Source organism: Pseudarthrobacter enclensis, from assembly GCF_001457025.1.
In the GTDB taxonomy this organism is placed as follows: domain Bacteria; phylum Actinomycetota; class Actinomycetes; order Actinomycetales; family Micrococcaceae; genus Arthrobacter; species Arthrobacter enclensis.
In genome coordinates, this window is record NZ_KQ758600.1 from 1 (window position 1) to 57671 (window position 57671).

Here is a 57671-nt window from a genome sequence, read left to right on the forward strand (position 1 = left end):
GCCCAGCCATCGAGGCCCCCCACAGATGCCCTATCAGATAACGCACCTAACACCCCCAGTTAGGAACACCAACTGATAGCGCAACCCCACCCACGTTCCGCTCCTGGCCGGGCACGCGTTGTTGGGGGAGCCCGACACGGGAGGGTTCGGGTTGGTGTGAAGATCCACACGATGCTGCCGCAGACGCCGACTCTGGCCCTGCACGGAATCAGCCTCCCCTAGAATTGATGGAGATGTACGGACTTCGAAGCGCTTGATTCGGGTTGCGTAGGTACGAAACACGGATAAGAGCGGCTGCAGTTTCGCCAGTGGTCGGCTCACAACAGGAGGAATCCATTATGGCCGAACACGGCGGAGGAAACCGCGGGAACGACCGCGGAGCGTTCCGGGGCAACAACAACTCCGGTGGCGACCCGCGGGGCTTCCGTGGCCGCGGGAACCGGGAGAACAACGAACGTTCCTTTGGTGGCGGCGATCGTAAGCCGTTTGGTGATCGTCCGCGCCGTGATGGTGATCAGGACCGTCGCAGCTTTGGCGATCGGGATCGTAAGCCGTTTGGTGATCGTCCGCGCCGTGATGGTGATCAGGACCGTCGCAGTTTCGGTGATCGGGATCGTAAGCCGTTTGGTGACCGTCCGCGCCGTGATGGTGATCAGGACCGTCGCAGCTTTGGTGATCGCGATCGTAAGCCGTTTGGTGACCGTCCGCGTCGCGACGGTGACCAGGACCGCCGCAGCTTCGGCGACCGGGATCGCAAACCGTTCGGTGATCGCGATCGCAAACCGTTCGGTGACCGCGATCGCAAACCGTTCGGTGACCGCCCCCGTCGTGATGGTGACCAGGACCGCCGTAGCTTCGGTGATCGCGATCGTAAGCCTTTCGGTGATCGGGAGCGTAAGCCGTTTGGTGGCCGTCCGCGCCGTGATGGTGACCAGGACCGCCGTAGCTTCGGTGACGGCGGGAACCGCCGGCCGTTCGGCGACCGGCAGGACCGGGACAGCCGCAGCTTTGACCGTGGCCCGGCCCGCGGAGGTGCCGAGCGCGGCCAGGGCCGCGGCGGCTTTGACCGCGACCCCCAGGATGAGCGTCACAAGCGTACGCACAACGCGTCGGATATCCGCAGCGCCAACCGTCCTGACCGCGAACGTTCACCGGAGATTGACGAGGACGTCACTGGCAAGGAACTGGACCGCGCCACACAGCACCAGATCAAGACCCTCGAGTCCAGGAGCGCAGAGTGGGTGGCACGCCACCTGGTGATGGCCGGACGCTTGATCGACGAAGAACCGGAGCTGGCCTTCCAGCATGCCCTCGCTGCCAGCCGCCGCGGCGGCCGCCTTGGCGCCGTGCGCGAGGCGGTCGGCCTGACAGCCTACGCTGCCGGCCACTACGGTGAAGCGCTCCGCGAATTCCGCACCTACCGGCGCATCAGCGGCTCGAACGTCCACCTGCCCGTCATGGCTGACTGTGAGCGCGGCCTGGGCCGGCCTGACCGTGCCCTCGACGTGGCCAGGTCCGAGGAAGCCCAGGACCTCGACGCCCCCGGCAAGGTGGAATTGGCCATCGTGGCAGCCGGTGCCCGCACCGACCTGGGACAGCTGGACGCTGCGGTCGCCGAACTCGAGATCCCACAGCTGGACATGAACCGGGCTTTCTCCTACAGCCCGCGGCTGTTCCGCGCCTATGCCAACGCACTGTCGGCAGTAGGACGCAACGACGAGGCGGACAAGTGGAACAGGCAAGCCGTCGTGGCGGAAAACGCACTGGGCCAGGGAGTCGATGAAGAGCCCGACATCATTGACCTGGGGTGGGACGAAGAAGAGGAAGCCCGCGAAGAGGCTGAACGCCGCCGCCTGCGCGAGCACGCCCAGAGGGCATCCGCAGATGCCGAATCCGCTGACCCCTCGGCGTCCCGCACCGCAGCGTCCTCAGACGCAGGCAGTGGAGACGGCGTCGACGAAAACGTCGACGACCAGGACTCCGACTACTTCACGTCCGACGACGCCGAATCCGACGAAGACTCCGTCGAAGAGGATGAACCCGGCAGCGTGGAGGACGGCGATGACCAGGACGACGCTGACGCCGCCGAAACCGGCCGGACCCGCCGGGAAGACTGAGCCGGATGAGTGACGTGTCCCTGATTTCGCGGTTCGACGCCCTCCTGTCAGACCTGGACGGCGTGGTGTACGCAGGCCCCCATGCCATTCCCGGTGCCGTGGAGTCGCTGAAGCGGCTGTCCGGCCTGGGCGTGGGACTGGGCTACGTCACCAACAACGCATCCCGGTCCCCGGCCGAGGTGGCGGCCCACCTCCGCGAACTGGGAGCGCCGGCGGAGGACGACCAGGTGGTCAGCTCCTCGCAGGCGGCTGCTGAGCTGCTGGCCTCGCGCCTGGCCCCCGGGTCCAGGATCCTCATCACCGGCAGCGCCGCGCTGGCCCGGGAAATCGAGCTGGTGGGCCTCACCCCGGTCCACAGCCAGGACGAGGAACCCGTTGCCGTGGTGCAGGGCTTCAATCCGGGCATCGGCTGGAAGGACCTGGCGGAAGCGGCGTACGTGGTGTCCGCCGGAGCGTTCTGGGTGGCAACCAATACAGACATGTCCATCCCCCAGGCCAGGGGCATCGCGCCCGGCAACGGCACCCTGGTGGCGGCAGTTACGGCGGCCACCGGCAAGACGCCCCTCGTCGCAGGCAAGCCCGAGGCGCCGCTGTTCCACTCCGCCGCGAAGCGCTTGGGCGCCGAACGTCCGCTCGTGGTCGGCGACCGGCTGGACACAGACATCCTGGGCGGGAACAACGCCGGCTTCGCCACGGTGGCCGTCCTGACAGGCGTCGACACGCGTGAGACCATCCTGGCTGCGCGGGCCGCGGAACGGCCGGACTACCTCATCGGCTCCCTGGAGGACCTGTACCGCCCCTATCCCGAGGTGGCGCACGACGACGGCACGTACGTGTGCGGGGAAGCCACCGCCCGCGTCGCAAACGGCGCCGTGGGCGTCATTGGCAGCCGCGACAACCTCGACTCCTGGCGGGCCGCGTGTGGCGCCTGGTGGGCCGCCACTCCCGATGCCGCATCGGCGAAGGCGCCCAACCTGGCCTGGCTGGATCACTAGACTGAAGGGATGACTGAGCTGACCGGACCGGAAGAACCAGCAGCCCAGCCGTCCCCGGACTGGCCAGTGCTGGACGCTGCAGCAATCAGTGACTCCGCCGTTTCGCAGGCCCTGGCCGCCTTGGACGGTCTCCCGGGAACGCCCGTGGAGCACCATGAGGAAACCTACGCGCTGCTGCATGACGGGCTGCTCGCTGCCCTCGACAGCCCCGGCACGGAAGGCGGGACTGCCTGATGGCCGCACGCCTCGACCAGGCCCTGGTGGCGCGCGGCCTTGCCAGGTCCCGGACCCACGCTGCTGCCCTGATCGCCGAAGGGAAAGTCAGCTCCGGAGGCACCGTCCTCACCAAGGCGTCCCTGCAGGTGGACGACGGCCGCGACCTCTCCATCCAGCAGGATGACCGGGACACCTACGCCAGCCGTGCCGGCCACAAGCTGGCCGGGGCCCTCGACGCTTTCCCGGAGGTCTCCGCCCAAGGCAAACGGTGCCTGGACGCGGGAGCATCCACCGGGGGCTTCACCGATGTCCTGCTCAGGCGGGGTGCCGCGCAGGTGGTGGCTGTCGACGTCGGCCATGGCCAGCTGGTGCCGCAGCTCCGCAACGACCCGCGCGTGGACGTCCATGAGGGCATGAACGTGCGGTACATGGGACCGGCGGACATCGGCGGTCCTGCCGCACTGACGGTGGCGGACCTGTCCTTCATCTCCCTCACCCTCGTGGTCCGGCCCCTCGCGGAATGCACCGTGCCTGGCGGGGACCTGGTGCTGATGGTCAAGCCCCAGTTCGAGATCGGTAAGGACCGGCTGGGACGCACCGGCGTGGTCACGTCCGAACGTGAGCGCCGGATGGCGGTGGAGAAGGTGGCGACGGCGGCCCTCGATGCCGGGCTGGACCTGTGCGGCCTTGCGGTCAGCCCGTTGCCCGGCCAGGACGGAAACGTCGAATACTTCCTGTGGATAAAACGCAGGATCACCCAAGACTTGCCTAAGATCGAAGAGCGGGAGGCGGCGGCAGCTGCCTTGCTCGGACAAATCTGGCCGAACCACTAGAGAGCGGAACCTGATGAGCAGGCGTGTACTGGTCCTCGCCCACACCGGCCGCGAGGAATCGCTGAAAGCCGCCTGGGAGGCCTGTGCCCTGCTGCATGCTTCGGGAATGGTCCCGGTCATGCAGGAATCCGAACTGGATGACATGGAACGGTTCTTCGGCCACCTCGCCCAGCCTGTCGAGGTCCTCCACGACCATGTCCGGTTGCCGGATGTGGAACTGGTGATGGTCCTCGGCGGCGACGGAACCATCCTGCGCGCGGCCGAGCTGGTCCGGGAGGTGGACGTTCCGCTGCTGGGCGTCAACCTCGGCCATGTCGGGTTCCTCGCCGAGAGCGAACGCGCCGACCTCGCCCAGACCGTGGAGTGGATTGCCAGCCGTGAGTACACGGTGGAGGAGCGGATGACCATCGACGTCCAGGTCTGGGTGCGTGGACAGAAGATCTGGCACACCTGGGCTTTGAACGAGGCCGCCATCGAGAAGGCCAACCGGGAGCGGATGCTGGAGGTGGTCACGGAGGTGGACGAACGCCCGCTGACGTCCTTCGGCTCCGACGGCATCGTGCTGGCCACCCCCACGGGCTCCACCGCCTACGCGTTCTCCGCCGGTGGTCCCGTCGTGTGGCCGGAAGTGGAGGCCCTGGTCATTGTCCCCATCAGCGCCCATGCCCTGTTCGCCAAGCCCCTGGTGGTCTCACCCCGGTCCAGGCTGGCCGTCGAGGTCCTGAGCCGCACCGACGCCCAGGGCGTGCTGTGGTGTGACGGCAGGCGCTCCGTGGACCTGCCGCCAGGCGCCCGGGTGGAGGTCACCAAGTCCGCCACTCCCGTGCGGCTGGCCCGGACCCACCAGACCCCGTTCTCCGCCAGGCTGGTCCGCAAATTCGAGCTTCCCATCCACGGCTGGCGCGGCCCGGTGCCCAAGGCTGACGCCGTCCACACCGGCCCCATCCCCGTGGTCCGCACGCCGCGTCCCATGCCGCCGCTCCAGGTGCCGCAAACCCCGGAACCGCAGGCCGCAGGACCCCACGCGGACCGGCCGGACGCTGACCCTGATCCGTCGACAGCAAAGTGAACACATGCTTGAAGAACTGAGAATCCGCGACCTGGGCGTCATCACCGACGCGACCCTGCCGCTGGGCCCGGGACTGAGCGTGGTGACCGGTGAAACCGGTGCCGGCAAGACCATGGTGGTCACCGCCGTCGGCCTGCTGCTGGGTGCGCGCTCGGACGCGGGCGCCGTACGGAGCGGCGCCAAGAGCGCCACCGCGGAGGCGGTGCTCAAGCTCGACGCCGGCCACCCCGCCCTGGCCCGCGCCGTCGAGGCCGGAGCGGAGGCGGAGGAGTTCGACGGCGGCGCGGAACTGATCCTGGCCCGCCGGCTGGGTGCGGACGGACGAAGCCGGGCGTTCCTGGGCGGCCGGGCGGCGCCCGTGGGCGTCCTCGCCGAGATCGGCGAATCCCTCGTGGTGGTCCATGGCCAGACGGACCAGATCCGGCTCAAGGGGGCCACCGCCCAGCGCGGGGCCCTGGACAAGTTCGCCGGGGAATCCCTGGCGAAGACGCTCGCCGCGTACCAGGACCTCTATAACCACTGGAAAGCCAGCCAAACAGAGCTGAACACCCTGCGCAACGATGCCCGCGACAGGCTGCGGGAGGCGGAATCCCTGGAGGCCGCCCTTGCGGAAATCGACGAGGCCGCCCCCCAGCCGGGGGAGGACGAGCTGCTGAAGGCGGAAGCGGTCAAGTTGGCCAACGTGGAAGAACTCCGCATCGCCGCGTCTACGGCCCACCAGGCGCTCATCGCCGAGGACTTCGGCGAGGCAGGCGACGCCACCACCCTGGTGGATTCCGCGAAGCGCACGCTGGAGCACGTGGCCGAACACGACGCCGACCTCGGCGCCGCCGCGGCCCGGCTCGCCGAAGTGGGTTTCCTGCTCAACGACATTGCCACCGAACTGGCCAGCTACCAGGCCGGACTGGACTCGGAAGGGCCCGAGCGGCTGGCCGAGATCGAGGACCGGCGGGCGTCGCTGGCCAAACTGGTGCGCAAATACGCCCCCACCATCGACGAAGTCCTTGAGTGGGCGGAAAGGGCCAGGGCCCGCTTCGACGAACTGCAGGACGACTCCACCCGGATTGAAACGCTGGAAGCGGAGGTGGCCCGCGCAGAGGCGGACCTCACCCGCCAGGCGGCGGCCATCAGCAAGATCCGTACCAAGGCGGCCAAGGATCTCTCGGCCCGCGTCAGCGCCGAACTCAAGGCCCTGGCTATGGCGGACGCAACCCTGGTCATCAACCTCGAGCCCACCGGCCAGCTGGGACCGCACGGCGCCGACGACATCAGCTTCCTGCTGCAGCCGCATTCCGGGGCTCCAGCCAGGCCGCTGGGCAAAGGCGCTTCCGGCGGCGAACTCTCCCGCGTGATGTTGGCCATCGAGGTGGTGCTGGCCGCCGTGGATCCGGTGCCCACGTTCGTGTTCGATGAGGTGGACGCGGGCGTCGGCGGGCGTGCCGCCGTCGAGATCGGCCGGCGCCTTGCCATGCTGGCCCGGCACGTCCAGGTGCTCGTGGTCACGCACCTGCCGCAGGTGGCCGCCTTCGCCGACCAGCACATCACGGTGACCAAAACCTCGGTCCGGGGCGCCGACGGCGGCACGGCCACCGGGTTCACCTCCAGTGATGTGCGCCTCCTCGACGGCGCGGAGCGGGTCCGCGAACTGGCCCGCATGCTGGCCGGCCAGGAGGATTCCGAATCGGCCCAGGCTCATGCCCAGGAACTGCTCGACGACGCGAAACTCCTGCCACAGAGGGCTTGAACCGGGGAAGGGGCGGGCCGCCCGGCGGGCGCACTGCCCTTGCCCGGGAGGTCCGCCGGGCTGCACACTGGAGCATTTGGGGAACAGTTCCGGACGACCCGTGGAAGGCTCAATTGATGATAGGCTCGAATTCCGTGGTGCAGCGATCAAATTCCCGTGTAAATACCCGGTTCCCGGGCTCCTCCCAGACGACCAAGCACATTTTCGTGACCGGTGGCGTGGCGTCATCGCTCGGCAAGGGACTCACGGCTTCCAGCCTGGGTCACCTCCTCCGGGCCCGCGGCCTGTCCGTCACGATGCAGAAGCTCGATCCCTACCTGAACGTGGATCCGGGCACAATGAACCCGTTCCAGCACGGCGAGGTCTTCGTGACCGACGACGGCGCCGAGACTGACCTGGACATCGGGCACTACGAGCGCTTCCTCGATGAGAACCTCGAAGGCTCGGCCAACGTGACCACCGGCCAGGTGTACTCCACGGTGATCGCCAAGGAACGCCGCGGCGAGTACCTCGGCGACACCGTCCAGGTCATCCCGCACATCACCGATGAGATCAAGCGCCGCATGCGACTGCCCGCCGAAGGCAAGAGTGCCCCGGACGTCATCATCACCGAGATCGGCGGCACCGTGGGCGACATCGAGTCCCAGCCGTTCCTCGAATCGGCCCGCCAGGTACGCCAGGACATCGGGCGGAACAACGTCTTCTTCCTGCATGTTTCGCTGGTTCCGTACATCGGCCCGTCCCAGGAACTGAAGACCAAGCCCACGCAGCACTCCGTGGCCGCGCTGCGCTCCATCGGCATCCAGCCCGAAGCCATCGTCATCCGGTCGGACCGTGAGGTTCCCGAGGCCATGCGCGAAAAGATCGGCCGGATGTGCGACGTCGACATCGACGCCGTGGTCAACGCCGCCGACGCCCCCAGCATCTACGACATCCCCAAGACGCTGCACGGCCAGGGACTGGACTCCTACATCGTCCGCGCCCTGGACCTGCCGTTCAAGGACGTCGACTGGACCAGCTGGGACCGGCTCCTCGAAGCGGTGCACAACCCCAAGCACCACGTCGAAATCGCCCTCGTGGGCAAGTACATCGACCTGCCTGACGCCTACCTCTCGGTCACCGAAGCGCTGCGCGCCGGCGGGTTCGCGAACGAGGCCAAGGTCAAGATCCGCTGGGTCCCGTCCGATGAGTGCGAGACCCGCGACGGTGCCATCAGGGCGCTCGACGGCGTCGACGCCATCTGCGTCCCGGGCGGGTTCGGCATCCGCGGCCTCGAAGGGAAGCTCGGAGCGCTCAAGTTCGCCCGTGAAACCAAGCTCCCGGTCCTGGGCCTCTGCCTCGGCCTGCAGTGCATGGTCATCGAGTACGCGCGCAACGTGGTGGGCCTGGAAGGCGCCTCCTCCAGCGAGTTCGAGCCCGACTCCAAGTACCCGGTCATCGCCACCATGGAAGAACAGCTCGAGTTCGTGGAAGGCGGCGGGGACCTCGGCGGCACCATGCGCCTTGGCCTGTACGAAGCCAAGCTCGACGAGGGCTCGGTCATCGCCGGAACCTACGGCAAGACCACCGTCAGCGAACGCCACCGGCACCGCTACGAGGTCAACAACAAGTACCGCCAGCAGATCGCGGACAAGGGCCTGGTCTTCTCCGGTACCTCGCCGGACGGCAAGCTCGTGGAATTCGTTGAACTGCCCGCTGACGTCCACCCGTACTACGTGGCCACCCAGGCCCACCCCGAGCTCAGCTCCCGGCCCACCCGCCCGCACCCGCTGTTCGCCGGCCTGGTGAAGGCAGCCCTGGAGCACCAGGGCGCGGACACCCGGGACGGCGTGCAGCAGGCGGCCGGCAGCGCAACCGACACGGTTGCAGCCGAAGCCGGCGAGACCGCGGCATCGGGTACGGTTACCGCTAAGTAGACATCAGAACAAAGAAGGACGGCGCGATGCCTGGTACACCTGAAGCCACCCCTGTTCAACAGGTTTCGGATGCACCAAGCCCGCGCCGTCTTTTGTCTACCGAGAAGGTGTACCAGGGCCGCATCTGGGACGTGGTGAGCGATACGTTCCAGCTCTCCGAGTCCGGCGATGCCCTGACCCGGGACTACATCGACCACCCGGGAGCCGTGGCCATCCTTCCCATGAACACGGAAGGCCAGGTCCTGTTGCTCAAGCAGTACCGCCACCCCGTGGCCATGGACCTGTGGGAGGTTCCCGCCGGCCTGCTGGATGTCGAAGGGGAAGACTTCGTGGCCGGCGCGGCCCGGGAACTCGCTGAGGAAGCCGACCTGTCGGCAGGCACCTGGAATGTGCTGGCGGACGTCTTCAACTCGCCCGGCTCATCCAGCGAAGCCATCCGCATCTACCTGGCGCGCGACCTCACCGAGGTGCCCCACCATGAGCGGCATGAGCGCACCGACGAGGAAGCCGAAATCGAATTCCACTGGATCAGCCTCGATGATGCCGTCCAGTCGGTTTTGGCCGGCCGGCTGCACAACCCTTCGGCAGTGGTGGGAATCCTCGCCGCCGCGGCGGCCCGCAAGGACGATTATCACGGGCTGCGTCCCGCCGATGCACCCTGGCCCGCCCACCCCAGCCAGCGCTGATGGGCCCCGCGCCGACCACGGAAGCAACGCCCGCGGCCGCTGTGTCCCCCTCCGGCGCCAAGGCAGCGGGACCGGCGGCAGCAACCCAACCCGCAGACGACCAGCAGGGTGGCAAACCGCCCGCCCCGGCGCCGTCAGCGGTGGACCGGGGAATCACTGACTATCTCCAGCACATGGGCGTTGAGCGGGGCGTCGCAGCCAACACCCTCGCAGCCTACCGCAGGGACCTTGCCCGGTACGCGCGCTACCTTGCCGGGGCCGACTGCACCCGGCCGTCGGACATCACCCGGCACCACGTCACAGGGTTCGTCAGGGCGTTGTCGGACGGCTCCGACGGCGGCTCCGTCCTCGGTGTGCGGTCCGCGGCCAGGGCTGTGGTGGCCGTCCGGGGCCTGCACAAGTTCTGGGCACTGGAAGGACACACAGCCACCGACCCCGCCAGCGAGGTCCACCCGCCCATGGCCGGCAAACGGCTGCCCAAAGCCATCAGCGTCGATGAGGTCACCCGCATCCTCGAGGCCGCCGGCACGGACACCGCAACCGGCCTGCGGGACCGCGCCCTGCTGGAGTTCCTCTACTCCACCGGGGCACGGATCAGCGAAGCCGTGGGCCTCGACGTCGACGACCTGTCCCTGGCCGGCGATCCCGCCCAGGACGGGCCGGCCATCGTGAGGCTCTTCGGCAAGGGGTCCAAGGAACGGCTGGTGCCGCTGGGATCCTACGGGGCCCGGGCGCTGGATGCCTACCTGGTACGGGGCCGGCCCCTGCTGGCCGCCAAGGGAAAAGGCACGCCCGCCCTGTTCCTCAACGCCCGCGGCGGCAGGATCAGCAGGCAAAGCGCGTGGACCATCCTGAAGGCAGCCGCGGACAAGGCGAACATCACCCGGGACGTTTCCCCGCACACGCTCCGGCACTCATTCGCCACGCACCTGCTCGAAGGCGGCGCGGACGTCCGGGTGGTCCAGGAGCTCCTGGGCCACGCCTCCGTGACCACCACCCAGGTATACACGCTGGTGACCGCAGATACCCTGCGCGAAGTCTACGCCGCGGCCCACCCCCGGGCGCTGGGCTGACGCCGACCTGCTGGGCCGGTTCCGCAGGCCGGTCAGTCCAGGCCGGTCAGTCCAGATCGATGGTGAGCTCGGCGCCGCCCAGCAGCAACGCCAGCACCGATGTTCCCAGCCCGGCCACCAGGAGCAGGCCCGGGTGGGCCAGGCCGACGACGACGCGGCGCAGCTCCGGATCGTCCCGCAGGAACTTCTTCGGCAGCTTCGCATCACCCGGCACCTGCCGCCAGCCGCGCAGCCGGCGCAGGAACCAGGCGCAGCGCACAATCAGTGCCATCCACAGGACGGACACCACCAGCGGAACGGCGGCCACCAGGAGGCTGAGGCCCAGCGCCGTCACCGCCCGCTCCGAGTCGCCGACAAGGGCCTGGACGGTGGTGGAGACCGAGGCGCTGGCCACCACCGATATGCCCCACACGAGGAACGCGGCCGTCAGCGCCAGGAAACGGACGAAGAAGTGGGACAGGACCGATTCCTTCCGCGGCCTGAGGTATCGGCGGGGAGTGGCCTGCAGCAGCGCCACCGTGCAGCCCAGGGTGGGCAAGGCCGCCATCCCCACGAACAGGTACCAGGCCCAGCCGGCGAAATCCAGGAACTCGTCGGCCACGATCAGCAGCGCCCACGCGCCGGTCCACACCCAGCCGGCATACAGGGGGTTCCTGGCCAGCCACGCCGGCGGCCGCACCCCGTTGACCCTAGCGGCGCGGGCCTTCGGTGTCCGGCCCCGGCCCGCGGGGACAGGTTGTTCCTCTCCGGCCATGCTCATGGGCCTCACTGTAGCAACGCCGGGCCATCGGCCCGTGGACGACGGCGGCCGGTCCGGTCCGCCGTCGGTGCACCCGGCGCCGGCGGAGCACTAGGCTTGGGCCATGACTGCAGCCGATGTCACCCTGTGCTTCCTCCTCCGCGACGGTGCGGACGGCGGCCAGGTCCTGCTGGGGCTGAAGCAGAAAGGTTTCGGCAAAGGCAAGATCGTGGGGATCGGCGGGCACGTGGAAGCGGGAGAGACGGCAGTGCAGGCCGTCATCCGCGAAGTCCTGGAAGAGACGGGCGTGGTGCTGGTGCCGGGTGACCTCGCCGACGCCGGCGCCGTCCACTTCGTGTTTCCCGCCCGGCCGGAGTGGGACATGAAGACCCGCCTGTTCACGGCCCGCACCTGGTCAGGCGAGCCGGCGCCCAGCGACGAGATCATCCCGGAGTGGTTCCGCGTGGACACCCTTCCGGTGGAACGCATGTGGCAGGACGCCGACCATTGGCTGCCGGTGGTGCTCGAAGGCGGACGCGTAAACATCGTCGTCACTATGGATGCCGACAACGAATCCGTCGCGTCCTCCGAAAGCCTCCTCCCGTAACCCGTTCCCCTGGCCTGTTAAAGGCCGACGGCGGGCCGGGCACCGAAGTGCCGGACCGCCGTCGAACGCGTTGCCCGGGAAGCCGCCGCCCGCGCTATGACAGGTGCCGCTCCTCAGGTCCGACGTATTCGCTCAGCGGACGGATCAGGGAGTTCGCGTCCAGCTGCTCCATGATGTGCGCCGTCCAGCCGGTGATGCGGCTGGCCACGAACAGGGGAGTGAAGGTGGCTGTGTCGAACCCCATGAGGTGGTACGTCGGCCCGGCCGGGTAGTCCAGGTTGGGCTTGATGGCTTTGGCCTCGTCCATGGCCTTTTCCAGTCCCTGGTACAGGCCCAGCAGCTCGGGCCGGCCGTAATGGGCAATCATCTTGTCCAGCGCGGCCTTCATGGTGGGCACCCGGGAGTCGCCGTGCTTATAGACGCGGTGCCCGAAGCCCATGACCTTCTTCTTCCGGGCCAGGGCGTCCTCCATCCAGGCCTTCGCCCGTGCTGCCGCTTCCTCGAGTGACTCCTCCTGCCGGATCCCAATCTCGTCGAAGGTGTGCATCACTGCTTCGTTGGCCCCGCCATGGAGGGGGCCCTTCAGGGCGCCGATGGCGCCGGTGACGGCCGAGTGCAGGTCCGAGAGCGTCGAGGTGATCACCCTGGCGGTGAAAGTGGAGGCGTTGAAGGAGTGCTCGGCGTACAGGATCATCGAGACGTTGAACGCCTCGACGACCTCGGGAACCTGCTCTTCGCCGAACGTCATCCAGAGGAAGTTGGCCGAATAGCCCAGGTCCTCACGCGGCTCGACGGGCTGCTGGCCGTGGCGGCGGCGCTGGTCGTACGCCACGACGGCGGGCATGGCGGCCCACAGGTCCGTTGCCTTCTTCATGTTGGCTTCCCGGGAAGAGTCCTCGGCCAACGGGTGGCGCGCCCCCAGCACGGACGCGGCCGTGCGGCAGACATCCATGGGATGCGCTGTGTCCGGCAGCGTGTCGATGACGGTCTTCACAACCGGGTCCAGCGCCCGGCCGGCCTTCTCCCGGGCGGTAAATTCCGCCAGCTGCTCCGGCGTCGGCAGCTCGCCGTTCCAGAGCAGGTAGGCAACCTCCTCGAAGCTGCAGCGCGCGGCGAGCTCCTGGACCGGGTAGCCGCGGTACAGCAGCGAGTTGGTGTCCGGGTTGACCTTGGAGACGGAGGTGTAATCCACCACGACGCCGGCGAGACCCTTTTTGATGTCCTGTTCAGCCATGCCGAAACTCCTTCGTTACAGTCGCCTGTTGGGTGCCGGCCGCAGCCGGCAATGATCGGTCAGTACTTCCCGGGGACCTGGAAATTGAAGACCCCTGTGTCGAACCTGTTGTATCCCTCGTAGTCAACCAGCTCGTAGAGCCGGGCGCGGGTCAGCATGCCGCCCACCTGCGCTTCCTGCGTTCCGTCGGACTTGATCGAATCCAGAGTACGCTCGGCAGCGCCCATGGCACTACGGAGCAGCGTGACGGGATAGATCACCATGTTGATGCCCACGTCCTGGAGCTGGTCCACGGTGAACAGCGCGCTCTTGCCGAACTCGGTCATGTTGGCCAGGATCGGCACGTCCACGGCGTCGCGGATGGCCTGGAATTCAGCCAGGCTTGCCATCGCCTCGGGGAAGATGGCGTCCGCGCCGGCGTCCACCAGCGCTTTGGCCCGGTCCTGCGCGGCCTGGAGCCCGTCCACGGCGCGGATGTCGGTGCGGGCCATGATCAGGAAGTTGGGGTCGCGGCGGGCGTCGGCGGCTGCCCTGATCCGCTTGGTGGCGGTGTCCAGGTCCACCACGTTTTTCCCGTCCAGGTGGCCGCAGCGTTTCGGGTTGAACTGGTCTTCGATGTGCAGGCCTGCCAGGCCGGCGTTTTCGAGTTCCTGCACGGTGCGGGCGACGTTCATGGGCTCGCCGAAGCCGGTGTCCGCGTCCACGATCGCGGGCAGGTCCGTCATCCGGGCGATCTGCCCGGCCCGGGTGGCCACCTCGGTGAGGGTGGTCAGGCCGATGTCCGGCAGCCCCAGGTCGTTGGCCAGCACGGCGCCGGAGATGTACACGCCGGCAAAGCCCTTCTCCTGGATGAGCCGTGCGGAGAGCGGGTTGAATGCGCCGGGGAACTGGGCGATGGTGCCGGACGCGAGGACCTCCCGGAACCGGACCCGCTTCTGCTCGGGCGTGGTGGTGGAGTACAGCACTTAGAACAGCCCCTTCGGTGCCGCGCCGAGGTCGATGACGCCAGGTGCGGCGGTGATGTTGAGCTGGTCCAGTTCGCCGGCGCCCAGTTCGGGGAGGCGTTCGACGGCGGCGAGGAACCGTTCGATTTCCGCTTCCTCCACGAGCCCTGCGGCTAGCGTGCGGAACTTATGGATGTACTGTTCGCGGGCAAACGGCCGGGCGCCCAGGGGGTGCGCGTCCGCCACGGCGATCTCGTCGGTGATGACGGTCCCGTTGGTGAGGGTGATCTCCACCGACCCGCCGAAGGCCTTCTCGCTGATGTCCAGGGAGTGGTAGCGCCGGGTCCACTCCGGGTCTTCCTCCGTGGTGACCTTCTGCCACAGTTCCACGGTGTCCGGCCGGGTGGCCCGTTCCGGCGCGTAGGAGTCCACGTGGTGCCATGAGCCGTCCTGCAGGGCAACGGTGAAAATGTAGGGGATGGAGTGGTCCAGGGTTTCCCGGGACGCGGTGGGGCTGTACTTCTGCGGGTCGTTGGCGCCGGAGCCGATCACGTAGTGGGTGTGGTGGCTGGTCCGGATCAGCACCGATGCGACGTTGGCCGGATCCGTGGCCTCCGGGTGTTCCCGGTGGAGCTTGCGGGCCAGGTCAATCCAGGCCTGTGCCTGGTACTCGGCGGAGTGCTCCTTGGTGTAGGTGTCCAGGATGGCGCGCTTGGCTTCGCCGGGAGTGGGCAGCGGAACCTCGTAGGAGGCGTCCGGGCCGTCAAGCAGCCAGGCGATCACGCCGTCCTCACCCTCGTAGATCGGCACCGGCGAGGTCTGCCCGCGCATGGCCCGGTCAGCTGATTCGATGGCCATCTTCCCTGCGAAAGCGGGGGCGTGGGCCTTCCAGGTGGAGATCTCACCCTTGCGGGACTGCCGGGTCGCGGTGGTGGTGTGCAGTGCCTGGCCCACGGACTGGAAGATGGTCTCGACGTCGAGGCCCAGGAGGGTGCCGATGCCGGCAGCGGCGGAGGGGCCCAGGTGCGCAACGTGGTCGATCTTGTGTTTGTGCAGGCAGATGGCCTTGACCAGGTTGACCTGGATCTCGTATCCGGTGGCGACGGCCCGCACCAGGTCGTGGCCGTTGGAACCCGCGTGCTGGGCCACGGCCAGGATCGGCGGAATGTTGTCCCCGGGGTGGGAGTAGTCGGCAGCCAGGAACGTGTCATGGTAATCGAGTTCCCGGACGGCCACTCCGTTGGCCCAGGCGGCCCACTCGGGAGAGACGCGCTCGCCGATTCCGAAGACCTTGGCGCCCTTTCCGCCGGTGCTGGGGGCGTGGGCCAGGGCCTGTGCCCGGGCCGCCACGATCGGTGCCCGGTTCAGGGACGCGACGGCCACCGAGGCGTTGTCGATGATGCGGTTGATCACCATTTCCGTCACCTCCGGCGCCACGTCCACGGGGTCGGCAGCCACCTGGGCGATCTTGAAGGCCAGCTGGTCCTCGCGTGCCAGGTTCTCTTCGCTCTTGTGGACGCGGACGTGGTGTTCCTTAACCATGGTTCTCCCTGTGGTGGCGTGTTTGGGTGTTCTTGAGGTGGGTGAGGCTGCGGTGCAGATGCAGCGTGGTTGCTGCCTCGGCCAGCCGCGGGTCGCGGGCGGCGATGGCTTCGGCGATCGCCGCGTGTTCGGCTGCCGCGGCGGCCAGCCGCTCCGTGTCATCGGCGGCAAGGCGGCGGACCCGGACCAGATGGACCCGCAGCGCGCGCAGGGCCTGGACCAGGTAGGTGTTGCCGGCCGCCTCATCAATGGCAGTGTCCAGGCGCCCGGCGAGTTCGTAGTAGGCGCTCCTGTCCGGGTCGTTGCCGGTGATGAGGCCGGGAGCTTCCAGGAGTTCCTTCTGCAGCAGGGCGAAGGCGGCGGTGTCCCCCCGCTCCGCCGCCAAGGCCGCAGCCCGGCATTCCAGGGTTTCGCGGAGTTCGAAGAGTTCGTCGATGTCCTCGAGGGAGACGTCGGTGACGACGACGCCGCGACCGCCTGCCGTCGTCGTCAGTCCTTCGGCGGTGAGCCGGCCAAGCGCCTCCCGCAGGGGTGTGCGGGAAACGCCCAGGCGCGCGGACTGTTCCACTTCCGCCAGGACTGTGCCGGGCAGCAGGCGCCACTCCGTGATGTCGTCGCGGAGCGCCGCATAGGCCCGGTCACTGGCGCGCATCGGAACTCCTTCGGGTAGCTAAGACTCCTCCAGTGTATACAGAACAGTGAGAATAGCCATAGGTTTAGTAGCCTGAGCGGTAGTTGAGGCAATCCATGTATACAAAACCCTTGTTCGAGGCCTTGCCGCCCCGCTAGCATTGCCGCAACACAACGTCGTGGAGGGATGCATGTCATGATCGGTAACAGCTACGCGGACACTTACCAGGCAAGCCTCGCCAACGCCGAAGAGTTCTGGCTCGGCGCCGCGGCCGGCATCAGCTGGGCCACTTTCCCGCACCGTGCGCTCGACGCAGAGCGGGCTCCGCTCTACGGCTGGTTTCCGGACGGCACCCTGAACACCGCCTACAACGCTCTGGACCGCCATGTGGAGGCAGGCCGGGGAAGCCAGGATGCCCTCATCTACGACTCCGCCATGACAGGGGCCCGCCGCACTTACAGCTACGCGGACCTGACCGGGCTCGTTGCCGACTTCGCCGGTGTGCTCCGGGACAGGGGCGTCGGCAAGGGGGACCGGGTGGTGATCTACATGCCGATGATTCCCGAAGCCGTCATCGCCATGCTGGCCACGGCAAGGCTCGGCGCCGTCCACTCCGTGGTCTTCGGCGGGTTCGCGCCCAAGGAACTCGCAGCACGCATCCGCGACGCCGGACCGGTCCTGGTGGTTACTGCCTCGGGAGGAGTGGAACCGGCCCGCCGGGTCGAATACCTGCCCGCCGTCGCCGAGGCGCTCACCCTTGCCGGGGTTCCCGGCCTGCCGGTCATCGTCAAGGCGAGGGACGGTTTCGCGTCAACCGCCGCGGACCACGGCTGGCTGGACTGGGATGGCCAGATGGAGGGTGCCCGGCCGGCCGCGCCCGTGGAGGTGGCGGCAACTGACCCGCTGTACATCCTCTACACCTCCGGCACCACCGGCACGCCCAAGGGGGTGGTGCGGGACAACGGGGGCTATGCGGTCGCCTTGGAATGGACACTGAGGAACATTTACGGCGCCGGCCCCGGGGACGTCATGTGGACGGCCTCGGACGTCGGCTGGGTGGTGGGACACTCCTACATCGTCTACGGCCCGCTGCTCGCCGGCGCAACCACCGTCCTTTACGAAGGAAAGCCGGTGGGGACCCCGGATGCCGGGGCCTTCTGGCGGGTCATCCGGGACCATGGCGTCAACGTCCTCTTCACCGCCCCCACCGCGCTGCGGGCCATCCGGAAAGCCGATCCGGAACTTGCCCTGCTGCGGGGCTACGACATCTCAAGCCTGCGGACTCTCTTCACAGCGGGGGAGCGGCTGGACACGGACACCTTCCACTGGGCTGCAAGGTCGCTGGGCGTGCCGGTGGTTGACCATTGGTGGCAGACGGAAACAGGCTGGGCCATCTGCGCCAATCCCCGGGGGCTGGAGGAACTGCCCATCAAGGCAGGGTCGCCCGGCGTGCCCATGCCGGGGTTCCGGCTCGCCATCGTCGACGGGATGGGGGCAGACGTGGGGCCGGGAGTGGAAGGCAATATCGTGCTGGGGCTGCCGCTGCCGCCCGGCACCCTCACCACCCTCTGGGGCAACGATGAACGGTTCGTCTCCTCCTACCTGCAGGCCTTTGAGGGCCGCTACGCCACCGGGGACTCCGGCTACAAGGACAGTGACGGCTACGTGTATGTCATGGGCCGCACTGACGACATCATCAACGTCGCGGGGCACCGCTTGTCCACCGGCGCCATGGAACAGGTGATCGGCCGCCATCCTGCCGTGGCCGAGTGTGCCGTCATCGGCCTGGCCGATCCGCTGAAGGGGCAGCGGCCCAGCGGCTATGTGGTCCTCAAATCGGGTGTCGACCTGCCGGAGGACGTGCTGGCCGCGGAACTGGTCGCCATGGTGCGCCAGGATATTGGCGCGGTCGCCGACTTCAAGCACGTCATGGTGGTGGAGGCGCTCCCCAAGACCAGGTCCGGAAAGATCCTCCGCAAGACCATGCGGCAGATCGCCGACGGCGGCGAGTACTCGGTGCCGTCCACCATCGAGGACGCCGGGGTCATCGACCAGCTCCTGGGAACGCTGCGGCCCCGGAACGCTGAACCGGGGAAGGGCGGCTAGCCGGCCGTCAGCGGCCGCTCCAGCGGTACTCGTTCTCCGGCCGGCCCGGGGTTCCGTAGCGGGCAGTGCGCTGGACGGTGCCGGTGTCGGCGAGGTATTCCAGGTAGCGGCGGGCCGTCACCCGGGACATTCCCAGGGCGTCCATGACCTCCGTGGCGGAGACCGCGTTCCGCTGGTCCTTGAGGAATTCCTGGACCGAGTCCAGCGTGGAGGCGGACAACCCCTTGGGCAGGGGCAGTTCCGAGGGCGCCCGCAGGGAAGCGAAGGCCTGGTCCACTTCGCTCTGGGACGCTCCCGCTTTTCCCGCGCCGCCGCTGCCATCGGCCAGTTGCTGCCGGAACAGGCGATAGCTTTCGAGTTTGTCGGCAAAGGTGGCAAAGGTGAAGGGCTTGATCAGGTACTGGACCACGCCGATGGCAACGGCGCTGCGGACCACGGCGAGTTCACGCACCGCGGTAATGGCGATGATGTCCGCGAGGATGCCCCCCGCCCGCATGCGGCGGGCTATGTCCAGCCCGTGGAGGTCGGGAAGGTTCATGTCCAGCAGGACCAGTTCCACCGGGTTCCCGGACGCGGCGAGCTCGCCCAGCAGCCGCAGGGCCGATTGCCCGTCGGGGGCGGTCCCGGCCAGTTCGAAGCCTGGCAGGCGGCCCACGTAGGCCGCATGTGCCGCCGAGGCGATGGCTTCGTCCTCAACGACGAGGACGCGGATGTTGCTCACGCTTTATGCTCCCTTTCCGGCAGCGTCGTTCCCGGCAGCAGGCCTTGGGGCGGACCTGTGTTCCTGCGCCGGTGCGCCCGGCGAAGCTGTGGCCGGGAGGAAGACTTCGAACTTGGCTCCCCGGCGGCCGTTGATGGTCAGCCGGCCGCCGAGCCGCTGCACGGCCTGGCGCACCAGGGCAAGGCCGATTCCACGTCCGCCCGGACCGCCGGGCTTGGTGCTGAATCCGTGCCTGAAGAGCTGGTCTGCTGTGGCCGGATCGATGCCGGCCCCGGAGTCGTGGACAGCGATGTCCAGTCCTTCCTCGTCAGACTCTACCGTCAGCTCCACCCGGCGTGGAGGCGGAGCATCGGCGGCCGCGTCGATGGCATTGTCCAGCAGGTTTCCCAGGATGGTCACCAGGTCCTGGACGGCGATGCCCGGCGACGTGCCGGAACCGAGGGCCGCGACGTCAAGGTGCACACCCCGTTCGTGGGCTTCGGCGGCCTTGCCTATCACCAGCGCGCCGAGTACCGGTTCATCCACCGAGCCGACCATGTCATCGGTGAGCTGCTGGCTCAGCTCAAGGTCCTTCGTGGCGAAGTCGAGCGCTTCCTGCGTCCGTCCCAGCTCAAGCAGCGAAACCATGGTGTGGAGCCGGTTGGCGTGTTCGTGGGTCTGGGCCCGGAGGGCATCGGAGAGCGTGCGCATGGTCTCAAGTTCATTGCCCAGGGCTTCGATTTCCGTCCTGTCCCGGAGCGTGGCCACCGTTCCGTAGACCGGTGTCCTTCCCCGCGGCCCGAACGGTTCCGGGCCCGCAGCGGGCCCCTGGTTCACCACCAGCACCCGGGAGCCGCTGAGGACAATTTCGTCCTTGGCTGTCCGGCCGGATTCGAAGAGGCTGCGCAGCTCCCGGTCCAGCGGAAGGTCGGACAGCGATGGAGGCCTGGTGGGGTCGCCCCCGCTGCTCTGGGCGAGTCCAAGGAGCTCCGCCGCCTGGTCGTTGTACATCACCACGCGGCCCCGGGTGTCGATCAGGATCAGGCCTTCACGGACCGAGTGCAGCACCGACTCGTAGTAGGCGAACAGCTGCGAGAGCTGTTCCGGGCCCCAGCCGCGCGTCACCCGGCGAAGGTACCGTCCCAGCAGCCAGGAGGCCAGGGAACCGCCCAGCAACAGGGCCAGTCCGATGGCTGCCAGCGCGGGAAGGCGGGCGGCGAACGCGACGTCCACGGTGCCCACCGTGACGCCCGCCGCCACCAGCGCACGGACGGTTCCGGCGTCGTCCTTGACCGGAACAATGGTGCGCACCGACGGGCCGAGGGTGCCGCTGGTGACCTCCGTGAAGGTTTCCCCCCGCAGGGCAGCATCAATGGAACCGATGTAGGGCCTGCCCAGCTCCTCGTTCCGCGGGTGCGTCCAGCGGGTCCGGTCCGGGGCCATGATGGTGATGAAATCCACGTGCGCGGCCTCCATGACGTCCAGTGCGTAGGGCTGCAGGACCGACGACGGATCCTGCGTGCCCGCGGCCTGGAGCACCAGCGGGTTGGACGCGATCGCGGTGGCAATGCCGGTCATCCGCAGCCCGGCCTCGCTGTAGGTCCGGTCCCGGGCATCGACATAGGCGGCGGTGCCCACCACGGCGATGAACGACACCACGATCAGCAGGTTTGCCACAAAAAGCCGGCGGGCGATGCTCCAGCGGTGAATCATCCGTGCCTCACCTCCACCTTCCTCCGTCCACAGGCGGACACCCTGCAGCGTTTCCTGCCCCGCGACCAATATGAACGCAACAGTGAGCTGGATCACGGCGTGGCCAATGATGGATATCACACCGCACGGACGTGATGAGCCCAGAGACTGTGCCGCAGCGTCTATCAGATTATCCAAAGGAGACACATCATGGCTTCTCAACGGGGAGAGTCCCTGGACACCGCACCGCGGCGCAAAGGCCTCGACAAATCGCACTACCTCTACATCGCCGTCATTGCCGCCGTCATCCTGGGCGCGCTGGTTGGCCTGCTCTTCCCTGAAGTCGGCAAGTCGCTCAAGCCGCTGGGGGACGGGTTCATCAAGCTGATCAAGATGATGATCGCGCCGGTGATCTTCTGCACGATCGTCCTGGGCATCGGCTCCATCGCCAAGGCCGCCACGGTCGGCAAGGTCGGCGGCCTCGCGCTGGGCTACTTCGTCGTCATGTCCACCTTCGCCCTGGCCATCGGCCTCGTGGTGGGCAACCTGATCCACCCCGGTGAGGGCCTCAAGCTCACCCCGTACGATCCGAACAAGAAGGCCGCCACCGACAGCACTGTCGACTTCCTCCTCGGCATCATTCCGGGTGACATTCCCGTGCTGCCCACCCTGCTGGCAGCCATCCTGGTCGGCTTCGCCCTCCAGAAGATGGGCCCCCAGGGTGCCCCCATCCTCAAGGCCATCGGCCATGGCCAGGCCCTGGTCTTCCGCATCCTCATCATGATCATGTGGCTGGCCCCGATCGGCGCCTTCGGTGCCATTGCCGCCGTGGTGGGAGCCACCGGCGTGCAGGCCATCGTGAGCATGTTCACGCTGATGATCGCCTTCTACATCACCTGCGCCCTGTTCATCGTGGTCATCCTCGGCGGCCTCCTGCAGGTTGTCTCCGGAGTCAACATCTTCAAGCTCATGAAGTACCTGGCCCGGGAGTACCTCCTGATCTTCTCCACCTCGTCCTCGGAAGCCGCCCTTCCCCGCCTGATCGCCAAGATGGAGCACCTGGGCGTCTCCAAGCCGGTGGTCGGCGTGACCGTTCCCACCGGCTACTCCTTCAACCTGGACGGCACGGCCATCTACCTGACCATGGCCTCCCTGTTCGTCGCCAACGCCATGGGCACGCCGCTGGACCTCGGCGCCCAGATCTCCCTGCTGGTCTTCATGATCATCGCCTCCAAGGGCGCCGCCGGCGTCACCGGGGCAGGCCTGGCAACGCTGGCCGCAGGCCTGCAGGCCCACAAGCCGGAACTCCTGGGCGGCGTAGGCATGATCGTCGGCATCGACCGCTTCATGTCCGAGGCCCGCGCACTGACCAACTTCACCGGCAACGCGGTGGCCACCATCCTCATCGGCACCTGGGTGAAGGAGATCGACGGCGGCCAGGTGGGCCGCGTCCTCTCCGGCGCGGAGCCGTTCGATGAGCGGACCATGATCGCCGGCCACGGCGAGGCGGCGCCGAAGGAGGAAGGCGCCAGGACCGTCGCCAACGCCTAGGCTTCACAGCAAGAGCACCACAGCCCCCGGAGCACGCTCCGGGGGCTGTTTTGCGCCCGCAGTCCAGCAACCTTCGACCTCAACTAGAGGGTCAAGGCTCAACATTCGGGGAAAGTCAAGTTATCCGGAATACCGTGTCGGCGGCTGTAGCCTTGAGGGGAAGGAAGGGCGCTGGCACTCCAGCGGCAGCAAGTCACCGTCATCGAAAGTGTGGACAGATACGTGAGCAGCGAACAGGGTTCAGCAACTCTGGAAGGCACGGAATTCGACCTCGACAACGCGGTGATGGGTCCCACCGGGCGCCCATTGCGTGATTTTCCGGAACCGGCGCCGCTGCCCTCCCATGGGCCGGCCCGGGTGATTGCCATGGTCAACCAGAAGGGCGGCGTGGGGAAGACGACGTCCACGATCAACCTGGCCGCGGCCCTGGCAGAGTACGGCCGGCGCGTCCTGCTGGTGGATTTCGATCCCCAGGGTGCACTGTCCGCGGGCCTTGGCATCAATCCGCACGAACTGGACCTCACCGTCTACAACGTCCTGATGGACCGCAAAGTGGACATCCGCGAGGCCATCCACCAGACCGGCGTGGAGAACGTCGACCTGCTTCCGGCCAACATCGACCTCTCAGCGGCGGAGGTGCAACTGGTCAATGAGGTGGCCCGTGAACAGGTCCTGGACCGTGCCCTGAAGAAGGTCGAGGACGACTACGACGTCGTCCTGATCGACTGCCAGCCCTCACTGGGGCTGCTGACCGTTAACGCGCTGACGGCGGCCCACGGCGTGATCATCCCGCTCATCTGCGAATTCTTCGCCCTGCGTGCCGTGGCACTGCTGGTCGAAACCATCGACAAGGTCCAGGACCGGCTCAACCCGCGGCTGCAGGTCGACGGCGTCCTGGCCACCATGTACGACGCCCGCACGCTGCACAGCCGCGAAGTCATCACCAGGCTGGTGGAGGCCTTCGGCGACAAGGTCTTCGAAACCGTCATCAAACGCTCCATCAAGTTCGCCGATGCCACAGTGGCGGCCGAACCGATCACCAGCTATGCAGGCAACCATGTGGGGGCCGACGCGTACCGCCGCCTCGCCAAGGAACTGATCTCGCGCGGCGGCGCACCGTAGCCACGCCGTGGCCGAAACCAAACCCGCCTTTGAGGTACGGCTGGCCAACTTTACCGGCCCGTTCGATCTCCTCCTGGGGCTGATCGCCAAACACCAGCTGGACATCACCGAAGTGGCCATCGCCTCGGTGACCGACGAGTTCATCAAATACATCCGGGCGCTGCAGGACCTCGGTGAGGAATGGGCCCTGGACGAGGCCAGCGAGTTCCTGGTCATCGCCGCCACGCTGCTGGACCTGAAAGCAGCACGGCTGCTGCCTGCCGGTGAAGTGGAAAGCGACGAGGACATCGCCCTCCTTGAAGCCAGGGACCTGCTTTTCGCCCGGCTGCTCCAGTACAAGGCCTTCAAGCAGGTTGCCGGGCTCATGGGTGAAACGCTGCAGCAGGAAGGCCGCCGCTTTCCCCGGCAGGTGGCGCTGGAGGAGCACTTCGCCGCCATGCTCCCCGATCTGGTGTGGAAGCACACGCCTGAACAGTTCGCCGCCCTGGCCGCCGCCGCCCTGGAGCCCAAGGCGCCGCGGCCCACCGAAGTCGGTTTGGGCCACCTTCACGGCGGCACGGTCAGCGTCAAGGAACAGGCCGGAATCCTGGGCCGGCGGCTGCAGCAGGAATCGCCCCTGACCTTCCGGGCGCTGACGTCGGACGCCGAAAGCACCCTGGTGGTGGTGGCACGGTTCCTGGCGCTGCTGGAGTTGTACCGGGACAGGGCGGTGGCCTTCGACCAGGTCTCACCCCTGGCAGACCTTGCCATCCACTGGACGGCGGGGGAACGGGAATGGTCGGAGGAGAACGTGAGCGAGGAATACGAGGAGCAGGTATGAGTACCGCCGGACATGATGACGGTCACGCGGCCTTCCAGGGCGTACCCGGAGGCGCCAAGGCAGCGTTGGAGGCCGTCCTCATGGTCCTCGACCAGCCGGCCACCGAGGAAGAACTTGCAGCCGGCCTGGAACTGACCGTGGAAGAGGTCCGCGTCCTGCTGGCGGAGCTGCAGGCGGAATACAACGGTTATACTGATAAAGCCCCGGAGAGGGAGCAGGCCGGCACCGCCGGTCTCGGCTCCAGCCCCCGGGGTTTTGAATTGCGGAACATCGCCGGTGGCTGGCGGATCTACTCCCGCGCCGCTTTTGCCGACATCGTCGGCAAGTACGTGCTCGAGGGGCAGACGGCCAGGCTCACCCAGGCGGCATTGGAAACGCTGGCGGTCATCGCTTACCGGCAGCCGGTTTCCCGGGCACGGGTGTCTGCAATTCGCGGAGTCAACGTTGACTCTGTCGTACGGACACTTGCCCAGCGCGGGCTGATCGAGGACGCGGGAACAGATCCCGAGTCCGGGGCCATCCTTTACCGGACCACCTCCTATTTCCTTGAACGGATGGGAATCAGCTCAGTGGCCGGGCTGCCGCAGCTTTCCCCGCACCTTCCGGGGCTGGAAGGCATTGCGGAGTTCTACGACGCCGACACAATGTAGGCCGGGCCCACCGGCCTCACGAAATATCCACCACGGCAGAGAGATACTGCCCGGCTGGCCAGGGTTGTCCGAAGACAACTTTGACGGCCACAACACCAAAGGACGGGTCATGACACAGGCGGGACGCCAGGGTTCACCACGTAACGGTTCAGGGCGCGGCGGCGAGCCGCAGCGCAGCAACTCCCGGCAGGGAGGCAAGGGCGCCGGCGCCGGCAAGCGCGGCGCAGGCTTCGGCAGCGAGCGGCCGCACCGCGCCGCCAAACCCCGGGAAGAGCGGTTTGTCGATCCCGACCTCGCCGGGTCCCAGCAGGGACGGGGCGCATCGAATGCGGGCAAGCCGTCATCCCGGAAGCCGGGCGCCCGCAAACCGGGTGCCAACAAGGCCCCGGGCACTCCGGGAGCACTGAAGCCGAAGCCGCGCACCGGCGCGCCGGGTGCCGCAGCGTCCCGCGCCTTCGGAAGCGAACGCTTCGGCCAGAACCTTGGTCCCGTGCGCAAGCCGGGCCGCACGAAGGGTCCACGCAGCAACGTTCCCCAGTCCGAACTCCACGACGCCGACGGTGTCCGCCTCCAGAAGGTCATGGCGTCCGCCGGCGTCGCGTCGCGCCGCGTCTGCGAAGAGATGATCACCGAGGGCCGGGTTGAGGTGGACGGCCACGTCGTCACCGAACTGGGCATGCGCGTCGACCCCAAGACCGCAGTCATCCATGTGGACGGACTCCGTATCCAGCTCGACGAGAACCTGGTGTACATGGTGTTCAACAAGCCCAAGGGCGTGGTGTCCACCATGGAGGACCCCGAGGGGCGTCCGTGCATCAGTGACTTCCTGAAGAACAACAAGAACACCGGTGAGCGGCTCTTCCACGTGGGAAGGCTTGACGTTGCCACCGAGGGCCTGCTGCTCCTGACCAACGACGGCGAACTGGCCAACCGCTTGACCCATCCGTCCTACGAAGTCCCCAAAACCTACCTGGTCCAAGTCCGGGGACCGTTCCCGCAGGGAATCGGTGCCCAGCTGAAGGCCGGCGTGGAACTCGAAGACGGGCCGGCCGCAGTGGACTCGTTCCGCCTGGTGGATTCCACCCCCGGCCACGTCCTCATCGAAGTTGTCCTGCACTCGGGCAAGAACCGCATTGTCCGGCGTATGTTCGACGCTGTCGGCTTCCCCGTCCAGCGGCTCGTCCGCGTCAAGGTCGGCCCCATCGGCCTTGGTGACCAGCGCCAGGGGAGCATCCGCAACCTCGGCAAGCAGGAGATCGGGCACCTGCTGGCCTCCGTGGGACTCTGAGGCGTGTCCGCGTTCAAGAGCCACGGCCGCGGACACCTTGACGGGCCGGTGGTGGTGATCGGCACCGGGCTGCTCGGTACCAGCATCGGACTCGGGCTCAGGGGCCGCGGCGTGCCGGTCTTCCTGTCCGATCCGTCACCCACCAACCAGGCTGTGGCAGTGGACATCGGAGCCGGCCGCCCGCTCGCCGAACTCGGTGACGCGTCGCCCCAGCTGGTGGTGGTGGCAGCCCCGCCGGACGTTACGGCCGACGTCGTCCTTCGGGCGCTGTCCGACTACCCGGACGCAGTCGTGGTGGACATCGCCAGCATCAAGGCCGGCATCCTTGCCCGCCTGCGCAGCAGCGGGACGGACCTGTCACGGTACGTGGGAACCCACCCGATGGCGGGGCGTGAAAAGTCGGGACCGGTTGCTGCCCGCGGTGAACTGTTCACATCCATGCCGTGGGTCCTCTGCCCGTCGGAGGAAACCTCGGCCGCCGCCCTGCAGACAGCACGGTCCCTGGCCTCGGACCTGGGCGCCGTCGTGTCGCAGTTCACCCCGGATGAACATGACGAAGCCGTGGCACTGGTCTCGCACCTGCCCCAGGTCATGTCCTCGCTGCTGGCCAGCCGGCTGCAGGGAACCCCCCTGCACGCCCTGTCCCTGGCCGGCAATGGACTCCGCGACGTCACCAGGATCGCCGCCAGCGACCCCACGCTCTGGGTGCAGATCCTGGGCGGCAACGCCGCCAAGGTGGTGGAGATCCTCTACGGCGTGCGCGAGGACCTGAACCGCCTGATCGGAACCCTGGAAGACCCCGCCGCGCCCGGCGCCAGGCTCGACCTCGCCCAGCTCATGAGCGAGGGCAACGCAGGGCAGGCGAGGATCCCGGGCAAGCACGGCGGCCCGCCTCAGGCGTATTCCTGGCTGACCGTGCTGGTGGACGACCGGCCGGGACAGATCGCGCAGCTGCTCACTGAAATCGGCGAGATCGGCGTGAACCTCGAAGACCTGCGGCTTGACCATTCCTCCGGACAGAACGTCGGTATGGTGGAAATATCCGTGCTGCCCAACAAGCACGACCACCTGATCGAAGCCCTTAACGACCGCGGATGGCGGGTACTTCAGTAATGACACAAGAACTCCTCGAAACGGTGCGCGGCCTGCGCATCGGACGGCCCCTCGTCGTCGCCATCGATGGCCCTTCCGGTTCCGGCAAATCCAGCGTCAGCAAGGAAGTTGCCCGCAGGCTGCGGATTGCGTACCTGGACACCGGTGCCATGTACCGTGCGCTCACCTGGCACTGCGTCAACAGCAACATCGACCTTGACGACGCCGCCGCGGTCGAGCAGGCTGCCCGGGACCTGGTGCTGGACCTCAGCACCAGCCCACAGGAGGAATACGTCCGCGTGAACGGCGTGGATGTCACGGACGCGATCCGCGAACCCGCCATCTCCTCAGCCGTCAGCGCCGTGGCCACCACCCTGGGCGCACGGACGGAACTGATCCGGCGCCAGCGCGACCTCATCGACAAGCACCACCGCCGCATGGTGGTCGAGGGCAGGGACATCACCACCGTCGTCGCCCCCGGCGCTGAAGTGCGCATGCTGCTGACCGCCAGCGAAGAAGCCCGCCTGCGCCGACGCGGCATCCAGTTGGGCGGCACACAGAACGCCGAGGAACTCGCCGCCCAGGTGACCCACCGCGACGCCAAGGACTCCACCGTGGTGAACTTCACGCAGGCGGCGGACGGCGTCGTCACCCTGGACTCCTCCGATTTGGACTTCGAACAGACGGTGGACGCCGCCCTGGTCATCGTCACCAAGGTCCTCAACCGTGACTAAGGACGGCGCAGGGGCTCCGGCCGGCTGGACCATGTCCTGGAGCCGTCCCGTGGGCTGGGTCCTGGACCACGTCCTCTACCGCACCAGCGTTATGGGCCGGTCCAACGTGCCCACCGGCGGCCCGGTGATCTTTGCCGGAAACCACATCAGCTACCTGGACGGACCGGTGATGTTCGGCGCCGCCCCCCGCCCCATGCACATCCTGGTGAAACAGGAGATGTTCAAGGGATTCCTTGGCCGGGTGCTGACCGCCGCTGGACAGGTGCCCGTGGACCGCCGCGGCGACAGGGCGGCGCTGCAGCGCTGCAGGGACCTGCTCGACGCCGGGCGTTGCGTCGGCATCCTGCCGGAAGGAACGCGGGGGAGCGGTGACGCGTCGGGCATCAACGGCGGAGTCGCCTGGCTGGCCCTGAACTCCGGTGCGCCGGTTGTCCCGGTGGCCATCCTCGGAACCCGGATCGGGTCTGAAGACCTGGACACAGTGCCCCGCCCGGGCCGCCGGTTCCATGTGAGCTTTGGTCCGGCCCTCACCCTGACCCGCCGGGCCGGGGAAACAGGGCGTGCTTCAATGGACAGGGCGGCGCAGGAAATCCGCGCCGCACTGGCCGGGCACGTCCGCGACGCCATTCAGCTGAGCGGGCAGCCGCTGCCCCTTGCTGATGCTCCCCATGATTTGACAGCAGTAGCCGGGACGCCGGCAGATGACCACTTAAGGACAGTGCAATGAGCGACACCACGCAGACTCCGGGCCACTCCGGCGCGGCCGAATACGAATACACGCCCGCCGGCACCGACCAGGTGGCTGAGCGGCTGGCAGCCATGGGCGACGACGAGGCCGACCTCCGCGCCGCCTCCCTCCGGGCCGGCCTGGAGGACTACGAGCTCGATGAAGACGATGCCGCCCTGCTGAGCGGGGACTTTGACGACGAGGACTACGACGGACCCGTCAAGCTGGACCCCGTCCTGGCCATCATCGGGCGCCCCAACGTGGGCAAATCCACCCTGGTTAACCGCATCCTGGGCCGGCGCGAGGCCGTGGTGGAAGACACCCCCGGCGTCACCCGTGACCGCGTCATGTACTCCGCCCACTGGAACGGCCGCAACTTCACCCTGGTGGACACCGGCGGATGGGAGCACGACGCCCGCGGCATCCACGCCCGCGTGGCCGAGCAGGCCGAGATGGCCGTCGACCTGGCAGACGCCGTCCTTTTCGTGGTGGACTCCGCCGTTGGTGCCACGGCAACGGACGAAGCGGTCATGAAGATGCTCCGGCGCAGCATGAAGCCGGTGATCCTGGTGGCCAACAAGGTGGACGACTTCGCCCAGGAAGCCGAATCGGCGGTCCTGTGGGGGCTAGGATTCGGTGAACCATACCCGGTGTCCGCCCTGCATGGCCGCGGGGTCGCAGACCTCCTGGACAAGGTCATGGAGGTCCTGCCCGAGTTCTCCACCATCGAAGGCCTGGAACGGTCCGGCGGCCCCCGCCGGATCGCGCTGATCGGACGGCCCAACGTGGGCAAATCCTCGCTGCTGAACAAGCTGGCCGGCTCCGAACGCGTCGTGGTGGACAACACCGCCGGCACCACCCGCGACCCCGTGGATGAGTACATCGAGCTGGGCGGCCGGACGTGGCGGTTCGTCGACACCGCCGGCATCCGCCGCCGCCAGCACATGGCGCAGGGCGCGGACTACTACGCCTCGCTGCGGACGCAGGCCGCGCTGGAAAAGGCGGAGGTCGCCGTCGTCCTCCTGGCCGTGGACGAGGTCCTCAGCGAACAGGACGTACGGATTCTGCAGCTGGCCATCGAATCCGGCCGCGCCCTGGTGCTGGCCTTCAACAAATGGGACCTGCTGGACGACGAACGTCGCCGCTACCTGGAGCGGGAGATCGAACAGGACCTGGCGCACGTCGAATGGGCGCCGCGCGTGAACATTTCGGCCAAGACCGGGTGGCACAAGGACCGGCTGGTGCCGGCCCTGGACGTTGCCCTGGAGAACTGGGACAAGCGCATCCCCACCGGGCGCCTGAACGCCTTCCTGGGCGAACTCGTCGCCGCCCACCCGCACCCCGTCCGCGGCGGCAAGCAGCCACGGATCCTCTTCGGCACCCAGGCGTCCAGCCGGCCGCCGAAGTTCGTGCTGTTCACCACCGGATTCCTGGATCCCGGGTACCGCCGCTTCATCACCCGCCGGCTGCGCGAAACCTTCGGCTTCGAAGGCACGCCCATCGAGGTGAGCATGCGCGTGCGCGAGAAGCGGGGCCGGAAGCGCTGAGCCCGGTGTGATCCGCAACACGGAACGCGCCGAATCCCGGAAAGTGTCACTGGCACCCTCCGGGATCGTGTAAGCTCTTCTAGGTGGTTCGGCCGGACTGCTGATGAGAATCCAAAGGGTTCGAATGCAGCGGAGAACGGCGGACCAGCGGGCTGTAGCGCAGCTTGGTAGCGCACTTGACTGGGGGTCAAGGGGTCGCAGGTTCAAATCCTGTCAGCCCGACCATCGAAAGGCCGCTTTCCGGAATTGATCCGGAAAGCGGCCTTTTTCGGCTAATGCCCATCGGCATCACACCGTGTACGCGACTGGGTCAGTACCTTGTGCGGATGACGTAGCAATTCCGCTTATGGTCGTACCTGTCGCCCCACTCGAACCAATAATGGCCGTGGCGGTCGAAACAGATGTACAGGTAGTGGTGATTGCGGTGGTCGCGGTCGTAACCGCGGTCATCATGCCGGGAGGAACCGTAGCCCCTGTCGGTGTTGTTGCCGTCGGCAAAGGCAGCATTCGCTGCGCCGACCGAACCAAAGGTCAATCCCGCAGCCAGGACGGTGGAGCCCAGCAGGCGCGTTACTTTGTTCATTTCTTTTCCTTAGGTGATCGAATGATCGATGCCCCGCAGGAACAGGGAAGAGCAGGCAGCAAAAGCAGGCACGGCCGTCATTGGGCGCGGTCCACATCGTCGTCGACCCGCCTGTCTGCGGTTGTCACCCAAGCCTGGAGGCGTGGAAACGCCGGGGCTTGAGGGTGCGGGCGCCGGCTGTTGGTGTGAACCCGTTTCCCCCGGTTCACAGCCTGAGGGGGCGCCGCAGTGATGGCTGAACACATGGAAGCGGCCCGGAAGGGCTCTTGTTGTGAGGTATGAGCGCCTGTGTCTGGACCCTCATGCAACCAGTTCCGTCAGCCCGCAAAGATCGGTGCGGGGACGTGACAACAAGGATACTGACACGCTTCAGCAGGGGGAAGGGCTGCAGGACCGATAGGGGGGTCCTTCCCCAGACAGGGGGGGGAGTGGCGGCAGGTCCTACTTCAGGAACTTCGAGGTCCTCCGGTCGGCCAGGATCTTGCCCTTGGTCTGGCAGGTGGGGCAGTACTGCAACGAGGTGTCGGCGAACGACACCTCCCGCACCGTGTCGCCGCAGACCGAGCATGGCAGCCCTGTTCGGGCATGTACCCGCATGTGGCTCCGTTTGACGTCCTTGAGGTCCTTGGGCGGCTTTCCCTCTGCTTCGGCCAGGGCCTCGCCGAGCACGCTGTGGATGGCGTCGTAAAGGACCTGCACGGTTGCCCGGTCCAGCGACTTCGCGGTGGCGAATGGCGAAATGCGGGCAGCGTGCAGGATTTCGTCGCTGTAGGCGTTGCCGATGCCGGCGATGACGCTTTGGCTCCTCAGCAGGCCCTTGATCTGCTGCGGACTCCCGCGGAGGATTTCTGCGAGCATGTCGACGTCGAAGGCCTCTGTGAAGGGATCCGGGCCCAACGTTGCGATTCCGGGCACTTCATGCGGGTCCCGTACCACGTAGACGGCAAGGCTCTTCTTGGTGCCCGCTTCCGTCAGGTCAAAACCCCGTGGCCCGTCCGGCCCGGAGAAGGCGCAGCGGACGGCAATGAGGCCCTTGCCCATCTTCAGTTGGCTGTCCGCGGGGGAGTCCGTGAAGCGGAGCCAACCGGCGCGTGCCAGGTGGAACACCAGGGACACGCCCTCCATGTCGATGCTGATGAACTTGCCGAACCGGCGCACCCCGACCACCGTACGGCCCTCGAGGGTGTTGAACGGCGGGTCGGCCGTCTTCAGGACAGCGAAGGACACCAACTGAAGTTTTGTCAGGACCGATCCGCGAAGCTGCTCATCCAAGAACTTCGCCAGTCCCGCCACCTCGGGAAGCTCCGGCACTGCTACCTGCCTTCCTGCAAAGCATGGCGCCACCAGGGGCGCGTGTGCGTCCCATCTTCGCAGATGTCCCGGTGAACGCCCCGGCAGATATGCCTATACTTTCAGCGGCGGTCCGTTTCCCGGGCCCGCCGACTTGGTGTCCAGCCCGATGAAAGGCCCCAGATGAGCAACATTCCCGAAGACCTGTCCTACACCGCCGAACACGAGTGGGTCACCGCTCCCAATGCCGACGGCGTGGTCCGCGTCGGCATCACCGACTTCGCCCAGGACGCGCTTGGAGATGTTGTTTACGCCCAGATGCCCGAAGTCGGCACGAAGATTACGGCCAACGAAGTGGTGGGCGAAGTGGAATCCACCAAGAGCGTCAGCGACATTTATGCGCCGGTTTCCGGTGAAGTGGTGGCCCGGAACGAATCCCTGGACTCCGATTCGGCGCTTATCAACACGGATCCGTACGGCGACGGCTGGCTGATCGAAGTCAAACTTGCTGAAGCGGACGCCGTGGACTCGTTGCTCAGTGCATCCGAGTACGAACAGCAGGTAGGCTAAAGCTAACCGGTTAATCCGGTCCGGCCCGCGTCGCAGCCACAGCGTCATCGCACGTCAAAGGCCGGATGGGGAGCCGGGACCGGACCTGCCGGGCAGGTCCGGCTGGCAAACGTTGGTTGCACGCCGGAAGGCTGCAGCGGAAAGAGGAGGAATCCATGGCTGGCCACACATCGAACCCTGCCGATGGGGAATACGGCACGGGTGCGGCTAAGGCGTCGGAGACCACCTCCATCCATCTCACCCCCGTCCGGGACGAGCCCACCATCGCGCCCAAGCTTTCGCTGGAGGAGCGCAATTCCGTGGAGGCACTGCCGGCCGGCTCGGCGCTGCTGGTGGCCCACAGCGGACCCAACGCCGGTGCGCGTTTCCTCCTGGATTCCGACGTCACCACTGCCGGCCGCCACCCGGATGCCGACATCTTCCTCGACGACGTCACGGTGTCCCGCCGCCACGTCGAGTTCCGCCGTACGGCCCGCAGCTTCGAGGTAGTAGATAAGAACAGCCTGAACGGCACCTACGTCAACCATGACCGGGTGGACGCGGTGGAGCTTAAGTCCGGCAGCGAAGTCCAGATCGGCAAGTTCCGCCTTACCTTCTACCTGAGCCCTGCCACCGCTGCAGGCCGCGGCTGATCCGGGGACCGCTGCCTGTGGCAATGGCACAACCCGACCGCCGGGGACCCCAGGTCCTGAACATTGGCGAGGTCCTCGCCCAGCTCAGTGCCGACTTCCCCGGGATGACCGCGTCCAAAATCCGGTTCCTCGAGGAAAAGGGACTGATCAACCCGCGTCGCACCCCGGCCGGCTACCGGCAGTATTCCGACGGCGACGTCGAGCGCCTGCGGTTCGTCCTCGCGCTCCAGCGCGACCAGTACCTCCCGCTGAAGGTGATCAAGGACTACCTGGACGCCATCGACAGGGGGGAACGTCCCGAAAACCTGCCGCCCGGCGTCGTGGTTTCCCCGCGCATCGTGTCCGACGAACTTGCCGCCGAGCTGCAGAACCACGGCCGCAGGCTCAGCGAGGACCAGCTCCGGACCGAATCCGGTGCCAGCGTCCCGCTGCTGAAGTCCCTGCTCGACTTCGGCCTGATCAGCCACAGCAACGGCTACTTCGATGAACACGCCCTCCAGGTTGCCCGCGCTTGCGTGCAGCTGGAAAGCCATGGCCTTGAGCCGCGCCACCTCCGCCCCTTCCAGGCGGCGGCGGAACGGGAGTTCGGGCTGGTGGAACGTGCGGTGGCGCCCCTGGCGTCCCGCAAGGACTCCGCATCCCAGGCGCGCGCAGCTGAGGCAGCCCGCGAAATCAGCGACCTTTGCCTCACCCTGCACCGTGCCCTGGTGCAGGACCACATCTCACGCATGGACATCTGATGATTGAAGTCGAGATTGTGGGCGTTCGGATCGAACTGCCCTCCAACCAGCCCCTGGTCCTGCTCCGGGAGATGCACGGGGAGCGGCACGTCCCCATCTGGATCGGTACGCCTGAAGCCAGCGCCATTGCCCTCGCCCAGCAGGGCGTGGTTCCGCCGCGGCCCATGACGCACGACCTCCTGGTGGACGTCGTGGAATCACTGGGCCATTCGGTGGTCAGTGTCAACATCGTGGCCGTCGAGGACAACATTTTCTACGGCCAGCTCCAGTTTGAGAACGGCACCACCGTCAGCTCCCGGGCCTCCGATGCGCTGGCTGTTGCGCTGCGGGCCAAGTGCCGGATCTGGTGCGCGGATTCCGTCATGGACGAGGCCGGGGTACGGATTACCGAACACGACGAGGGCGAGGACACCGAGCCCAATCCCACCGTGGACGAGGAACGCGAGCTGCGCCGCTTCCGTGAATTCCTCGACGACGTCGAGCCGGAGGATTTCGACGGTTAGGTCACGTTAAGGTTAAAGTTGAGGCTGAAAGTTTCGACACGCCTGCTGAAAGCCCCAACGTCTTTGACCTTGGCGCCACCCGGGCCTAACGTCGAAGTATCAAGTTCCCATTGCCTACGGCAGCCGCGCAAGTCACACTGGAAAGTGCGCCCCGCGAAAATTACATGCATGGTCTTCAGGCCAAGGCTGCTGCTGTGGTTCCCCGGGAGCGTACGACAAGGAGGAGCCAGGTGAGTCCTAAAGGCGAAGCAGGCGGGCTGAAACAGCCCACGGCCGGGGCTGCTGTGCCCGTAAGCGGTGCCCAGGGCCTCCTCTTTACCGAAGACCTTCCCGTCCTGGACGAGGACGCGGGCTACCGCGGACCCACCGCCTGCAAAGCGGCCGGCATCACCTACCGGCAGCTGGACTACTGGGCCAGGACCGGCCTGGTAGAACCGGCAGTCCGCGGCGCCGCGGGTTCAGGTTCACAACGGCTCTACGGCTTCCGGGACATCCTGGTCCTCAAGGTCGTCAAGCGGCTCCTGGATACCGGTGTATCGCTGCAGCAGATCCGTACCGCCGTCGAACACCTCCGTGAGCGCGGCGTGGAAGACCTGGCGCAGATCACCCTGATGAGCGACGGCGCCAGCGTCTACGAATGCACCTCCGCCGATGAAGTCATCGACCTCGTGCAGGGCGGCCAGGGTGTCTTCGGCATCGCCGTCGGACGAGTCTGGCGTGAGGTGGAAGGCAGCCTGGCATCGCTGCCCAGCGAGCATGCCGCGGAGCAGACTTTCCCGGACGACGAGCTCAGCAAGCGTCGTGCGGCCCGCAAGATCAGCTGACGCCGCAGGCAACCGAATACTTGGACAAGCAGCAGGGGCCGCTCCGGACGGAGCGGCCCCTGCTGCTTAACTCTGTGTGCTGACGGTCTGCCGCCAGTGCCCTACTGGCGCACCCTGACCCGCAAGCCGCTGCCCGCCGTCATCAGGTTGCCCAGCAGCTCATCGAAGAGGGCGGACACTGCCTTGGCGGAATCGCCCGGCCAGTGGTGCACGGGGTGGGCGGCACCCTGGATCTGCTGCCAGTTCGCCTGTTCGGGGATCCTGGGGCTCAGCAGCAGGTCGCCGAACATGGACTCCATCTCCGCCAGTCGGTAGGAATGCTCCGACGATCCAGTGCGGACGCGGTTGGCCACGATCCCGGCAGGCGACAGGTTGGGCGCGAACTCCTGCTTGAACAGCTGGATGGCACGCATGGTCCGCTCCGTGCCGGCCACGGAGAACAGGCCGGGCTCTGCCACCAAGGCAACCTTGTCACTGGCCGACCAGGCCATCCTGGTGAGCCCGTTCAGGGACGGAGGGCAGTCCACCAGCACCAGCTGGTAGTCACCGGCCCCGGCAAGCACGGCAGAGAGGCGGCGCAGGTCGCGGCGGCCCAGGTCGGGGCGGTCATAGATGCCTGTGTACGCGGAGCCGACGGCGACATCCAGGACGGCGGGGCCGGAACCGTTGGTGCCGGTCCTGTCGCTCCAGTTGCTCCGGACCACGTTCTCCGCCAGCTTGGCGCGCCGGGGACTCTTGAGCATCCTCCCGATATCCAGCTGGTCGCCGGGCTGGACCCCCAGCGCGGTGGTGGCATCGGCGTGGGGATCGAGGTCCACGACCAGTGTCCGGATTCCGGCGGCCAGTGCCGCAGAGGCCAATCCCGTGGTGACGGAAGTCTTGCCGACTCCACCCTTGAGGCTGCTGATGCTGACTACTTGCACTTGAGAGACCAAAACCTAACGCCGGATGCCGTGTTGGGAGTAATGTTTGCTCCGGCGGAACCGAAGCCGGACGGTCCTGCCGCCCTACTCATCATATGTGGATGCCGCGGCTAATCCCGTTTTCCGGGCTGTCGGCATGGCACTGGCGGTGCAGGCGGGGCTCTGCGCGTCGCCCCGGTGCAAACCAAACAGGACATGACGGGAAATTCTGTGACGGCTGACACAAAGATTTGTGTTTGCCCTTGTAGGTCCTAGACACTGTGACCACTCACCGATCCACCCAGCAATGATGCAGGAGAAGCATGTTTTCCAAAGTTCTGGTGGCCAACCGCGGCGAAATCGCGATCAGGGCCTTCCGCGCCGGCTACGAGCTGGGCGCCAAGACCGTTGCCGTTTTTCCCCATGAGGACCGAAACTCGATCCACCGCCAGAAAGCGGACGAGGCCTACCTGATTGGCGAGGAGGGGCACCCTGTCCGTGCCTACCTGGATGTCGCCGAAGTCATCCGGGTGGCCAAGGAATCCGGCGCCGACGCCATCTACCCGGGCTACGGATTCCTGTCCGAAAACCCTGACCTGGCCCGTGCCGCCAAGGAAGCCGGCATCACCTTCGTCGGCCCGCCCGCCGAGGTCCTGGAGCTCGCCGGAAACAAGGTGGCTGCGCTCAAGGCGGCGCGCGAGGCCGGGGTCCCCGTCCTGAAGTCCAGCGCACCGTCCAAAGACCTGGACGAGCTGCTGGCCGCTGCCGACGAGATCGGCTTTCCCATCTTTGCCAAGGCCGTTGCAGGCGGCGGCGGCCGCGGCATGCGCCGCGTGGACACCCGTGAGGCCCTGCCCGAGGCGCTGCAGTCGGCCATGCGCGAGGCGGACGCGGCGTTCGGCGACCCCACCATGTTCCTGGAGCAGGCAGTCCTGCGCCCGCGGCACATCGAAGTGCAGATCCTCGCGGACGCTGAAGGCAACGTCATGCATCTCTTCGAGCGGGACTGTTCAATCCAGCGCCGCCACCAGAAGGTCATTGAGATCGCCCCCGCACCCAACCTGGACGAGGGCATCCGCCAGGCGCTGTACCGCGATGCCGTGAAGTTCGCCCAGGCCCTGAACTACGTCAACGCCGGTACGGTCGAGTTCCTGGTGGACACCGAGGGCGAGCGGGCCGGCCAGCACGTGTTCATCGAAATGAACCCGCGTATCCAGGTGGAGCACACCGTCACCGAAGAAGTGACCGATGTGGACCTGGTGCAGGCCCAGATGCGCATTGCCTCCGGTGAAACCCTCGCCGACCTGGGCCTCTCCCAGGACGCCGTCAAGCTTCGCGGCGCAGCCCTGCAGAGCCGCATCACCACCGAGGACCCCGCCAACGGCTTCCGCCCCGACGTCGGAAAGATCACCGGCTACCGCTCCGCCGGCGGCGCGGGCGTAAGGCTCGACGGCGGCACCGTCTACTCGGGTGCCGAGATCAGCCCCCACTTCGACTCCATGCTGGTCAAGCTCACCTGCCGCGGCAGGGACTACCCGGCCGCCGTTGCCCGTGCGCGGCGAGCACTGGCAGAGTTCCGCATCCGTGGTGTCTCCACGAACATCCCCTTCCTCCAGGCCGTCCTGGACGATCCCGACTTCATTGCCGGCGATGTTGCCACGAACTTCATCGACCAGCGGCCGCAGCTGCTCAAGGCACGGGTCTCCGCCGACCGCGGAACCAAGCTGCTCACGTGGCTGGCCGATGTCACCGTCAACAAGCCCAACGGCGAGCTGACTGTCCACTCCGACCCGGCCGGCAAGCTGCCGTCGGTCAAGGGCAGCCAGGCCGCTCCGGGATCCCGGCAGAAACTCCTCGAACTGGGACCGGAGGGCTTCGCCCAGGCACTGCGCGAACAAAACGCCGTGGCGGTTACCGACACCACGTTCCGCGACGCCCACCAGTCCCTCCTGGCTACCCGCGTCCGCACCAGGGACCTTGTGGCCGCCGGCCCTGCCTACACGCACCTGCTCCCTGAGCTGCTGTCCGTGGAAGCCTGGGGCGGCGCCACCTACGACGTCGCACTCCGTTTCCTCGGTGAAGACCCGTGGGACCGGCTCGCAGCCCTGCGTGCGGCCATGCCGAACGTCTGCATCCAGATGCTGCTCCGCGGCCGCAACACCGTGGGATACACCCCGTACCCGGAGGAAGTCACCGAGGCGTTCGTCAACGAGGCGGCAGCCACCGGTATCGACATCTTCCGCATCTTCGACGCCCTCAACGACGTCAACCAGATGGCGCCGGCCATCCGCGCCGTCCGCGCCACCGGCACCGCCCTGGCCGAAGTTGCGCTGTGCTACACGGGCGACCTGCTTGACCCGGCCGAGAAGCTGTACACACTGGACTACTATCTGGACCTGGCACAGAAGATCGTCGACGCCGGCGCCCACATCCTGGCCATCAAGGACATGGCAGGCCTGCTGCGTCCGGCGGCCGCCGCCAAGCTTGTGGCGGCGCTGCGTGAACGCTTCGACCTTCCCGTCCACCTGCACACCCACGACACCGCAGGCGGCCAGCTCGCTACCCTGCTGGCCGCCGTGGATGCAGGCGTGGACGCCGTCGACGTCGCATCCGCCTCCCTGGCCGGCACCACCAGCCAGGTGTCGGCGTCCGCCCTGGTGGCAGCGCTGGCACACACGCCCCGCGACACCGGACTGGACCTGGATGCTGTCAGCTCGCTCGAGCCCTACTGGGAAGCCGTCCGCCGCGTCTACGCGCCGTTCGAATCGGGGCTGCCCGGTCCCACCGGCCGTGTGTACAAGCACGAAATCCCCGGCGGCCAGCTGTCCAACCTCCGCCAGCAGGCCATGGCACTGGGCCTGGGGGAGCGGTTTGAAGCCATCGAGGACATGTACACCGCCGCCGACCGCATCCTGGGCCACCTGGTGAAGGTCACCCCGTCCTCCAAGGTGGTGGGCGACCTTGCCCTGCACCTGGTGGGGCTCAACGCCGACCCCGCCGATTTCGAAGAGAACCCGCAGAACTACGACATCCCGGACTCCGTCATCGGATTCCTGTCCGGCGAACTCGGTGATCCCCCCGGAGGATGGCCGGAACCGTTCCGCACCAAGGCCCTGCAGGGCCGCAGCGTGAAGGTCCGCGACGTCGAACTCAGCGCCGAGGACAGCGCGGCGCTCAAGGCTGACTCCAAGACCCGCCAGCACACGCTGAACCGGCTGCTCTTCGACGGTCCGACCAAGGACTACCTGAAGAGCGTGGAAACGTACGGCAACATCTCGGTCCTCGATACCCGCGACTACCTCTACGGCTTCCAGCGCGGAGCCGAACACGAGATCCAGCTGGAACGCGGCGTGCGCCTGATCGCCTCGCTGGAGGCTGTATCCGAGCCCGACGAAAAAGGCATGCGGACCGTCATGTGCACACTCAACGGACAGTCCCGGCCCGTGGTGGTCCGCGACCGTTCCGTGGTCAGCAACGTCAAGGCTGCCGAGAAGGCCGACCCCGCCCAGCCCGGCCAGGTCGCCGCGCCGTTCGCCGGTGCCGTCACCGTCACAGTGAAGGCCGGAGACACGGTGAACGCCGGCGACACGGTAGCCACCATCGAAGCCATGAAGATGGAAGCCTCCATCACGACGCCGGTGGGCGGCAAGGTCTCCCGCCTCGCCATCTCCGCGGTGGAGCAGGTGCAGGGCGGCGACTTGCTCCTCGTCGTCGAGCAGTAACACTCGGAATTACCAGGAATGGTCCTTCCGGCATACGGCGGGAGGACCATTCCTTTTTGTCTACTGGAGCCACCGCCGGACCGGATGCCCATACAGGCGGGCCCCGGTCCGGCAGCGTGCGTAAAAGGGGCCCCGCGCCCCCGCTCGCCGCGAAGCGGCCCAAGCGGGGCGTGGGGAATAGCACGCAGAGGATCGGGGCGTGCCTGGCCCCGGACGTCAGGAGCGCGGGGTTGCGTACATTTCTTCGATGATGGTTTCGAAGTCCTTCATGACCTGGGCGCGCTTGACCTTCATGGAGGGGGTCAGATGGCCGGAGGCCTCCGTGAAGTCTGCCGGGACGATGCGGAAAGACTTGATGGCCTCGGCCTGGGACACGGACGCGTTGGCAGCCGTGATCAGGTCCTGTACCGCTGCCTTCACCACCGGGTTGCCGGCGGCCTCCTCCAAGGTGGTGCCGGCAGGCAGCCCGTGCCGCTGGAGCCAGCCTGGCAGCGCCTCCTGGTCCAGCGTGACCAGTGCGCCGATGAACGGCCTGTTGTCGCCCACCACCAATACCTGGGACACCAGGGCGTCGGCGCGGATCTGGTCCTCCAGCAAGGCAGGAATAACGTTCTTCCCGCCGGCCGTGACGATGATTTCCTTCTTGCGGCCGGTGATCCACACGAAGCCGTCCTCGTCGAGGCGGCCGATGTCTCCCGTGCGGAACCAGCCGTCGTCGAACGTGTCCGCCGTGAGGTCTTCACGCTTGTAGTAGCCGCGCATCACGCAGACGCCCTTGGCGAGGATTTCGCCGTCGTCGGCAATCCTGACAGCGTTGCCGGGCAGCGGCTTCCCCACGGAGCCGATCTTGATCAGCGCCGGTGTGTTCACCGAGATGGGGGCTGTGGTTTCGGTAAGGCCGTAACCCTCCAGGACCTGGAGGCCGATGCCCTGGAAGAAGTGGCCCAGCCGTTCGCCGAGCGGGCCGCCGCCGGAAACAGCGTGGGCCACGTGGCCGCCCATGGCAGCTCGCAGCTTGCCGTAGACCAGTTTGTCGAAGAGCGCGTGGCGCAGCTTCAGTCCCAGTCCCACCCGGCCTTCCTGGCGTGCCCGGGAGTAGGCGATGGCGGTATCTGCAGCACGGTGGAAGATGGCGCCCTTGCCGCCGTCCTCGGCTTTGGTCATGGCCGAGTTGTAGACCTTCTCGAACACGCGCGGTACGGCCAGGATGAACGTGGGCCCGTAGCTTTGCAGGTCCGCCAGCAGGTTCTTGATGTCTGGGGTGTGGGCCACTGTGGTCCCGGCGGCCATGGCCAGCACCGAGATGAACCTGGCAAAGACGTGGGCCAGGGGCAGGAACATGATGGTTTTGGCGTTCTCGTGGACAATCTCGCCGATGATGGCCAGCGCATTGTCCGAGAGTTCTACGAAGTTTCCGTGCGTCAGTTCGCAGCCTTTGGGCCGGCCCGTGGTGCCGGAGGTGTAGATGATGGTGGCGGTGTCCGCGAGCGTGGCGGAAGCCCGGCGGGCCTCCAGCTCCTCGTCGCTGACGCCGCGCCCGGCGTCCCGGAGGGCATTGAGCCCGGAACCTTCCAGCTGCCATACGTGGCGGAGGTCGGTGAGGCCTTCGGCGTTGACCGCCTGAAGGATGATGTTCTCGTGGTGGGCTGCTTCGCCAAAGGCGGCCACGGCCCCTGAATCGCCGAGGTTCCAGGCCACCTGCGACGGGGAGGACGTCTCGTAGATCGGAACCGAGACGGCACCGGCGAACCAGATGGCGAAGTCCACCAAGGACCACTCGTAGCGCGTCCGCGACATGATGCCTACGCGGTCGCCGGCTTTAACGCCGCTGGCCATCAGGCCCTTGGCCAGGGCGGTGACGTCTGCAAGGAACTCTGTGGCAGAGATGTCCTGCCAGGAGCCGGAGGCATCGCGCCGGGAAAACAGTGCCGGGTTGTTGGCCTTGCCCGCCTGCCGCAGCAGCAGGTCGGTGATGTTGGTTTCCGGCGGGACAACAACCAGGGGCGGAACACTGAATTCGCGCACTATAGCTCCTTTGATATCCGAAGTCCCGCTCAGGGGCTTGCCACAAGACTAGTACGCCGTTGCGGGACAGTGCTGTACCTAAAGTTACTGGCGAGTAACTTAGCAGTCAATATGGGGCGCCGCACTGTGGGAGGCCCGGCGTGGCCGCCTCCTGGGTGCACGTCCGGCCCGCCTAGAATGGGGGACTATGTACGCACCGCCCTCCGGCGAGCAGCCCGGCTCCCTCCGTAAGTCAGCGCCGTGGAAGCGGCGCACCACCTCCTACCGTGCAGGCGCCCGCCACGGCGGCGGGCTGCGAGGGCAGGTCCGGCTGGGACGCAGGGGCCTGGCCATCGGCATCGACATCGGCGGCACCAAGGTGGCGGCGGGCGTGGTGGACGCCGAAGGCCGGATCCTCGCCGAGGCACGCCGCTCGACGCCGGGAACCGATCCCCGGGCGGTTGAGCGCGTGATCGTGGAACTGGTCGAAGAGCTCGGCAGGGGCCACCGCATCCGCTCGGTGGGGATCGGGGCCGCGGGCTGGATGGACCTCGACGGCGGCACGGTGCTGTTCAGCCCGCATCTCGCCTGGCGGAACGAACCGCTTCGTGCGAACCTCCAGCGGCTCCTGCGGCGCCCGGTCCTCCTGGCCAATGATGCCGACGCGGCGGCCTGGGCTGAATGGAGGTTCGGTGCGGGCAAGGGCGAAAGCCGGCTTGTCTGCATCACCCTCGGCACCGGCATCGGCGGTGCCATGGTGATGGACGGGCGGGTGGAGCGTGGCCGCTTCGGCGTCGCCGGAGAATTCGGCCACCAGGTCATCATGCCGGGCGGGCACCGGTGCGAGTGCGGCAACCGTGGCTGCTGGGAGCAGTATGCGTCCGGCAATGCACTGGGCCGGGAGGCCAGGGTATTGGCCCGCAGCAACTCACCGATGGCCCAGGACCTGCTGTCGGCCGTCGGCGGACACGCCGAGACCATCACCGGCGCCATCGTTACGGACCTCGCCTTGGCGGGTGACACGGCCTCACGCGAACTGATTGAAGAAGTAGGGGAGTGGCTTGGGCTCGGCCTTGCCAACCTTGCCGCCGCCCTGGACCCCGGCCTCTTCGTCATCGGCGGCGGACTGTGCTCAGCGGGGGACCTGCTCGTGGAGCCCGCACGCAAGGCCTTCGCCAGGAACCTCACCGGACGCGGGTTCCGGCCCGCCGCGGGGATCCAGCTGGCCGCGCTCGGACCCAACGCCGGCCTCATCGGGGCAGCGGACCTGTCGCGGGTCAGCAGCAGGGTCCGCAGCTGACAGGTCAGACGCGGGCGCCGTCGTCGTCGCCGTTTTTCTCCTGCGGGAGCTTCATGATCAGGTAGACCGTGCCCAGGACGAACACGGCGACGATGCCCACGATGGCCAGCAGCGGCGCGGAGCGCCAGAACATCGCGGCCAGCAGCAGAGCCACGGGGCCGCCGACCGCCGCCAGCCACGCCAGCATGGTCAGCGGGTCGGTCCCGGCAAGGCTCGGCGGCTCCTCCGGGACGAAGTCACCGCCGTCGTCCTCCACGTCATAGTCGCGAGGGCCCGACAGTGTGTCCGGCGCCTCCTGCCCGTCCGCCTCCGGGCCGGGCACGGCTCCGCGCCCCTCCGCAGGCGCAGGCCGGGACAGGTTCAGGGGATCAAAGTCCTGGAAGGACGCGGGACGGGCCGGCCCTGCCGACGGATTGGGCACGTTCCGCTCAGGCGGCGGGGTGTCCGACTCCAGCCGGGCCACCAGGTCCAGCCAGACGGCGTCGTCCTGGTTGGCACCCTGGTCGGCGGAGCCCGGGTCAGGCCTGTTCATGGTTGGCCCCCTGGTTCCCCTGCCCACCGGCCGCCGCCTCGCCCGCGGCTCGGACGACCATCCTGATGAAGTCCACGGACCCTGTGAAAATCTGCTCAGCGTCGTTGTCCATGGTGGCCACGTGGTAGCTGTTCTCCAGCGAGACCAGCTCCAGCGGGGCGTGCGTGAGGCCGCGCCGCAAGGCGGCGATGCTGGAATCGGACACCACATGGTCCACCGTGGAACGGTAAACCTGCACGGGGGCAGTGATTCGGGGCAGCAGCCTCACGGTGTCCTTGAACATCTTGTTCAGTTCGTGGGCGGCGGCCACCGGGGTGCGGGCGTAGGCGCCCTCATCGATGCCTGCCTTGAGGATGTCATTGGCAATGGCGGGAGTGCTTTTCATGACGAGCTTCAGGATTCCGGCCAGCGGGGCGCGGGGATCGTCGATCACCAAACCGGGGTTGACCACCACGACCCCCGCCACCGGGCGCGTGGCGGCGATGCGCAGTGCCAGGGCGCCGCCCATGCTCAGCCCGGCGGCAAAGACGTGGTCGCACGCTGCATCGAGTTCGCGGTAGGCATCATCCAGGGCACCGTGCCACTGCTGCCACCGGGTCCGTGCCAGTTCCTGCCAGCTGGTGCCGTGGCCGGGCAGGAGGGGCATCCGTACCGCGAAGCCCGCGGCTGCGAGGCCGTGCGCCCATTCGCGGACGCCATGCGGGCTGCCGGTGAAACCATGCGAAAGGACCACGCCGATCCGCGGGCCGTCGCCGGTAAAGGCGCTGCTGAAGGGACTGTGGTCCGGGGCGGCCGTCATGGGGTCTCCGAAGGGCTTGAGTGGCGGGCGTGGTCCCGGAAGAATCCGCTGGATCGGGCGAAGATTTCCGGTGCGTCAACGTCAAGCGTAGCCACGTGTCCGCTGCCTGCAAGCTCAACCACCTCGGTGACCTTGTTCCGTAGCCGCGCCCTGAGCAGTTCCAGGGAGGTAGGGGGAACCACCTCGTCCGTTACGGATTTGAAGACCTGCACGGGGGCTGTCACGCCGGGCAGTTCGCGCAGCGTGACGGCGAAGAGCTTCTTGAGCTCGTGCACTGCCGCGAGCGGTGTCCGGGAGTAGTCGCCGTCATCGGTGATCGCCGCCGTCGACTGTTCCTCCGGGATGGGAGCGGTGGTGCGCTGGAAGTACTTCAGCAGCCCCACCACGCGGACGCGCCGGTCGTAGAAGCTCAGGCCCGGGTTGACGACGCTCACCCCGGCGGTGCCGTGCCGGGCGGCAGTCAGCAGGGCCAGCGCTCCGCCCATGGACAGCCCGGCCACGAAGCAGGTGGAGGTCCTGGCGGCAAGGTCGAGGTACGCGGCTTCGAAGCTGCCGTACCAGTCCCGCCAGCCGGTCCGGGCCAGTTCCTGCCAATCGGTTCCATGGCCGGGCAGCAGGGGGACGCTGACGGCGTAGCCCTCCGCCGCTAGGTGTTCGGCCCACGGCAGCACACTGAGCGGGCTGCCCGTGAAGCCGTGGGAGATGGCGATGCCGATGTCGGCATTGGGGCCGTGGCCGGGAGAGCTGAAAGCGGCGGGACGCGGTGAAGTGCTGCTCTCGGTCATGACTCCATCGTGTCACTGTTCCGGACAAATCTCACTAGAGTAGGGTTTGCATTTGAACTGCTGGCCAGGCCCGGTGCGGAGCCTGGGGACCGCCCTTCCGAGAGGTTCACCGCGTGTTTTATTGGGTCATGAAGAGGATCTTCCTCGGTCCGGTGCTGAAGCTTCTCTTCCGCCCCTGGGTCAAGGGCCTGGACAACATCCCGGACCGGGGCCCGGCAATCATCGCGTCGAACCACCTGTCCTTCTCGGACTCCATCTTTATGCCGCTCATGGTCCGCCGGCCGGTGGTCTTCCTGGCCAAATCCGAATACTTCACCGGAACGGGAATCAAGGGCCGGCTTACGGCCCTGTTTTTCCGGCTCACCAACCAGCTGCCCATGGACCGTTCCGGGGGTGCAGCATCAGCCGCTTCCCTGAGCGCCGGCATGGAGGTCCTGGAGAACGGTGGCCTGCTGGGCATTTATCCCGAGGGCACCCGGAGCCCTGATGCGCGGTTGTACCGGGGCAAGGTGGGGGTTGCCAGGCTGGCGCTCCAGGCCGGGGTTCCGGTCATCCCCGTGGCCATGATCGGCACGGACAAGGTCCAGCCTATTGGCAAGCGCCTCCCCAATATCCGCCGGATTGGCATGATCTTCGGTGAACCGCTGGACTTCAGCGCTTACCGCGACCAGGCCGAGGACCGGGGCACGCAGCGGACGGTCACAGACCGGATCATGCTTGAGCTGCAGCGCCTGTCAGGGCAGGAATACGTGGATGAGTATGCCGCCGTGGTGAAGCTGCGCCTCGCCGGCAAACCCGCGGAGCCGGCAGCGTCCGCCGAGCCGCTGGCTTCTCCGCCTCCGGGGGACGGTGCCGCGGAGGCGTAGCCCTCTACCGGTAGCGCTGCTCCGGGCGGCCGGCCCTTGTGACGCCGGGGTCGCCCAGCGTGACAGCGCGGTGTCCACCCCACGTGCGCGGACGCTAGTCTTAGATGGTGACTGAGCTATCTGCAAAACCCGCCTTTTCGCTGTCCAGCACCGCCCAGAGCGGCGCCGCCAACTATCCCGGACTGGACGACTGGCGGGACCTGCCGATCTCCCAGCAGCCCAGCTGGCAGGACAGGGACGTTTTCGATGCTTCCGTGAAGGAACTGTCCGTGCTTCCGCCGCTGGTGTTCGCCGGCGAGGTCGACGTGCTCCGGGAACGGCTGGCCGCAGCGGCGCAGGGCAAGGCCTTCCTGCTGCAGGGCGGTGACTGCGCGGAAACGTTTGAGGCCGCCACGGCGGACAAGATCAGCGCCCGGGTAAAGACCATCCTCCAGATGGCAGTGGTCCTGACCTACGGCGCCGCAATGCCGGTCATCAAGATGGGGCGGATGGCGGGCCAGTTCGCCAAGCCGCGGTCCTCCAATGAGGAAACCCGTGATGGCGTAACCCTGCCTGCCTACCGCGGCGACATCGTCAACGGCTACGAGTTCACCCCGGAGTCCCGCGGCCACGATGCGTCCCGCATGCTCCGGGCGTACCACACCTCCGCCTCCACCCTGAACCTCATCCGCGCCTTCACCCAGGGCGGCTTCGCTGATCTGCGCTCGGTGCACCAGTGGAACAAGGGCTTCACCGAGAACCCGGCCCACGCCCGCTACGAGTCACTGGCCCGGGACATTGACCGTGCCATCAAATTCATGGACTCCTGCGGCGCCGACTTCGAGGCACTCAAGCGCGTGGAGTTCTTCGCCAGCCACGAGGCACTGCTGCTTGACTACGAGCGCGCGCTGACCCGCATCGATTCCCGCACCGGCTTCCCCTATGACACGTCGGCCCACTTCCTGTGGATCGGCGAGCGGACCCGTGAACTGGACCATGCCCACGTGGACTTCCTGTCCCGGGTGCGCAACCCCATCGGCGTGAAGCTTGGACCTTCCACCACCGGAGATGACGCCCTGCGCCTGATCGACAAGCTCGATCCGGAGCGCGAGCCGGGCCGGCTGACCTTCATCACCCGCATGGGGGCGGGCAACATCCGCGAGAAGCTGCCCGCCGTCGTGGAGAAAGTCACCGCCTCCGGCGCCCAGGTCCTGTGGGTCACCGACCCCATGCACGGCAACACCGTTACCTCGCCCAACGGGTACAAGACGCGCAATTTCGACGACGTCATTGACGAGGTGCGCGGCTTCTTCGAGGTGCACCACAGCCTCGGAACGGTCCCGGGCGGCCTGCACGTGGAGATGACGGGCGACGACGTTGCCGAGTGCCTCGGCGGCGCCGACCCCATCGACCAGGATGCCTTCCTGGACCGGTACGAGTCCGTTTGCGATCCCCGCCTCAACCACATGCAGTCCCTGGAAATGGCCTTCCTGGTGGCGGGCGCACTGACCAGGCACTGAACCTGAACTTGAAGCAGGGGCCGCCGCGCAGTCTGCGCAGCGGCCCCTGTTTCCATATGGCGCCTGGCCCGCCTACACCACCGTCAGCGTGATGACGGAGCCCTCGGGCACTTCCGTGTCCACCGGGTCCTGGTCCCGCACGGTGCCGAAGAACCCGCCCAGGACCTTGTTGACGCGAACTTCGAAGCCGAGCTTCCGCAGGGCCTGTTCGGCTTCGCCGGCCTGCTTGCCGATGAAGCTTGGCACCTCGACCATCCGTGGTCCCTTGGAGATGGTCAGGGTCACCGTTTCGCCGCGGGTCAGGGTACCGTTGGCCGGGTTCTGGCTGACCACCGAACCCTCCGGAACTTTCCTGTCATAGACCTCATCGGCAGACACCTCCGCGGCCAGGCCGGCGGCCTCGATGGCGTCGACGGCCTGCTTCTCCGTCTTGCCCACGACCGACGGGACGGCGATGGGCTCAGGCCCCTTCGAGACTGCCATGGCCACCGGCGTTCCCCGCCGGACGGGGGTGCCGGCGGCCGGATCCTGTGAAAGCACCGTCCCCGTCGGGGCCTGGTCGTCGAATTGTTCGGTGACTTTGCCCAAGGCCATGCCCGCTGAGTTGAGGCTTTCCTTGGCCGCGTCGAGGGTGCCGGCAGTCAACAGGGGCAGGGGAAAAAGCTGGGGACCCTTGGACACCAGCAGGGACACCGGCTGGAACTTGCGGATCTCGGCGCCGGCCTGCGGTTCGCTGCCCACCACCCGTCCGGTGGGCACGTCGTCGTCGAACACGTCGCTGGTGGTGGATCGGAAGCCTGCATCGCTCAGGACGCGCTGCGCCTCGGCCACGGTCTTGTTGGCCACCGGGGGAATGGCCGCGGCGGCGCCCGGCCCCATGCCGAAGAACCAGCCGGCGCCCGTGGCCAGCAGAGCCGCAATGACCAGCACGATGATCCAGAGGATGCCCCGGCGCCGGGGGTTGCCCTCCCGGAGGCTTCGTGCCGGGGTGGCGGCGGCCCGTGCCCGGGCTTTTTCTTCCTCCCGGTCGGCTTTCCGCTGGGCCCGCTTACTCAGCGGCGGCGGGGTCCAGGTGTTGTCGTCGTCTTCCCCGGGCGGTGTCAGGGCGTGCCCGGTGTGTGCGGCCGGGGCGTCGCGGTGCACCACTGCGGGTCCTGCGGGGCTGTACGGAGGAGGCGCCGGCCGGCCGGCCGGCATGACGGAGGTGGGATTGTTGGTGTGCGGAATGAACTCCGTGTGGCTTCCTTGGCCGGATTCGGCGGGTGCGGCCGCCGGGCCCTGCAAGGGACTGGCCGTCCCCAGTGCGGCAGGAGGCTGCAGGTCGAGCTCCGGGTCCGTCAGGTTGGTGCGGATATGGCGGAGCTCCTGCAGCAGCGCGGTGCCATCCACCGGCCTGTTCTCCGGATCATTGGCCGTGCACCACTGCACGAGTTCGTCCACCTCCGCGGCCAGGCCCGGGACCAGCGCCGACGGCGGCCCCACCGTGCTGTTGACATGCTGGTAGGCAACCTGGATGGGAACATCGCCGCTGAAGGGCTGCCTTCCTGTCAGCATTTCGTACAGCATGATGCCTGCGGAGTAGATGTCGCTCCGGGCGTCGGCGGGCCGGCCCAGGACCAGTTCGGGGGAGAGGTAGGCAACGGTTCCGATCAGCGCGCCGCTGCTGGTGGACGTGGTCACCGCCCGGGCCAGCCCGAAATCACCCACTTTGATCCGGCCGTCGTCGGCAATGAGGACGTTTTCCGGCTTGACGTCACGGTGGATGAACCCGGCCGCATGCGCGGCGGCCAGGCCTTCGACCACCGGGTCTATCAGTGCCAGCGCGAGCCTGGGCGGCAGGGCGCCCTTGTCATTGATCACGTCACGGAGTGTGTGTCCCTTGATGTACTCCATCACCAGGTAGGTGGTGTGGCCGTCATTGCCCTGGTCCAGGACCCCTACCACGTGGGGGTGGGACAGCTTCGCGGCGGCCTTCGCCTCGCGTCCCAGCCTGCCCACAAACGATTCGTCGGATGAGAAGTGGGGGTGCAGCACTTTCAGGGCCACATCGCGCTCGAGCCGTTGGTCCTCAGCCAGGTAGACGGTGGACATGCCGCCCCGGGCCAACCGGGACCGGATGGCGTAGCGGTGGTCCACCAGCGTTCCTACAAGGGGGTCAGACACGTTTTCCTGCACCCTCCGATCCTAGTTGCAAAAGGAACGGGTCCGAACCTTGGCTGGTTCGGACCCGTTCCTTTGAGGCACCGCCGCCCGCAGCTGCCGGGCGGCCAAAGGTCAGCGGAAGTTCTTCTGGTGTGCCTTGATCGCCGCCACGTATGCCTTGGTGTCGTCATACATGCCGTACTTGCTGACCGAGTACTGGCCCTGGTAGTAGCCGGCGATTGCCGTGTCGCGGTCCTTGCTCGTGGCCAGCAGCTGGCGGATGATGGCGACGCCGGCAGTGGCGTTGTCGTAGGGATCAAGCAGGTTCAGCTTGCGGCCCACCAGGTCCGAGGCCCATTCGCCCGAGCTGGGGATGACCTGCATGGTTCCGATGGCGTTCGCGGGCGAGACGGCACGCTGGTTGAAGCCGGACTCCTGGTAGGCAAAGGCCAGCGCCAGCGACGGCTCGACCCCCATCCGCCGTGCGGTGTCAGCGACGATGTTCTGCATCTCGGCCCGGGACGGGACCGGGGAGGCGTTCAGCCGTGCCTTGTTTTCGTTGGCCGAGTTGACGACGGCGGCCGGGTAGCTGAAGCCCAGGAAGGAGCTGGGTACCAGCGGGGTGCTTGAAGCGGCCGGCTGGGGTGCAGCCGGTGCCGACGCGCCCGGAATGGTCAGCTTGTTGCCCGGATAGATGATCGACCCGGCGTTGAGCTTGTTGGCCGACAGCAGCTCGGAGAGCTTCACGCCGTGCCGGGAGGCGATGGCGGACATCGTGTCGCCGGCCTTGACGGTGTAGGTGCCGCCCGCCGGCGAGGACGTCGAGGCCAATGCAGCCGGCGGCGCGGCCGCCGGCGATGGGGCGGCGGCTGCCGCTCCACCGGAGGAAACTTTGATCTTCTGGCCGGGGTAGATGATGGAACGCATCGACAGGTTGTTCCAGGCGAAGACGTCCCCCAGGCTGACGTTGTGCCGGGCCGCGATGGCGCCCAGGGTATCGCCCGCCTTGACGGTGTAGGTGGCGCCGCCGGAGGAGGGCGGTGCAGGGGCGGCCGGTGCCGCTGGGGCTGCCGGAGCAGCGGAGGAGCCGCCCTTCAGCTTGATCTTCTGGCCCGGGTAGATGATGGTGTTCGCCTGGAGGTTGTTCAGCCTGAGCACTTCCCCGGTGCTCAGGCCGAACCGGCCCGCGATGGCGCTGATGGTGTCGCCGCGGGCAATGGTGTATTCCGCCGGCGCCGCAGGTTGCGCCGGCTTAAAGGCAGCAGGAATGGCGGCTGAAACGGCCGACGCGGGGATGACCGACGCCGAAGCCTGCGCGGCCTGGGCCTTCATGGCTGCACGGAGGGTCGCGGGGAGCTGTTTGGCCGGCTGCTGGGCGGTGGCCGGTTGGGCGAGGGCCAGGGAGGACAGGACAACCGCCGGCAGGGCCGCCGTCGTCGCAGCAATCATCGGCAAGCTCGGCCTGGGGGGTTGCTTTGGCGAGCGGGACATCGTCATGTAGGGAATCCTCTTCTCAACTGCAGGGGGTGCGGACGGGGGTGCCGCGATTGTTCCTGATACTACTGTTACTCGAGTGATTTCTGTTACGAGTGTTAATAGTGAGAATCTCTCATGAATTCGCAGTTAGCACAAGAATCCGGGCATTTCCTGTAAGCAGGAATTTCGGAGTGTCTGCAGGTCAGGAGCCTCGCTGGAGTTGACTGACTAGGCGGCGGGGCGCGGACCGTGGGAACCTTGAACCGTGAGTAACGTAGAAAGCCTCGTGGGCGAATGGCTGCCCCTTCCGGATGTCGCCCAAATGTTGAATGTTTCCATTACCCGGGTGCACAGCCTTATTGATGAGCATGCCTTGGTGGCCCTGCGCGTGGGCGAACGGAAAATCCGCTCGGTGCCGGCCGAATTCGTCCAGGACGGGCAGTTGGTGGACAGCCTGAAGGGCACCATTGTGGTGCTGGCCGATGCCGGGTATTCCGACGAGGACCTCATCGTCTGGCTTTTCACTCCTGACGAGTCACTGCGCGGCCGCCCGATCGACGCCCTGCGTGAAGGCCGTAAGACGGAAATCAGGCGCAGGGCGCAGACCCTGGCCTGGTAGTTCCGGAGTCCTAGGAGGCCCGGCTGACGGTGGCTTCGGCAAGCCTGCGCAGCGCAGTCTTGGGGAGCTCATCCAGGTCCAGGGCCTCCAGGGCCTCGTACGCGGCGGCACCGTATTCCCCGATCAGCACCTCGGTGGCCTGGAGGGCGCCGGAATCCTCGATGATCCGGCGGATTTCCTGGACATCGCCGTCGGTAAGGTCCGGGCTTCCCAGCCGGGCATCGATGAATTCCGACTCTGCCGGCGCGGCCTGGTCCAGGGCCAGCGCCACGAGCACGGTGCGCTTGCCTTCGCGGAGGTCGTCGCCGGCAGGCTTTCCCGTGGTCAGCGGGTCGCCGAAAACCCCCAGGACGTCATCGCGCAGCTGGAACGCCTCGCCGAGCGGAAGCGCGAAAGCGGAGTAGCCGCGCAGCAGGTCGTTGGTGCCACCGGCCAGGGCGCCGCCAAGTGCGAGTGGATGCTCGGTGGAGTACTTGGCGCTCTTGAAGCGGATGATCGACTGCGCACGGCTCACCGCACCCGCGCGGTCGCGCACCGGACCGGCCACCTCCTCAAGGATGTCCAGGTACTGCCCGGCCATGACCTCCGCCCGCATGAGGTTGAAGATGAGCCGTGCGCGGCTTCCGGAAGCCGCGCGGTCGCCGATGTCGGTGAACGCTTCTTCGCTGAAGGACAGGCACAGGTCGCCGGCGAGGATCGCGGCGGCCTGCCCGAACCTTTCGCTGTCCAGGGCCCAGCCTTGGGACTCGTGCAGCTGGCTGAAGCGGCGGTGGACGCTCGGCCCGCCGCGGCGGGTGTCCGAACGGTCGATGATGTCGTCGTGGATCAGGGCCGCGGCCTGGAAGAGTTCGAGTGCTGCCCCGGCCGTGACGACCTCGGCGGCCCCGGCCTCCCCGCCGGCGCCCCGCCAGCCCCAGTAGCACATCAGCGCGCGCAGGCGCTTGCCGCCGGTCACCAGGTTCGAGATCGAGCCCATGATGGGGTCGATGTCGCTGGAGATGCCGGACATGATGCCCTGCCGGGAGGTCAGGAAGCCCGTCAGTTCCCCGGCCACCGCCGCAACGAAGTCGGCCTGTTCGTTCCTCAGCTGCTCCGCGGCCGTCACTTGGCTGACTCAGCTGCCACGTTGGCGCCGATGGTGAACGTCGCGGTCCCGGACGCTTCCACCACAGACAGGTTGACAGTCTCGCTGTCTCCCCGCACAAAGTCCTTGGAAGCCACCGCACCCACGCTGTCCCCGGGCACCGCTTTGAAGCCCTGCGTCTCAAGGGCCTTGGTGTAGAACTCGACGACGGCGGACGTCGGCCCCTGGACGGTCGCCACCAGGGCGGCGGTCGCCGGAGTGGACGCCTTGTCGAAGCTGCTGGATACGACCGTCGCGTTCGGCATCAGGGGCAGCAGCTGCTGCGGGAACCCTTCGACCACGGCACCGACCGTGGCGGAGGTTCCGGGGGAGGAGCTGGGGCTTGCGGACGCCGTGGCCGTGGGCTGGCCGGTGGCGGGAACGGTGGCGGAGGATGTTGCCGAGGGTGCCGGTGACGGGGTCGGGCTGCAGGCCGCCAGCGTCAATGCTGCACCCGCAGCAAGGACGGCAAGGCCGGCCGGTGTGAGTTTTCCAATGACCGTCACAGGGACTTTCCTCCTGGTGTTGATGCCGGATCCAGCCACCAGTTTAGTCAGTACCAACGGATAGGATTGCAGCCGTGGGGCCCGAAGCGACAAACCAGCCGTCCGGCGCACGCCGTCCCGGCGGCCGGCGCACATGCATCATGCATGTGGACATGGATGCATTCTTCGTCTCGGTCGAGCTCCGCACCCGCCCTGAACTGCGCGGCAAACCCGTCATCGTCGGCTTTCCCGGCGAGCGTTCGGTGGTGCTGTCCGGTTCCTACGAAGCGCGGGCCTTCGGTGTGAAATCGGCCATGCCCATGGCCGTCGCCTACCGGCTGTGTCCGCAGGCCGTCATCATCGAGCCCCGCCACAAGCTGTACTACGAGGTGTCCGCCCAGCTGATGTCCATCTTCGGATTGGTCACCGAACTGGTGGAACCGCTCAGCGTCGACGAAGCCTTCCTGGACGTGACCGGAGCCATCCGGCGCCTGGGTCCGCCGCGGGGCATCGGGGAGCTGATCCGACGCCGGGTTTCGTCCGAATTGGGCATCACCGCGTCAGTGGGCATCGCCGAGACCAAGTTCGTCGCCAAGATCGCCTCGACCCGGTGCAAGCCTGACGGTCTCCTGCTCATTGGCCCGGACGAGACCGTCCCCTACCTGCACAGCCTGCCGGTGGGCGCCCTGTGGGGTGTGGGTGCCAAAACCGCAGAGGTGCTGGCCAGGATGGGCATCCGCACCGTGGCTGACGTGGCTGCGACGCCGGTGGGCACGCTCCGCCGGCTGCTCGGCGCTGGAGGGGAACACGTGCACCGGCTCTCCTGGGGCATCGATCCGAGGCCCGTCACCCCGGTGCGCCTGGAGAAGAGCATCGGAGCGGAGGAGACGTTCTCTGTTGATACGGCCGACGACGGCCTCCTCCACCGGGAGTTGCTGCGGCTGTCACACCGTACAGCCGCACGCCTGCGGAGCTCGGGACTGGTGGCGCGGACCGTGGCGCTGAAGCTGCGCTTCGCCGACTTCTCCACGATCACCCGCAGCCGCACGGTGCAGACACCGATGGACAGCGCCCAGCTGATCTATGCCGTGGCGGTCCAGTTGCTTGAATCCGTGGGGGACAGGCCCATGTCCGTCAGGCTGGTGGGGATCCGTGCGGAGCAGCTCGACGAGGCCGCCACTGCCTCACTCCAGCTCACCATCGACAGGCGGGACGAGAACTGGCGCGCCGCAGAGCAGGTGCTGGACCAGGTGACCAGGAAATTCGGTTCCAAATCGGTTCTTCCGGCCCGGTTGATGGAGCCCGGCAAGGGGGCGGAGTAGGCGCCCGGCGGTGCCGCCCCGCTCCGCGCCAAGGAAGTAATCGCCGTCTTTCAGAACGGCCTGCAACAAACTATCCTTAGATATACATAGTTTTTTGAGTGACCGGACTACTGCCGGACCCTCTTGGACATGCTTCCGCTCCCCGCGGTTGTGTACCCGGTTGCCGCTTTTCTGCCACCCCGGCAGGGCGGGAACGGAACAGGCACACCAGCCGTTAAGGGTGCAGGAGTGATGGCCGGGACCGGCCCGGACGTTGGCCTACGAAGGAGGTCGTGATGCCGCTGTCGGAGCACGAACAGAAGCTGCTTGAGCAGTTGGAGAAGCAGCTTCACGAGGACGACCCGAAGTTTGCGAACTCCATGGGGTCGGACCCCGGGCGTTCGTGGTCAACCAGGCACGTGGTGATCGGAGTCCTCTGCGCCCTCGCGGGTGTGTTCCTTCTGCTGGTCGGTGTGACACTGCAGAGCATCTTCGTCGGCGTCCTTGGCTTCGTGGTCATGGGCGGCGGCGTTTACTTTGCGACGATGCGAAGTTCGGCGGCTGCCAAGGCCGGCAAGGGCAGCACAGGAAAGCCCGGGAAGCCGAGGAGTTCCTTCATGAGCAATCTCGAGGAGCGCTGGGACGAGCGCCGGCGCGGCGAGCCCTAACGGGGCCCACGCTCCGCGTCCCGTACGCGCCGGGGGCGTTCCCCGTCCACGCACCTCCACTTCACTCCCCACCAGGGCAGGAATTCCTGGAAAGACCCGCTTCGGCGGGTCTTTTCCTGTTTAACGGCGCCGAACCGGTTGAGCTTGCGCGTTGCGTCAGCGCCGGGCACCCGAGGTGCAGCCGAAAGTCCTCCACTTCCTACCACCCGGGAAAAAACCGCGCCATTCTGCGCCTCTCTTCCCACATTTGCGTGTCCAGGGGCGCCGTTTTGCGTTGACTGTGGTGGAAAGTGGAGTAATGTGGAGGACATAAGAGGGTGGTTGCAACACAGGGGATGTGCAGTTCCTGACATCGGACAGGCGGTGGGCCAGTGTTTCTGGGCACTCATTCGCCGCGTCTGGATGAAAAGGGCCGGATCATTCTCCCCGCCAAGTTCCGCGAGGAGCTTGCCAGCGGCCTGGTGCTCACAAGGGGCCAGGAACGTTGCATCTACGTCTTCAGTGAGAAGGAATTTGCACGGGTCCACGAGCAGATGCGGGAGGCGCCAATCTCCTCCAAGCAGGCACGTGACTACATCCGTGTCTTTCTCTCCGGAGCCTCTGACGAGGTACCTGACAAGCAGGGGCGCGTGACTATTCCTCCCGCGCTCCGGGAGTACGCAGGCCTCGGACGGGAACTTGCCGTGATCGGCGCAGGAACCCGGGCCGAGATCTGGGACGCCCAAGCCTGGAACGAGTACCTCGCGGAAAAGGAAACGGCCTTCTCCGAAACGGACGACCCCATTCCGGGCATTCTCTGAATAGCCGGAACGGGCAGCAGGCTGTTTCCTGGATGAGGTCTCCAGCCGGCCGATCGGCCAGCCAACCTGACTCACTTCCCCGGAGCCAGGCGGGCAGGACGGTAGGTGCGGATGGGGGCCTGATCCCGGAAACAGGCAGGGCAACCACGACGGCGAGAAGGGACGAGGCATGAACGAACAACCGAAGCCAACGTCCGAACGCCATGTGCCGGTCCTCCGCGACCGGTGCATTAATTTGTTGGCCCCCGGATTCGAAGCGTCACGGCATCGGGGCGAAACCCCTGTTGTCATTGATGCCACCCTGGGCATGGGCGGCCACTCGGAGGCGATGCTCCAGCGGTTTCCGGACCTCCACCTGATCGGAATCGACCGTGACGAGGAAGCCCTGTCCCTCGCCGGTGAGCGGCTCGCACCCTTCAGCGCACGGACCGACCTGGTGCACGCCGTCTACGACGAAATCCCGGATGTCCTGGAAGACCTCCGCGTGGCCCAGGTGTCCGGCGTCCTGATGGACCTGGGTGTCTCGTCACTGCAGCTCGACGAACGGGATCGTGGCTTCGCCTACTCGTTCGATGCGCCCCTGGACATGCGGATGGATACCAGCCGCGGCCAAACGGCGGCCGACGTCGTGAACACCTACAGCGAAGACGAACTGGTCCGCATCATCCGCAAATGGGGTGAGGAAAAGTTTGCCGGCCGCATCGCCAACAGGATAGTCACTGCACGCGCCGCAAAGCCCTTCACCACCACGGGCGAACTCGTCGAGCAGATCCGCTCAGTGGTGCCGGCCGCCGCGGCCAAGTCCGGCGGTCATCCGGCAAAGCGGACCTTCCAGGCCCTGCGCATCGAGGTCAACGAGGAACTCGACGTCCTGGAACGCGCCGTTCCGGCGGCGGTGGACGCCTTGGCGCTCGGGGGACGCATTGTTGTCATGTCCTACCACTCGCTGGAAGACAAAATCGTCAAAAGCGTTTTCCAGGCCAGGTCAAAATCCTCGGCCCCGCTCGGGTTCCCGGTGGAGCTGGAGGAACACAAGCCGGAACTGAAGACCCTGACCAAGGGCACCGAGGTGCCCACCGCCGTCGAAATCGCAGAAAACCCCCGCGCCGCCTCAGCGAGGCTCCGAGCAGC

Annotated in this window: 53 protein-coding genes and 1 tRNA gene (1 of these 54 running past the window's edge); 35 read left to right on the forward strand and 19 right to left on the reverse strand. The window is 67.1% G+C overall.

Features of this window, described 5'->3' with window-relative positions:
- Positions 1–317 precede the first annotated feature (317 nt).
- Positions 318–1103: a hypothetical protein gene (locus AS031_RS20120; RefSeq protein ID WP_228379566.1), complete on the reverse strand. Its 786-nt coding sequence runs from the start codon at positions 1101–1103 to the stop codon at positions 318–320.
- Positions 1104–1241: 138 nt separating this feature from the next.
- Between AS031_RS20120 and AS031_RS20125 the strand changes: the two genes are divergently transcribed.
- The 9 genes from AS031_RS20125 (at position 1242) to xerD (ending at position 10649) form a co-directional block, all read left to right on the forward strand.
- A complete protein-coding gene (locus AS031_RS20125) occupies positions 1242–2117 on the forward strand; it encodes a tetratricopeptide repeat protein (protein WP_228379567.1) in 876 nt (291 codons plus the stop codon).
- A gap of 5 nt (positions 2118–2122) precedes the next feature.
- The gene (locus AS031_RS04690; protein WP_058266996.1) at positions 2123–3112 is read left to right on the forward strand and encodes an HAD-IIA family hydrolase; all 990 of its coding nucleotides are present in this window, start codon (positions 2123–2125) and stop codon (positions 3110–3112) included.
- Positions 3113–3121: 9 nt separating this feature from the next.
- Positions 3122–3346 carry a hypothetical protein gene (locus AS031_RS04695; RefSeq protein WP_058266997.1) on the forward strand — a complete coding sequence of 75 codons (225 nt, stop codon included), beginning with the start codon at positions 3122–3124 and terminating at the stop codon, positions 3344–3346.
- Entirely contained in the window at positions 3346–4161 is an 816-nt protein-coding gene (locus AS031_RS04700; RefSeq protein ID WP_058266998.1) for a TlyA family RNA methyltransferase, read from the forward strand. Before AS031_RS04695 ends, AS031_RS04700 begins: the two co-directional genes overlap by 1 nt.
- Before the next feature lie 13 nt (positions 4162–4174).
- Positions 4175–5230, forward strand: coding sequence for an NAD kinase (locus tag AS031_RS04705; RefSeq protein WP_058266999.1), 1056 nt, complete (start codon positions 4175–4177; stop codon positions 5228–5230).
- A gap of 4 nt (positions 5231–5234) precedes the next feature.
- Positions 5235–6974, forward strand: a complete 1740-nt coding sequence (gene recN, locus AS031_RS04710) for a DNA repair protein RecN (protein WP_058267000.1) — start codon at positions 5235–5237, stop codon at positions 6972–6974.
- Positions 6975–7090: 116 nt separating this feature from the next.
- Positions 7091–8890, forward strand: coding sequence for a CTP synthase (locus AS031_RS04715; protein ID WP_058267001.1), 1800 nt, complete (start codon positions 7091–7093; stop codon positions 8888–8890).
- Between the two features lie 26 nt (positions 8891–8916).
- Positions 8917–9576, forward strand: coding sequence for an NUDIX domain-containing protein (locus AS031_RS04720; protein WP_058267002.1), 660 nt, complete (start codon positions 8917–8919; stop codon positions 9574–9576).
- Complete coding sequence (gene xerD / locus AS031_RS04725; RefSeq protein ID WP_176716508.1) at positions 9576–10649, forward strand: site-specific tyrosine recombinase XerD; 1074 nt, start codon at positions 9576–9578, stop codon at positions 10647–10649. The genes AS031_RS04720 and xerD overlap by 1 nt, the downstream gene beginning before the upstream one ends.
- 46 nt (positions 10650–10695) lie before the next feature.
- Here the strand turns inward: xerD and AS031_RS04730 are convergent, their stop codons facing one another.
- On the reverse strand, positions 10696–11409 hold the full coding sequence (locus tag AS031_RS04730; protein ID WP_058267003.1) for a hypothetical protein: 714 nt from the start codon (positions 11407–11409) through the stop codon (positions 10696–10698).
- A gap of 103 nt (positions 11410–11512) precedes the next feature.
- On the opposite strand from AS031_RS04730, the gene AS031_RS04735 reads away from it, so the two are divergent.
- Positions 11513–11995: an 8-oxo-dGTP diphosphatase gene (locus AS031_RS04735; RefSeq protein WP_058267004.1), complete on the forward strand. Its 483-nt coding sequence runs from the start codon at positions 11513–11515 to the stop codon at positions 11993–11995.
- Positions 11996–12089: 94 nt separating this feature from the next.
- On the opposite strand, the gene AS031_RS04740 is transcribed toward AS031_RS04735, so the two are convergent.
- The 4 genes from AS031_RS04740 to AS031_RS04755 are packed head-to-tail and all read right to left on the reverse strand — an operon-like array spanning position 12090 to position 16367.
- A complete protein-coding gene (locus tag AS031_RS04740; RefSeq protein WP_058267005.1) occupies positions 12090–13229 on the reverse strand; it encodes a bifunctional 2-methylcitrate synthase/citrate synthase in 1140 nt (379 codons plus the stop codon).
- A gap of 59 nt (positions 13230–13288) precedes the next feature.
- Complete coding sequence (gene prpB, locus AS031_RS04745; protein ID WP_058267006.1) at positions 13289–14194, reverse strand: methylisocitrate lyase; 906 nt, start codon at positions 14192–14194, stop codon at positions 13289–13291.
- On the reverse strand, positions 14195–15715 hold the full coding sequence (locus tag AS031_RS04750) for an MmgE/PrpD family protein (protein ID WP_058267007.1): 1521 nt from the start codon (positions 15713–15715) through the stop codon (positions 14195–14197).
- Positions 15708–16367 (reverse strand): GntR family transcriptional regulator, encoded by a 660-nt coding sequence (locus AS031_RS04755; RefSeq protein ID WP_058267008.1) that lies wholly within the window; start codon positions 16365–16367, stop codon positions 15708–15710. Before AS031_RS04755 ends, AS031_RS04750 begins: the two co-directional genes overlap by 8 nt.
- Before the next feature lie 174 nt (positions 16368–16541).
- On the opposite strand from AS031_RS04755, the gene AS031_RS04760 reads away from it, so the two are divergent.
- On the forward strand, positions 16542–18452 hold the full coding sequence (locus tag AS031_RS04760) for an AMP-binding protein (protein ID WP_058267583.1): 1911 nt from the start codon (positions 16542–16544) through the stop codon (positions 18450–18452).
- A gap of 7 nt (positions 18453–18459) precedes the next feature.
- On the opposite strand, the gene AS031_RS04765 is transcribed toward AS031_RS04760, so the two are convergent.
- Both AS031_RS04765 and AS031_RS04770 read right to left on the reverse strand, forming a co-directional pair.
- Positions 18460–19173, reverse strand: a complete 714-nt coding sequence (locus tag AS031_RS04765; RefSeq protein ID WP_058267009.1) for a response regulator — start codon at positions 19171–19173, stop codon at positions 18460–18462.
- Positions 19174–19176: 3 nt separating this feature from the next.
- Positions 19177–20865: a sensor histidine kinase gene (locus AS031_RS04770; RefSeq protein WP_058267584.1), complete on the reverse strand. Its 1689-nt coding sequence runs from the start codon at positions 20863–20865 to the stop codon at positions 19177–19179.
- A 189-nt stretch (positions 20866–21054) separates the two neighbouring features.
- Here AS031_RS04770 and AS031_RS04775 point away from each other — a divergent pair, with 189 nt between their 5' ends.
- From AS031_RS04775 to AS031_RS04820, 10 genes are all read left to right on the forward strand, one after another.
- Positions 21055–22395, forward strand: a complete 1341-nt coding sequence (locus tag AS031_RS04775; RefSeq protein WP_058267010.1) for a cation:dicarboxylate symporter family transporter — start codon at positions 21055–21057, stop codon at positions 22393–22395.
- 222 nt (positions 22396–22617) lie between these two features.
- Complete coding sequence (locus AS031_RS04780; protein WP_058267011.1) at positions 22618–23517, forward strand: ParA family protein; 900 nt, start codon at positions 22618–22620, stop codon at positions 23515–23517.
- Between the two features lie 7 nt (positions 23518–23524).
- The gene (locus AS031_RS04785; RefSeq protein ID WP_058267012.1) at positions 23525–24337 is read left to right on the forward strand and encodes a segregation and condensation protein A; all 813 of its coding nucleotides are present in this window, start codon (positions 23525–23527) and stop codon (positions 24335–24337) included.
- Positions 24334–24987, forward strand: a complete 654-nt coding sequence (gene scpB / locus AS031_RS04790; RefSeq protein ID WP_058267013.1) for an SMC-Scp complex subunit ScpB — start codon at positions 24334–24336, stop codon at positions 24985–24987. Before AS031_RS04785 ends, scpB begins: the two co-directional genes overlap by 4 nt.
- A 109-nt stretch (positions 24988–25096) precedes the next feature.
- Positions 25097–26275, forward strand: a complete 1179-nt coding sequence (locus AS031_RS04795) for a pseudouridine synthase (RefSeq protein ID WP_058267585.1) — start codon at positions 25097–25099, stop codon at positions 26273–26275.
- Positions 26276–26278: 3 nt separating this feature from the next.
- Entirely contained in the window at positions 26279–27388 is a 1110-nt protein-coding gene (locus AS031_RS04800; RefSeq protein WP_058267014.1) for a prephenate dehydrogenase, read from the forward strand.
- Positions 27388–28101: a (d)CMP kinase gene (gene cmk / locus AS031_RS04805; protein ID WP_058267015.1), complete on the forward strand. Its 714-nt coding sequence runs from the start codon at positions 27388–27390 to the stop codon at positions 28099–28101. The genes AS031_RS04800 and cmk overlap by 1 nt, the downstream gene beginning before the upstream one ends.
- Positions 28102–28132: 31 nt before the next feature.
- Positions 28133–28828: a lysophospholipid acyltransferase family protein gene (locus AS031_RS04810; protein ID WP_058267016.1), complete on the forward strand. Its 696-nt coding sequence runs from the start codon at positions 28133–28135 to the stop codon at positions 28826–28828.
- Positions 28825–30375 (forward strand): ribosome biogenesis GTPase Der, encoded by a 1551-nt coding sequence (gene der, locus AS031_RS04815; RefSeq protein WP_058267017.1) that lies wholly within the window; start codon positions 28825–28827, stop codon positions 30373–30375. The genes AS031_RS04810 and der overlap by 4 nt, the downstream gene beginning before the upstream one ends.
- 148 nt (positions 30376–30523) lie before the next feature.
- Positions 30524–30600: transfer RNA gene (locus tag AS031_RS04820), tRNA-Pro, on the forward strand.
- An 85-nt stretch (positions 30601–30685) separates the two neighbouring features.
- Here the strand turns inward: AS031_RS04820 and AS031_RS04825 are convergent.
- On the reverse strand, positions 30686–30958 hold the full coding sequence (locus AS031_RS04825; RefSeq protein ID WP_058267018.1) for a hypothetical protein: 273 nt from the start codon (positions 30956–30958) through the stop codon (positions 30686–30688).
- 441 nt (positions 30959–31399) lie between these two features.
- On the reverse strand, positions 31400–32269 hold the full coding sequence (locus tag AS031_RS04830; RefSeq protein ID WP_058267019.1) for an Fpg/Nei family DNA glycosylase: 870 nt from the start codon (positions 32267–32269) through the stop codon (positions 31400–31402).
- Positions 32270–32431: 162 nt separating this feature from the next.
- Between AS031_RS04830 and gcvH the strand changes: the two genes are divergently transcribed.
- The 5 genes from gcvH (at position 32432) to AS031_RS04855 (ending at position 35517) form a co-directional block, all read left to right on the forward strand.
- Positions 32432–32818, forward strand: coding sequence for a glycine cleavage system protein GcvH (gene gcvH, locus AS031_RS04835; RefSeq protein ID WP_058267020.1), 387 nt, complete (start codon positions 32432–32434; stop codon positions 32816–32818).
- A gap of 155 nt (positions 32819–32973) precedes the next feature.
- The gene (locus AS031_RS04840; RefSeq protein WP_058267586.1) at positions 32974–33450 is read left to right on the forward strand and encodes an FHA domain-containing protein; all 477 of its coding nucleotides are present in this window, start codon (positions 32974–32976) and stop codon (positions 33448–33450) included.
- A 23-nt stretch (positions 33451–33473) separates the two neighbouring features.
- Complete coding sequence (ftsR, locus tag AS031_RS04845; protein WP_058267021.1) at positions 33474–34190, forward strand: transcriptional regulator FtsR; 717 nt, start codon at positions 33474–33476, stop codon at positions 34188–34190.
- The gene (locus tag AS031_RS04850; protein WP_058267022.1) at positions 34190–34693 is read left to right on the forward strand and encodes a bifunctional nuclease family protein; all 504 of its coding nucleotides are present in this window, start codon (positions 34190–34192) and stop codon (positions 34691–34693) included. The genes ftsR and AS031_RS04850 overlap by 1 nt, the downstream gene beginning before the upstream one ends.
- Positions 34694–34923: 230 nt before the next feature.
- Positions 34924–35517 (forward strand): MerR family transcriptional regulator, encoded by a 594-nt coding sequence (locus tag AS031_RS04855; RefSeq protein ID WP_045732426.1) that lies wholly within the window; start codon positions 34924–34926, stop codon positions 35515–35517.
- 101 nt (positions 35518–35618) lie between these two features.
- Here AS031_RS04855 and AS031_RS04860 read toward each other — a convergent pair whose 3' ends face one another.
- Complete coding sequence (locus AS031_RS04860) at positions 35619–36440, reverse strand: ParA family protein (protein ID WP_058267023.1); 822 nt, start codon at positions 36438–36440, stop codon at positions 35619–35621.
- A gap of 302 nt (positions 36441–36742) precedes the next feature.
- Here AS031_RS04860 and AS031_RS04865 point away from each other — a divergent pair, with 302 nt between their 5' ends.
- On the forward strand, positions 36743–40141 hold the full coding sequence (locus AS031_RS04865) for a pyruvate carboxylase (RefSeq protein ID WP_058267024.1): 3399 nt from the start codon (positions 36743–36745) through the stop codon (positions 40139–40141).
- 216 nt (positions 40142–40357) lie between these two features.
- Here the strand turns inward: AS031_RS04865 and AS031_RS04870 are convergent, their stop codons facing one another.
- Complete coding sequence (locus AS031_RS04870) at positions 40358–42166, reverse strand: AMP-dependent synthetase/ligase (protein ID WP_058267025.1); 1809 nt, start codon at positions 42164–42166, stop codon at positions 40358–40360.
- Positions 42167–42353: 187 nt separating this feature from the next.
- Here AS031_RS04870 and AS031_RS04875 point away from each other — a divergent pair, with 187 nt between their 5' ends.
- Positions 42354–43445, forward strand: coding sequence for an ROK family glucokinase (locus tag AS031_RS04875; protein WP_058267026.1), 1092 nt, complete (start codon positions 42354–42356; stop codon positions 43443–43445).
- A 4-nt stretch (positions 43446–43449) separates the two neighbouring features.
- Here AS031_RS04875 and AS031_RS04880 read toward each other — a convergent pair whose 3' ends face one another.
- Genes AS031_RS04880 through AS031_RS04890 form a run of 3 tightly spaced genes read right to left on the reverse strand, consistent with a single transcriptional unit; the run spans position 43450 to position 45561 of the window.
- Entirely contained in the window at positions 43450–43977 is a 528-nt protein-coding gene (locus AS031_RS04880) for a hypothetical protein (protein WP_058267027.1), read from the reverse strand.
- On the reverse strand, positions 43964–44776 hold the full coding sequence (locus AS031_RS04885) for an alpha/beta hydrolase (protein ID WP_058267028.1): 813 nt from the start codon (positions 44774–44776) through the stop codon (positions 43964–43966). Before AS031_RS04885 ends, AS031_RS04880 begins: the two co-directional genes overlap by 14 nt.
- Positions 44773–45561: an alpha/beta hydrolase gene (locus AS031_RS04890; RefSeq protein ID WP_058267029.1), complete on the reverse strand. Its 789-nt coding sequence runs from the start codon at positions 45559–45561 to the stop codon at positions 44773–44775. The genes AS031_RS04885 and AS031_RS04890 overlap by 4 nt, the downstream gene beginning before the upstream one ends.
- 113 nt (positions 45562–45674) lie before the next feature.
- Between AS031_RS04890 and AS031_RS04895 the strand changes: the two genes are divergently transcribed.
- Together AS031_RS04895 and AS031_RS04900 are read left to right on the forward strand one after the other, a co-directional pair.
- Positions 45675–46427 (forward strand): lysophospholipid acyltransferase family protein, encoded by a 753-nt coding sequence (locus AS031_RS04895; protein WP_058267030.1) that lies wholly within the window; start codon positions 45675–45677, stop codon positions 46425–46427.
- Positions 46428–46531: 104 nt separating this feature from the next.
- Positions 46532–47926: a class II 3-deoxy-7-phosphoheptulonate synthase gene (locus AS031_RS04900; protein ID WP_058267031.1), complete on the forward strand. Its 1395-nt coding sequence runs from the start codon at positions 46532–46534 to the stop codon at positions 47924–47926.
- Positions 47927–47998: 72 nt separating this feature from the next.
- On the opposite strand, the gene AS031_RS04905 is transcribed toward AS031_RS04900, so the two are convergent.
- Positions 47999–50101 carry a Stk1 family PASTA domain-containing Ser/Thr kinase gene (locus AS031_RS04905; RefSeq protein ID WP_058267032.1) on the reverse strand — a complete coding sequence of 701 codons (2103 nt, stop codon included), beginning with the start codon at positions 50099–50101 and terminating at the stop codon, positions 47999–48001.
- A gap of 99 nt (positions 50102–50200) precedes the next feature.
- Positions 50201–51565 carry a lytic transglycosylase domain-containing protein gene (locus tag AS031_RS04910; protein ID WP_058267033.1) on the reverse strand — a complete coding sequence of 455 codons (1365 nt, stop codon included), beginning with the start codon at positions 51563–51565 and terminating at the stop codon, positions 50201–50203.
- Between the two features lie 244 nt (positions 51566–51809).
- Here AS031_RS04910 and AS031_RS04915 point away from each other — a divergent pair, with 244 nt between their 5' ends.
- Positions 51810–52163 carry an Rv2175c family DNA-binding protein gene (locus tag AS031_RS04915; protein ID WP_058267034.1) on the forward strand — a complete coding sequence of 118 codons (354 nt, stop codon included), beginning with the start codon at positions 51810–51812 and terminating at the stop codon, positions 52161–52163.
- A gap of 10 nt (positions 52164–52173) precedes the next feature.
- Here AS031_RS04915 and AS031_RS04920 read toward each other — a convergent pair whose 3' ends face one another.
- Together AS031_RS04920 and AS031_RS04925 are read right to left on the reverse strand one after the other, a co-directional pair.
- A complete protein-coding gene (locus tag AS031_RS04920; RefSeq protein WP_058267035.1) occupies positions 52174–53268 on the reverse strand; it encodes a polyprenyl synthetase family protein in 1095 nt (364 codons plus the stop codon).
- Positions 53265–53792: a hypothetical protein gene (locus AS031_RS04925; RefSeq protein ID WP_058267036.1), complete on the reverse strand. Its 528-nt coding sequence runs from the start codon at positions 53790–53792 to the stop codon at positions 53265–53267. The genes AS031_RS04920 and AS031_RS04925 overlap by 4 nt, the downstream gene beginning before the upstream one ends.
- Before the next feature lie 140 nt (positions 53793–53932).
- Between AS031_RS04925 and dinB the strand changes: the two genes are divergently transcribed.
- The 4 genes from dinB to rsmH all read left to right on the forward strand — a co-directional run.
- The gene (gene dinB / locus AS031_RS04930; RefSeq protein WP_141688776.1) at positions 53933–55093 is read left to right on the forward strand and encodes a DNA polymerase IV; all 1161 of its coding nucleotides are present in this window, start codon (positions 53933–53935) and stop codon (positions 55091–55093) included.
- A 275-nt stretch (positions 55094–55368) separates the two neighbouring features.
- Positions 55369–55740, forward strand: coding sequence for a DUF3040 domain-containing protein (locus tag AS031_RS04935; protein WP_058267038.1), 372 nt, complete (start codon positions 55369–55371; stop codon positions 55738–55740).
- 371 nt (positions 55741–56111) lie between these two features.
- Entirely contained in the window at positions 56112–56540 is a 429-nt protein-coding gene (gene mraZ, locus AS031_RS04940) for a division/cell wall cluster transcriptional repressor MraZ (RefSeq protein WP_018763545.1), read from the forward strand.
- A gap of 169 nt (positions 56541–56709) precedes the next feature.
- Positions 56710–57671 carry the 5' portion of a 16S rRNA (cytosine(1402)-N(4))-methyltransferase RsmH gene (rsmH, locus tag AS031_RS04945; protein WP_058267039.1) on the forward strand. Its footprint extends 31 nt past the window's final position, so only the first 962 of its 993 coding nucleotides appear in the window; the start codon lies at positions 56710–56712; the stop codon falls past the right edge of the window.

Coding starts and splice junctions, on each gene's coding strand:
- AS031_RS04810 (WP_058267016.1), top strand. CDS start 28,133: ATGTCCTGGAGCCGTCCCGTGGGCTGGGTCCTGGACCACGTCCTCTAC.
- AS031_RS04875 (WP_058267026.1), top strand. CDS start 42,354: ATGTACGCACCGCCCTCCGGCGAGCAGCCCGGCTCCCTCCGTAAGTCA.
- AS031_RS04695 (WP_058266997.1), top strand. CDS start 3,122: ATGACTGAGCTGACCGGACCGGAAGAACCAGCAGCCCAGCCGTCCCCG.
- AS031_RS04795 (WP_058267585.1), top strand. CDS start 25,097: ATGACACAGGCGGGACGCCAGGGTTCACCACGTAACGGTTCAGGGCGC.
- scpB (WP_058267013.1), top strand. CDS start 24,334: ATGAGTACCGCCGGACATGATGACGGTCACGCGGCCTTCCAGGGCGTA.
- AS031_RS04740 (WP_058267005.1), bottom strand. CDS start 13,229: ATGGCTGAACAGGACATCAAAAAGGGTCTCGCCGGCGTCGTGGTGGAT.
- AS031_RS04865 (WP_058267024.1), top strand. CDS start 36,743: ATGTTTTCCAAAGTTCTGGTGGCCAACCGCGGCGAAATCGCGATCAGG.
- AS031_RS04770 (WP_058267584.1), bottom strand. CDS start 20,865: ATGATTCACCGCTGGAGCATCGCCCGCCGGCTTTTTGTGGCAAACCTG.
- AS031_RS04690 (WP_058266996.1), top strand. CDS start 2,123: ATGAGTGACGTGTCCCTGATTTCGCGGTTCGACGCCCTCCTGTCAGAC.
- AS031_RS04825 (WP_058267018.1), bottom strand. CDS start 30,958: ATGAACAAAGTAACGCGCCTGCTGGGCTCCACCGTCCTGGCTGCGGGA.
- recN (WP_058267000.1), top strand. CDS start 5,235: ATGCTTGAAGAACTGAGAATCCGCGACCTGGGCGTCATCACCGACGCG.
- AS031_RS04910 (WP_058267033.1), bottom strand. CDS start 51,565: ATGACGATGTCCCGCTCGCCAAAGCAACCCCCCAGGCCGAGCTTGCCG.
- AS031_RS04890 (WP_058267029.1), bottom strand. CDS start 45,561: ATGACCGAGAGCAGCACTTCACCGCGTCCCGCCGCTTTCAGCTCTCCC.
- AS031_RS04900 (WP_058267031.1), top strand. CDS start 46,532: ATGGTGACTGAGCTATCTGCAAAACCCGCCTTTTCGCTGTCCAGCACC.
- AS031_RS04705 (WP_058266999.1), top strand. CDS start 4,175: ATGAGCAGGCGTGTACTGGTCCTCGCCCACACCGGCCGCGAGGAATCG.
- AS031_RS04715 (WP_058267001.1), top strand. CDS start 7,091: ATGATAGGCTCGAATTCCGTGGTGCAGCGATCAAATTCCCGTGTAAAT.
- ftsR (WP_058267021.1), top strand. CDS start 33,474: ATGGCACAACCCGACCGCCGGGGACCCCAGGTCCTGAACATTGGCGAG.
- der (WP_058267017.1), top strand. CDS start 28,825: ATGAGCGACACCACGCAGACTCCGGGCCACTCCGGCGCGGCCGAATAC.
- cmk (WP_058267015.1), top strand. CDS start 27,388: ATGACACAAGAACTCCTCGAAACGGTGCGCGGCCTGCGCATCGGACGG.
- AS031_RS04720 (WP_058267002.1), top strand. CDS start 8,917: ATGCCTGGTACACCTGAAGCCACCCCTGTTCAACAGGTTTCGGATGCA.
- xerD (WP_176716508.1), top strand. CDS start 9,576: ATGGGCCCCGCGCCGACCACGGAAGCAACGCCCGCGGCCGCTGTGTCC.
- AS031_RS04885 (WP_058267028.1), bottom strand. CDS start 44,776: ATGACGGCCGCCCCGGACCACAGTCCCTTCAGCAGCGCCTTTACCGGC.
- AS031_RS04755 (WP_058267008.1), bottom strand. CDS start 16,367: ATGCGCGCCAGTGACCGGGCCTATGCGGCGCTCCGCGACGACATCACG.
- AS031_RS04700 (WP_058266998.1), top strand. CDS start 3,346: ATGGCCGCACGCCTCGACCAGGCCCTGGTGGCGCGCGGCCTTGCCAGG.
- dinB (WP_141688776.1), top strand. CDS start 53,933: ATGCATGTGGACATGGATGCATTCTTCGTCTCGGTCGAGCTCCGCACC.
- AS031_RS04760 (WP_058267583.1), top strand. CDS start 16,542: ATGATCGGTAACAGCTACGCGGACACTTACCAGGCAAGCCTCGCCAAC.
- gcvH (WP_058267020.1), top strand. CDS start 32,432: ATGAGCAACATTCCCGAAGACCTGTCCTACACCGCCGAACACGAGTGG.
- AS031_RS04840 (WP_058267586.1), top strand. CDS start 32,974: ATGGCTGGCCACACATCGAACCCTGCCGATGGGGAATACGGCACGGGT.
- AS031_RS04935 (WP_058267038.1), top strand. CDS start 55,369: ATGCCGCTGTCGGAGCACGAACAGAAGCTGCTTGAGCAGTTGGAGAAG.
- AS031_RS04735 (WP_058267004.1), top strand. CDS start 11,513: ATGACTGCAGCCGATGTCACCCTGTGCTTCCTCCTCCGCGACGGTGCG.
- AS031_RS04880 (WP_058267027.1), bottom strand. CDS start 43,977: ATGAACAGGCCTGACCCGGGCTCCGCCGACCAGGGTGCCAACCAGGAC.
- AS031_RS04750 (WP_058267007.1), bottom strand. CDS start 15,715: ATGGTTAAGGAACACCACGTCCGCGTCCACAAGAGCGAAGAGAACCTG.
- AS031_RS04850 (WP_058267022.1), top strand. CDS start 34,190: ATGATTGAAGTCGAGATTGTGGGCGTTCGGATCGAACTGCCCTCCAAC.
- AS031_RS04730 (WP_058267003.1), bottom strand. CDS start 11,409: ATGAGCATGGCCGGAGAGGAACAACCTGTCCCCGCGGGCCGGGGCCGG.
- AS031_RS04775 (WP_058267010.1), top strand. CDS start 21,055: ATGGCTTCTCAACGGGGAGAGTCCCTGGACACCGCACCGCGGCGCAAA.